At 65.3% G+C, this 56,319-nt stretch carries 52 protein-coding genes (2 of these 52 cut by a window edge); 30 read left to right on the plus strand and 22 right to left on the minus strand.

The window, feature by feature from the left end; genetic code table 11:
• On the minus strand, positions 1–255 hold the start of the coding sequence (locus LJD17_RS07575; RefSeq protein WP_227383537.1) for a 16S rRNA (uracil(1498)-N(3))-methyltransferase. Its footprint begins 504 nt before the window's first position; 255 of the gene's 759 nt are visible here — the first part of the coding sequence; its start codon is at positions 253–255; its stop codon lies off the left edge, out of view.
• 205 nt (positions 256–460) lie between these two features.
• Between LJD17_RS07575 and LJD17_RS07580 the strand changes: the two genes are divergently transcribed.
• Positions 461–931: a hypothetical protein gene (locus LJD17_RS07580; protein ID WP_227383538.1), complete on the plus strand. Its 471-nt coding sequence runs from the start codon at positions 461–463 to the stop codon at positions 929–931.
• A gap of 12 nt (positions 932–943) precedes the next feature.
• Positions 944–1,885 (plus strand): 4-hydroxybenzoate octaprenyltransferase, encoded by a 942-nt coding sequence (gene ubiA, locus LJD17_RS07585; RefSeq protein WP_227383539.1) that lies wholly within the window; start codon positions 944–946, stop codon positions 1,883–1,885.
• A gap of 59 nt (positions 1,886–1,944) precedes the next feature.
• Here ubiA and LJD17_RS07590 read toward each other — a convergent pair whose 3' ends face one another.
• From LJD17_RS07590 to LJD17_RS07605, 4 genes are all read right to left on the minus strand, one after another.
• Entirely contained in the window at positions 1,945–3,156 is a 1,212-nt protein-coding gene (locus LJD17_RS07590) for a multidrug effflux MFS transporter (RefSeq protein WP_227383540.1), read from the minus strand.
• 48 nt (positions 3,157–3,204) lie between these two features.
• Positions 3,205–3,735, minus strand: coding sequence for an SRPBCC family protein (locus LJD17_RS07595; protein WP_227383541.1), 531 nt, complete (start codon positions 3,733–3,735; stop codon positions 3,205–3,207).
• Positions 3,736–3,807: 72 nt separating this feature from the next.
• Positions 3,808–4,233 carry a VOC family protein gene (locus LJD17_RS07600; protein ID WP_227383542.1) on the minus strand — a complete coding sequence of 142 codons (426 nt, stop codon included), beginning with the start codon at positions 4,231–4,233 and terminating at the stop codon, positions 3,808–3,810.
• A gap of 83 nt (positions 4,234–4,316) precedes the next feature.
• The gene (locus LJD17_RS07605) at positions 4,317–4,760 is read right to left on the minus strand and encodes a MarR family winged helix-turn-helix transcriptional regulator (protein ID WP_227383543.1); all 444 of its coding nucleotides are present in this window, start codon (positions 4,758–4,760) and stop codon (positions 4,317–4,319) included.
• Positions 4,761–4,858: 98 nt separating this feature from the next.
• On the opposite strand from LJD17_RS07605, the gene LJD17_RS07610 reads away from it, so the two are divergent.
• From LJD17_RS07610 to lpxK, 7 genes are all read left to right on the plus strand, one after another.
• Complete coding sequence (locus LJD17_RS07610; RefSeq protein WP_227383544.1) at positions 4,859–5,302, plus strand: YybH family protein; 444 nt, start codon at positions 4,859–4,861, stop codon at positions 5,300–5,302.
• Between the two features lie 154 nt (positions 5,303–5,456).
• Positions 5,457–6,851, plus strand: a complete 1,395-nt coding sequence (locus LJD17_RS07615; protein ID WP_227383545.1) for a hypothetical protein — start codon at positions 5,457–5,459, stop codon at positions 6,849–6,851.
• A gap of 118 nt (positions 6,852–6,969) precedes the next feature.
• Positions 6,970–7,767, plus strand: a complete 798-nt coding sequence (locus LJD17_RS07620; protein ID WP_227383546.1) for a 3'(2'),5'-bisphosphate nucleotidase CysQ — start codon at positions 6,970–6,972, stop codon at positions 7,765–7,767.
• Positions 7,768–7,828: 61 nt separating this feature from the next.
• Positions 7,829–8,062 (plus strand): DUF4170 domain-containing protein, encoded by a 234-nt coding sequence (locus tag LJD17_RS07625; RefSeq protein WP_227383547.1) that lies wholly within the window; start codon positions 7,829–7,831, stop codon positions 8,060–8,062.
• A 10-nt stretch (positions 8,063–8,072) separates the two neighbouring features.
• A complete protein-coding gene (locus tag LJD17_RS07630; protein WP_227383548.1) occupies positions 8,073–8,822 on the plus strand; it encodes a lysophospholipid acyltransferase family protein in 750 nt (249 codons plus the stop codon).
• Positions 8,819–10,108, plus strand: a complete 1,290-nt coding sequence (locus LJD17_RS07635; RefSeq protein WP_227383549.1) for a 3-deoxy-D-manno-octulosonic acid transferase — start codon at positions 8,819–8,821, stop codon at positions 10,106–10,108. Before LJD17_RS07630 ends, LJD17_RS07635 begins: the two co-directional genes overlap by 4 nt.
• Positions 10,108–11,127, plus strand: a complete 1,020-nt coding sequence (gene lpxK / locus LJD17_RS07640) for a tetraacyldisaccharide 4'-kinase (RefSeq protein ID WP_227383550.1) — start codon at positions 10,108–10,110, stop codon at positions 11,125–11,127. The genes LJD17_RS07635 and lpxK overlap by 1 nt, the downstream gene beginning before the upstream one ends.
• Here the strand turns inward: lpxK and LJD17_RS07645 are convergent.
• Together LJD17_RS07645 and xseA are read right to left on the minus strand one after the other, a co-directional pair.
• On the minus strand, positions 11,119–11,349 hold the full coding sequence (locus tag LJD17_RS07645) for a DUF2093 domain-containing protein (RefSeq protein ID WP_227383551.1): 231 nt from the start codon (positions 11,347–11,349) through the stop codon (positions 11,119–11,121). The two genes, lpxK and LJD17_RS07645, sit on opposite strands and share 9 nt — an antisense overlap.
• Positions 11,350–11,475: 126 nt before the next feature.
• Complete coding sequence (gene xseA, locus LJD17_RS07650) at positions 11,476–13,047, minus strand: exodeoxyribonuclease VII large subunit (RefSeq protein WP_227383552.1); 1,572 nt, start codon at positions 13,045–13,047, stop codon at positions 11,476–11,478.
• Between the two features lie 194 nt (positions 13,048–13,241).
• Here xseA and LJD17_RS07655 point away from each other — a divergent pair, with 194 nt between their 5' ends.
• The 3 genes from LJD17_RS07655 to LJD17_RS07665 all read left to right on the plus strand — a co-directional run bounded on the left by LJD17_RS07655 (position 13,242) and on the right by LJD17_RS07665 (position 18,125).
• Positions 13,242–15,653 carry a calcium-binding protein gene (locus LJD17_RS07655; protein WP_227383553.1) on the plus strand — a complete coding sequence of 804 codons (2,412 nt, stop codon included), beginning with the start codon at positions 13,242–13,244 and terminating at the stop codon, positions 15,651–15,653.
• A gap of 161 nt (positions 15,654–15,814) precedes the next feature.
• Complete coding sequence (gene purD, locus LJD17_RS07660; RefSeq protein WP_227383554.1) at positions 15,815–17,092, plus strand: phosphoribosylamine--glycine ligase; 1,278 nt, start codon at positions 15,815–15,817, stop codon at positions 17,090–17,092.
• 124 nt (positions 17,093–17,216) lie between these two features.
• On the plus strand, positions 17,217–18,125 hold the full coding sequence (locus LJD17_RS07665) for an alpha/beta hydrolase (protein WP_227383555.1): 909 nt from the start codon (positions 17,217–17,219) through the stop codon (positions 18,123–18,125).
• An 18-nt stretch (positions 18,126–18,143) separates the two neighbouring features.
• Here the strand turns inward: LJD17_RS07665 and LJD17_RS07670 are convergent, their stop codons facing one another.
• Positions 18,144–18,596 (minus strand): nucleoside deaminase, encoded by a 453-nt coding sequence (locus tag LJD17_RS07670; RefSeq protein ID WP_227383675.1) that lies wholly within the window; start codon positions 18,594–18,596, stop codon positions 18,144–18,146.
• A gap of 94 nt (positions 18,597–18,690) precedes the next feature.
• On the opposite strand from LJD17_RS07670, the gene LJD17_RS07675 reads away from it, so the two are divergent.
• The 5 genes from LJD17_RS07675 to LJD17_RS07695 all read left to right on the plus strand — a co-directional run bounded on the left by LJD17_RS07675 (position 18,691) and on the right by LJD17_RS07695 (position 24,479).
• Positions 18,691–20,703, plus strand: coding sequence for a pseudouridine synthase (locus tag LJD17_RS07675; protein WP_227383556.1), 2,013 nt, complete (start codon positions 18,691–18,693; stop codon positions 20,701–20,703).
• Positions 20,704–20,713: 10 nt separating this feature from the next.
• Complete coding sequence (rsmD, locus tag LJD17_RS07680; RefSeq protein WP_227383557.1) at positions 20,714–21,271, plus strand: 16S rRNA (guanine(966)-N(2))-methyltransferase RsmD; 558 nt, start codon at positions 20,714–20,716, stop codon at positions 21,269–21,271.
• Positions 21,272–21,333: 62 nt separating this feature from the next.
• Complete coding sequence (locus LJD17_RS07685; protein ID WP_227383558.1) at positions 21,334–22,374, plus strand: zinc-dependent alcohol dehydrogenase family protein; 1,041 nt, start codon at positions 21,334–21,336, stop codon at positions 22,372–22,374.
• Positions 22,375–22,523: 149 nt separating this feature from the next.
• A complete protein-coding gene (mgrA, locus tag LJD17_RS07690) occupies positions 22,524–23,567 on the plus strand; it encodes an L-glyceraldehyde 3-phosphate reductase (RefSeq protein WP_227383559.1) in 1,044 nt (347 codons plus the stop codon).
• 162 nt (positions 23,568–23,729) lie between these two features.
• Entirely contained in the window at positions 23,730–24,479 is a 750-nt protein-coding gene (locus LJD17_RS07695) for a hypothetical protein (protein WP_227383560.1), read from the plus strand.
• 5 nt (positions 24,480–24,484) lie between these two features.
• Here the strand turns inward: LJD17_RS07695 and mutL are convergent, their stop codons facing one another.
• The 7 genes from mutL to ileS all read right to left on the minus strand — a co-directional run bounded on the left by mutL (position 24,485) and on the right by ileS (position 35,177).
• Positions 24,485–26,323 carry a DNA mismatch repair endonuclease MutL gene (gene mutL / locus LJD17_RS07700; protein ID WP_227383561.1) on the minus strand — a complete coding sequence of 613 codons (1,839 nt, stop codon included), beginning with the start codon at positions 26,321–26,323 and terminating at the stop codon, positions 24,485–24,487.
• Between the two features lie 180 nt (positions 26,324–26,503).
• Positions 26,504–27,823 carry a glucose-6-phosphate isomerase gene (locus LJD17_RS07705; RefSeq protein WP_227383562.1) on the minus strand — a complete coding sequence of 440 codons (1,320 nt, stop codon included), beginning with the start codon at positions 27,821–27,823 and terminating at the stop codon, positions 26,504–26,506.
• A 167-nt stretch (positions 27,824–27,990) separates the two neighbouring features.
• Positions 27,991–29,271 carry a M16 family metallopeptidase gene (locus tag LJD17_RS07710; RefSeq protein ID WP_227383563.1) on the minus strand — a complete coding sequence of 427 codons (1,281 nt, stop codon included), beginning with the start codon at positions 29,269–29,271 and terminating at the stop codon, positions 27,991–27,993.
• A 57-nt stretch (positions 29,272–29,328) separates the two neighbouring features.
• Positions 29,329–30,660: a M16 family metallopeptidase gene (locus LJD17_RS07715; protein ID WP_227383564.1), complete on the minus strand. Its 1,332-nt coding sequence runs from the start codon at positions 30,658–30,660 to the stop codon at positions 29,329–29,331.
• 197 nt (positions 30,661–30,857) lie between these two features.
• A complete protein-coding gene (locus LJD17_RS07720; protein WP_227383565.1) occupies positions 30,858–31,502 on the minus strand; it encodes a hypothetical protein in 645 nt (214 codons plus the stop codon).
• A 91-nt stretch (positions 31,503–31,593) separates the two neighbouring features.
• Positions 31,594–32,061 (minus strand): signal peptidase II, encoded by a 468-nt coding sequence (gene lspA / locus LJD17_RS07725; protein ID WP_227383676.1) that lies wholly within the window; start codon positions 32,059–32,061, stop codon positions 31,594–31,596.
• A gap of 155 nt (positions 32,062–32,216) precedes the next feature.
• On the minus strand, positions 32,217–35,177 hold the full coding sequence (ileS, locus tag LJD17_RS07730) for an isoleucine--tRNA ligase (RefSeq protein ID WP_227383566.1): 2,961 nt from the start codon (positions 35,175–35,177) through the stop codon (positions 32,217–32,219).
• Positions 35,178–35,475: 298 nt separating this feature from the next.
• On the opposite strand from ileS, the gene msrB reads away from it, so the two are divergent.
• Both msrB and LJD17_RS07740 read left to right on the plus strand, forming a co-directional pair.
• Positions 35,476–35,982 (plus strand): peptide-methionine (R)-S-oxide reductase MsrB, encoded by a 507-nt coding sequence (gene msrB, locus LJD17_RS07735; protein WP_227383567.1) that lies wholly within the window; start codon positions 35,476–35,478, stop codon positions 35,980–35,982.
• A 118-nt stretch (positions 35,983–36,100) separates the two neighbouring features.
• The gene (locus LJD17_RS07740; RefSeq protein WP_227383568.1) at positions 36,101–37,300 is read left to right on the plus strand and encodes a DUF3095 domain-containing protein; all 1,200 of its coding nucleotides are present in this window, start codon (positions 36,101–36,103) and stop codon (positions 37,298–37,300) included.
• A 25-nt stretch (positions 37,301–37,325) separates the two neighbouring features.
• Here LJD17_RS07740 and LJD17_RS07745 read toward each other — a convergent pair whose 3' ends face one another.
• From LJD17_RS07745 to LJD17_RS07755, 3 genes are all read right to left on the minus strand, one after another.
• A complete protein-coding gene (locus tag LJD17_RS07745; protein ID WP_227383677.1) occupies positions 37,326–38,288 on the minus strand; it encodes a bifunctional riboflavin kinase/FAD synthetase in 963 nt (320 codons plus the stop codon).
• A gap of 105 nt (positions 38,289–38,393) precedes the next feature.
• On the minus strand, positions 38,394–39,275 hold the full coding sequence (locus tag LJD17_RS07750; RefSeq protein ID WP_227383569.1) for a TIGR01459 family HAD-type hydrolase: 882 nt from the start codon (positions 39,273–39,275) through the stop codon (positions 38,394–38,396).
• 141 nt (positions 39,276–39,416) lie between these two features.
• The gene (locus tag LJD17_RS07755; RefSeq protein WP_227383570.1) at positions 39,417–40,778 is read right to left on the minus strand and encodes an EAL domain-containing protein; all 1,362 of its coding nucleotides are present in this window, start codon (positions 40,776–40,778) and stop codon (positions 39,417–39,419) included.
• Between the two features lie 171 nt (positions 40,779–40,949).
• Between LJD17_RS07755 and LJD17_RS07760 the strand changes: the two genes are divergently transcribed.
• Together LJD17_RS07760 and LJD17_RS07765 are read left to right on the plus strand one after the other, a co-directional pair.
• The gene (locus LJD17_RS07760; protein ID WP_227383571.1) at positions 40,950–41,171 is read left to right on the plus strand and encodes a heavy-metal-associated domain-containing protein; all 222 of its coding nucleotides are present in this window, start codon (positions 40,950–40,952) and stop codon (positions 41,169–41,171) included.
• 129 nt (positions 41,172–41,300) lie between these two features.
• Entirely contained in the window at positions 41,301–42,650 is a 1,350-nt protein-coding gene (locus LJD17_RS07765; protein ID WP_227383572.1) for an aspartate aminotransferase family protein, read from the plus strand.
• A gap of 88 nt (positions 42,651–42,738) precedes the next feature.
• Here the strand turns inward: LJD17_RS07765 and LJD17_RS07770 are convergent, their stop codons facing one another.
• On the minus strand, positions 42,739–43,173 hold the full coding sequence (locus LJD17_RS07770) for a hypothetical protein (protein WP_227383573.1): 435 nt from the start codon (positions 43,171–43,173) through the stop codon (positions 42,739–42,741).
• A gap of 1,017 nt (positions 43,174–44,190) precedes the next feature.
• On the opposite strand from LJD17_RS07770, the gene LJD17_RS07775 reads away from it, so the two are divergent.
• Positions 44,191–44,508, plus strand: a complete 318-nt coding sequence (locus LJD17_RS07775; RefSeq protein ID WP_227383574.1) for a hypothetical protein — start codon at positions 44,191–44,193, stop codon at positions 44,506–44,508.
• Between the two features lie 336 nt (positions 44,509–44,844).
• Here LJD17_RS07775 and LJD17_RS07780 read toward each other — a convergent pair whose 3' ends face one another.
• The gene (locus LJD17_RS07780) at positions 44,845–45,132 is read right to left on the minus strand and encodes a GIY-YIG nuclease family protein (protein WP_227383575.1); all 288 of its coding nucleotides are present in this window, start codon (positions 45,130–45,132) and stop codon (positions 44,845–44,847) included.
• A gap of 472 nt (positions 45,133–45,604) precedes the next feature.
• On the opposite strand from LJD17_RS07780, the gene hisS reads away from it, so the two are divergent.
• The 5 genes from hisS (at position 45,605) to LJD17_RS07805 (ending at position 50,523) form a co-directional block, all read left to right on the plus strand.
• On the plus strand, positions 45,605–47,089 hold the full coding sequence (gene hisS / locus LJD17_RS07785; RefSeq protein WP_227383576.1) for a histidine--tRNA ligase: 1,485 nt from the start codon (positions 45,605–45,607) through the stop codon (positions 47,087–47,089).
• Between the two features lie 79 nt (positions 47,090–47,168).
• On the plus strand, positions 47,169–47,699 hold the full coding sequence (locus LJD17_RS07790; protein ID WP_227383577.1) for a hypothetical protein: 531 nt from the start codon (positions 47,169–47,171) through the stop codon (positions 47,697–47,699).
• A 150-nt stretch (positions 47,700–47,849) separates the two neighbouring features.
• Positions 47,850–48,947, plus strand: a complete 1,098-nt coding sequence (locus LJD17_RS07795; protein ID WP_227383578.1) for an ATP phosphoribosyltransferase regulatory subunit — start codon at positions 47,850–47,852, stop codon at positions 48,945–48,947.
• Positions 48,944–49,918, plus strand: coding sequence for an ATP phosphoribosyltransferase (gene hisG, locus LJD17_RS07800; protein WP_227383579.1), 975 nt, complete (start codon positions 48,944–48,946; stop codon positions 49,916–49,918). The genes LJD17_RS07795 and hisG overlap by 4 nt, the downstream gene beginning before the upstream one ends.
• Positions 49,919–50,046: 128 nt before the next feature.
• Positions 50,047–50,523, plus strand: coding sequence for an META domain-containing protein (locus LJD17_RS07805; protein ID WP_227383580.1), 477 nt, complete (start codon positions 50,047–50,049; stop codon positions 50,521–50,523).
• A gap of 128 nt (positions 50,524–50,651) precedes the next feature.
• Here LJD17_RS07805 and LJD17_RS07810 read toward each other — a convergent pair whose 3' ends face one another.
• Entirely contained in the window at positions 50,652–52,745 is a 2,094-nt protein-coding gene (locus LJD17_RS07810; protein ID WP_227383581.1) for an ABC transporter ATP-binding protein/permease, read from the minus strand.
• 268 nt (positions 52,746–53,013) lie between these two features.
• On the opposite strand from LJD17_RS07810, the gene LJD17_RS07815 reads away from it, so the two are divergent.
• Genes LJD17_RS07815 through LJD17_RS07825 form a run of 3 tightly spaced genes read left to right on the plus strand, consistent with a single transcriptional unit; the run spans position 53,014 to position 55,581 of the window.
• Positions 53,014–54,108: a methionine ABC transporter ATP-binding protein gene (locus LJD17_RS07815; RefSeq protein ID WP_227383582.1), complete on the plus strand. Its 1,095-nt coding sequence runs from the start codon at positions 53,014–53,016 to the stop codon at positions 54,106–54,108.
• Positions 54,098–54,763 (plus strand): methionine ABC transporter permease, encoded by a 666-nt coding sequence (locus tag LJD17_RS07820; RefSeq protein ID WP_227383583.1) that lies wholly within the window; start codon positions 54,098–54,100, stop codon positions 54,761–54,763. Before LJD17_RS07815 ends, LJD17_RS07820 begins: the two co-directional genes overlap by 11 nt.
• A gap of 29 nt (positions 54,764–54,792) precedes the next feature.
• Positions 54,793–55,581, plus strand: coding sequence for a MetQ/NlpA family ABC transporter substrate-binding protein (locus tag LJD17_RS07825; protein WP_227383584.1), 789 nt, complete (start codon positions 54,793–54,795; stop codon positions 55,579–55,581).
• A gap of 50 nt (positions 55,582–55,631) precedes the next feature.
• On the opposite strand, the gene LJD17_RS07830 is transcribed toward LJD17_RS07825, so the two are convergent.
• On the minus strand, positions 55,632–56,319 hold the 3' portion of the coding sequence (locus LJD17_RS07830; protein WP_227383585.1) for a hypothetical protein. 701 nt of this gene lie beyond the right edge of the window; only the last 688 of its 1,389 coding nucleotides appear in the window; its start codon lies beyond the right edge, outside the window — the gene reads right to left on this strand; it ends in the stop codon at positions 55,632–55,634.

The raw sequence follows: 56,319 nt of genomic DNA on the forward strand, positions 1-56,319 counted from the left end.
GATGAGATCCAAGGGGGCCGTCTGCTCCCGGGTGCGGAGGACGCAGACCAGATCGGCGGCTTTCCGTCCCTCGACGGCCAGCTCGGCCTTCCATTCCCCATCGCGCCCATTGAACACCAGGACGGGATCCTCGGCCTTCAGGCGCAGGACATTGAGGAGGTAGTTGGCTTGCGCCCGATCAAGCGATATACGCGCCCCCTCGGACAAGGGCGCATCGACGAAGAGCCTGGGAGCAGTGAAATCGTATAAGGCCATGAAAACTCCACAACGTCAGGCAGGATTAGCAATTCCTGCCGGCCGGCGGGAGGCGGAGGGCCACGCTGTTCACGTGAATTTAGGTGTGCCTCAACACATCTTGACCTAACGAGACCATTCGCCCCTTGGCCGAGAGAGAGTGAACGTGTTAACGGAACAGCGGCGCGTGATCCGCCGCGTGCTTCCAGATTCAGGGAATGTGTCGATGCTGCCTATTCGTTCGCACCTTGCTGCCGCCCTTGCCGCTGCAGGCGTCTTCATGGCTGCCCCTGCCTTCGCGCAGACGAGCGGCTGCGGGGATGCGCAGAAATTTCTGTCCGAGCGCCAGAGCCTGATCCAACAGATCAACAAGCTCGGCGGCAGCGGGAAGAAGAAGACGATCGATCCCCGTGCCGCCTGCGGCATCTTCACCAAGCTGGTTTCCAACGGCTCGACCGGCCTCAAGTGGCTCGAAACCAACAAGACCTGGTGCCAGGTCCCGGACGAGTTCGCCAAGGGCTTCGAAGAAGACCACAAGCGCGCCGTGGACATGAAGGGCAAGGCCTGCGCCGCGGCCGCGAAGGTCGCCGAAATGGAGAAGCAGGCCAAGAAGGCCCAGCAGAACGGCGGCCCCGGCGGCCTTCTCGGTGGCGGTGGCCTGACCGGCTCCTACAGCATGCCGAAGGGCGCCCTCTAGTCGGCCCCGCCTGTGCCGGAGCGTCCTGCCGCCGCAGCTCTGCCTGATGCCGTCCGCGGCCATTGGGCCGACCGGCTCGCGCCGGCGGCTCTCCGGCCTTACCTGCGCCTCGCCAGGGTGGAGCGGCCGATCGGCTGGTGGCTTCTGCTCCTGCCCTGCTGGTGGTCGGCGGCGCTCGCCGCCATCGCGGGTGGGGCGCCCTGGCCCAATCCCCTGCATTGCCTGCTGTTCCTGATCGGCGCCGTCGCCATGCGCGGGGCAGGCTGTACGTACAACGACATCGTCGACCGGGATCTCGATACCCGGGTGGAGCGGACCCGCGGGCGTCCCCTGCCCTCGGGACAGGTCAGCCTGAAGGGCGCGCTCGCCTTTCTGGCGCTGCAGGGTTTCGTCGGCTTGGCCGTTCTCCTCCAGTTCAACGGCTTCGCCATTGGGACAGGTTTCGCGTCACTGGGCATAGTGGCGCTTTATCCGTTCATGAAGCGGTTCTTCTGGATGCCTCAGATCGTTCTCGGCCTTGCCTTCGCCTGGGGCGCCCTGATGGGTTGGGCCGCCGCGTTCGGCGCGTTGGGCATCCCTGCCCTTCTGCTCTATGGGGGAAGCATCGCCTGGGTCGTCGGCTACGACACGATCTATGCCCTCCAGGATATCGAGGACGATGAGATCGCGGGGATCAAATCCTCCGCGCGATTCTTCGGCGAGCGGGTCCGGCTGGGGGTCGGCATCTGCTACGCCCTCACCCTTGGCTTTCTCATTCCGGCCTTCCTGCTCGCAGGCGCGGGCCTTCCGGCCTATGCGGGCCTTGGCCTCTTCGCCGCCCACCTCGCCTGGCAGGTGATCAGGATCGACCGCAGCGACGGGATGGGCGCTCTCCGCCTTTTCCGGTCCAACCGGGATGCGGGCCTGATCCTGTTTGCCGCCATGACCCTCGACGCGATCCTGCGGGCTTTCTAGAGCCCTGACGAGCGCATCGTTCGGCGCGGCAAACAGGCACCGCCCTTCCACACGATGCGCTAACAGGCCTGCTCCACCGGCTGGGCAAGGGGTTGCCGCCGACGCAAGGTCAGCAGGCACAGGGCGAACGCCCCGACGGAGCACGCCGCGATGACGGCCACCATGGGCAGCACCGTACCGTCATAGAGGAGACTGACGATCACGATCATCACGCCGCCCGTGACCATCTGGAGCGTCCCGCCGAGGGCCGATGCGATCCCCGCGATAGGGCCATGATCCTCCAGGGCGAGCACCATCGTCGAAGGAATGACGAGCCCCAGGAACGCGAACGACAGAAACAGCAGCACGATCAGCACCGCCAGATTGTCGACGCCTGCCAGGGAAGTCGCCAGGAGCACCAGGGCGAAGAGGGCATAAAGGGTGACGGCCGCCGTCACGACGCGGGCCATTCCGTAGCGGGATCCGAGACTTGCGGTGAGTTGGGAGGCTCCGATGAAGCCGATCGCGTTCAGGGAGAACGTGAAGCTGTACTGAGTCGGCGTCAGCCCGAAATGCTCGATATAGATGAAGGAGGAGCTGGCCAGAAAGGCAAAGAAGCTCGACATGCCGAGCCCGCCGATAAAGGTGAGCCCGAGGAAGTGCCGGTCCTTGAACAGGTAGGCAAATCCTGACAGCACCTCACCGACGCTGACCTTGATACGGTCCTCGGGCGGGCGGGTCTCGGGCAGGGAGAACATCAGCATGATCAGGCTCACCACCGCGGCGGCCGTGACGGCGACGAACACGGCGCGCCAGCCGAACGGCACGATAAGCGCGCTGCCTGCCAGCGGTGCGAGGATCGGCGACACGCTGATCACCAGCATCACCAGGGACATCAGACGCGTCGCCTCGATCCCCGTATGAAGGTCCCGGATAATCGCCCGCGGGATCACCATGACCGAAGCGGCGCCGATCCCTTGCACGAAGCGGAAGAAGATCAGCGCCTCGATGCTGCGCGCGAAGATGCAGCCGATCGACCCGACCATGAAGAAGGCTAGCCCCGCATAAAGGGGCCGCTTACGACCGATCATATCGGACAGGGGGCCGTAGACGATCTGGCAGATCCCGAACGCGATGAAGAACGCCATCAGGGTCATCTGCGTCGCGGCCGTCGAGGATTGGAGATCCGACGCGATCGTCGGCAACGCCGGGATGTACATGTCGATCGCAAAGGGCCCGATTGCGGAGAGCAGGCCGAGCACCAGGGCGGTTCTGGCATAGCGCGAGGTCATCGTGTGATCTTCCGAAGCAAAGAAGAGAAAGGGGAAGGGTAGCGGTGCTTATCCCTCGGCGAGAGCCTTGAGGTTGGAAAGGCCGTCCTCGAAATCCCTGCCGATCATCGTGTCCATATTGAAGAACAGTCCCATGAGTTTTGCGACATAGGGGCTGGGCCCGTGCATCGCCCATGTGACCTGGGTCGAGTGGTCGTCGCGAGGCGCGATGACGAACTCCGCGATATTGTGCCCTTCAAAGGGCCTGATGAAATCGAGCTTGATGGTGATCTGCCTCGCAGGAGATGCTTCGGCGATTTCCATGCGACCGGAACCGACTTGGTTGTTTCCGTCCCATTGATACACGGCACCCTTGCCGCTTTCAGCGCCGCTCAGCGTCCGCTTCATGGCCGGATCCTTCTTCTCGTAAGGCGACCAGGATCCCCAATGACGGAAGTCATTGATGAGAGCATAGATCTTTTCCGGCGGAGCCTTGATGCTGGCACTGCGCTGGACCTGAAAAGTGTCGGGGCGGGTCGCCGCGACGACAAGCACGGCGACAAGCAGGACGACGATAACGAGTGCGGCGATCTTGAGCATGGATTCCCCCTTTTTCGTTCATCTGGTTTTTATGCGGAGCGCCGCGCAAGCGCCCCCGTGAGGAATGTCGCCTCACGCCTGCTGCGGCAGCGGGGCAACAAGCATCCAGCGATGGCCGAACGGATCGTTGAGCATGGCGAAGCGCGATCCGAAGAAGGCATCGTGCGGGTCAAGTTCGCTCTTGCATCCGGCCTCGATGGCGCGGGCGAACGTCGCGTCGACCTCCGTGGGGCTGTCGTAGGAGACCGCGACCGAGACCGGAGATTTCCTGTCCGGGAGCGGAGCGGACCCGCCGTCGAATTCCGCGAACTCGTCCGAAAGCAGGACCCTGCCGCCGTTGATGGTGAGATCGGCATGCATCAGTCGCTTGCCGTCCTGCGCCATCATGCGGGCGTTCTCCTTGGCGCCGAACACTTTCTGGTAAAGGGCAATCGCATCGCTCGCGCCATTGACGGTCAGGTACGGCGAGATCTTCGCAGGTTCTGGTGCGGTGGTCATGGGTGCTCCACGGTTCGGTCAGCGGCAAGGTTGTGAAAGACGGTTTTGGCTTTGAACCGGTCGGACGCCGGACGAGAGCCTGCTTATGAGAGAGAGCGCAGGTCGGCTCTGAAAATCTCCGGCTCCGAGGCGACAAGCTCCTCGATGCGGGCCTGCATGTCCCGCCAGATGGGTACGGCGGCGGTCAGGAGATCGAGCCCCTCCTTCGTCAGCGACAGGAGACGGCTGCGCTTGTCGTTGGGGTCCGGCGCAACGGTCACGAGCCCCCTCCTTTGCAGCGGCTTGAGGGCGGCCGTGAGGGTCGTTCGATCCATGGCAAGCAGGGATGAAACGCTGCCCATCGTCGGCGGATGAGGACGATTGAGGGACATCATGAGGGAAAACTGTCCGTTCGTGAGGCCCAAGGGCCGCAGCACGTCGTCATAGCGGCGCGCGATGGCGCGCGCGGCCCGCTGGACGTGGAGGCAGAAGCAAGCATCGCGAACCTCCAGCGTGACGGCGAAAGGAACAGTGTCGGGCTTTGACATGGCCTTACTATGTTGATATCAACATTTTTGTCAAGCGCATTCGTGCCGCCGTCCCTGCCGCCGATGCATCTTTCCGTTCGATCCTCGCGAGAGCCCTCATGGACACCGCTGCATTCACGACCCGGCCGGAAGACGAGATCCGTGCGCTGATCGAGGGATGGCGCGGCGCAGTGCTGGACCGGGACCCACACCGCATCGGTGCCTATTACGCACCGGACATCGAAGCCTTCGACGCCATATCGCGGCTCCGCTTCAGCGGCCTCGAATCCTATCGACGCCATTGGGAAGAGTGCTTTGCGGCCGGCGGCGCGATGATCTTCGAGATCCGGGATCTCGCGATCACGGCCACCAAGGAGCTGGCATTCGCCCATTTCCTGAATCGATGCGGCCAGAAAGGTGCGGACGACACGGAAATGGCGGCCTGGATGCGCGCGACGCTCGGCTATCGCAAACACGATGGCCGTTGGCTGATCGTGCATGAGCACATCTCGGCTCCCTTCGATCCGGAGACCGGGGAAGCGATGATTCATCTGCTTCCGTAGGATGGCGTGCCCCCTTCCGGTCGTGTGACGGCGAGGCGTTTGACCCCCGACGGCTCATGCCTTAAGCGGCTATATTGTCTCGCCCTCAATGGAAGCTGCGTCGCAACAGCCTATTCGGTTCCGGACCGACCGATGCGACACCCCCGGGAGCCGCATGAAACCGACGCGTCGACAAGTCCTCGGATCGCTTTGCACCTCGGTCTTCGCGCCGACCGTCCTGTCCGGCTTCACGACGCCGCCCGGGCTTGCCTTCGCGGGCTTCGACCAGGGCAACAGCCGCTATCAGCAATACCTGAATGTCTGGAGCCGCTATCTCTCGGGTGCCTCCGTGGACGAGGCCGAAGCCATGCGCCTGCTCGAACACCCGGAGAGCTTCCGGGAAAGGCGTGAGGCCTTTCCGGATGCAAGTGCTTTCGGCGTGTTCACCAGCTGCACGCCTCATCGGGATGTCTTCCATGATTGCCTGGACTTCAGCCTGCGCTGGCTGACGGCCCCGGACAATCCGGACCCGGCCCTGCCGCCTCTTTACAACCGGGGCCAGCTCTATTCCTGGCAATGGTCCTTCTGGGGCCGAGCCGCGCTTGAACTTTACGAGGCGACCGGGGAGAAGCGCTTCCTCAAGCTCCTCGTCGGTGCCGCCCAGAACGTGATGGCTGCGCGGGACGACCGGCACGGCATCGTCGACGAGAACCAGAAACGCGTGGTGAAATCCTGGGGCTCCGTGATCTCCTTCGGCGGCCCTCCCATGCGCGGAACTGACGTTACGGCAACAGGCCTTATCGCGTTGCCGATCCTGCAGCTCGCCAACCGTCTGGCGGCCCGGGGCGAGCTGGACGAGGAGGTGGCGGATCTTGCGCAGCAGGTCGTGCCGTCTTTCGACGAGTACGAAATGTTCTACGTGGACCTGCCGGCCTTCGATGCCGGCTGCTATCGCTACGCCTTCATTCCCCAGGCCATCGACCCGATCAACCACATCAATGCCTTCGGCGCCGGGCTCGTGGAGCTTCATGCGTTCACGGAGGATCCGCGTCACCTGGAAAGGGCCCGCAAGCTCTTCAACTTCTACCGGAACGCCATGGTGGTGGATCGCGATGGAGCGATCTCGACGCCCTACGAGCAGGATCCGGAGTTCAAGAAGCGGCCGAAGTCCGAATGGTTCTGGAAGATGACCGTATCGGCGGAGCTTCCCCTGGCCCTGGCCCGTTACGGCCAGATCGTCAAGGAAGAAGAGATGATCGGGATTGCCCGGACCTATGCGGACGTGGTGATGGCGGACCCCACGGGCATCAATGCCATGACGCGGCGAAGCGACAAGGCGCGGATGATCGATTTCAAACAACCGCTGGACAACGAGACGGCCGAGTACCGCAGCTACGTCCCCATGATTGCCGCGAGCCTGTTTTTCGTGGACCGGGAACATCGGATCGGCCAGAAACTTCTCCGATACATGCTGTATTACCCTCAATGGTTCACCAACGGCCTCTTCAGCGGCGGCGGTATCGCCATGCTTGCCCGCGCCTGTTCCCTGCGCCGGGGATTCCGGCTGTGACCAAGGAGCGGAGCCGTTCCCCGCTTGCGAGACGCCTCGCCATCTCCAGCCATGACCTGCCGCATCCGGCTCATCCCCGAAGTGGCAATTCGCTTTGTCCGGTACCACCTGTCATCTGATGCTTGCTTCTTTGCCCCCTGACCCATCGCTGGCCTCCGCTGTGCGCGACACGGCCCGGGAAGCCGGTGCCCTGGCCCTGCCTTACTTTCGCGAAGGCACGCAGACTGCCGCTCGGCTCTGGTACAAGGAGCGCAGTTCGCCGGTGACGGAAGCCGACATCGCCCTCGATGACTTCCTGAAGAAGCGCCTGACCGAACTTCTGCCGGAAGCGGGCTGGCTGTCCGAGGAAACGGCCGACAATCCGTCACGGCTCGATCATTCGGCCGTATGGATCGTCGATCCGATCGACGGTACCCGCGCCTTTGCGACCGGCCATCCGGATTGGTCCGTTTCGATCGCCCTCGTCAGGGACGGTCGTCCCATTCTCGGAGTGGTTCACGCCCCCGTCCATGACCGGCTCTACGAGGCCTCCCTGTCCCGAGGCGCCTTCTGCAACGGGGTGCGATTGGAGCTGGCGTCGGGATCGAAGGAGCGCCTTCGTGTCGCAGGTCCCAAGCCGCTGATCGACCGCGCGGAGCGCAGGCTCGGAACCATCGAGCGACTTCCCAAGGTACCGTCCTTGGCTCTCCGGCTCGTGCGCGTGGCCGAGGGCGCCATCGATGTCGGGCTTGTCTCGTCCAATGCCGCGGACTGGGACATCGCAGCCGCGGATCTGATCCTGCACGAGGCCGGCGCCCAGCTGACGGATTTCGGCGGGCGGATGCCCCCTTACAATCGCCCCAATCCGAGCCATGGCGAGATGGTTGCCGCTCCGTCATGGTTGCATCCGCGGGCGGTTAGGGCCATGAGGACTTGAGAATCAGCTTTCTCCATAGCAACTAGCCTTCTCCACATCCTTGGAAAGAGATGACGATCCCATGACCGACGCGCCCGGCAAGCAGCTCCTTCACCTCGTGTTCGGAGGCGAGCTCGACAACCTCGACTCCATCACCTTCAAGGACCTGTCCAAAGTCGACATTGTCGGAATCTATCCGAACTACGCCACCGCCCACGCGGCCTGGAAGGCCAAGGCGCAGGCCAGCGTCGACAACGCTCACATGCGCTATTTCATCGTGCACCTGCACCGTCTGCTCGAACCGGATCAGACCTGATCGGCACCTTATGAGCCTGGTCAAACGCATCACCCGCTCCCGTGTGGTCCAGGAAGCCCTCGGATTCCTGGTCGCGAGCTACTTGAAGCTTGTGCAGCGCACGAACCGGTTCGTCATGGAGCCGGCGGATGCCTATGACCGGATCGGCCCGATGATGCCCGTGATCGCCGCCATGTGGCATGGGCAGCATTTCATGATCCATTTCGCCAAGCGCCCCCAGGACCGGGCCGCCAGTCTCGTGTCCCGCTCGGGCGATGGTGAATTCAACGCCATCGCCCTTCGTCATCTGGGCATCCGGGCCATCCGAGGCTCGGGAGCCCGGGGCCGGGACATCCGCAAGAAGGGCGGCATTTCGGCAATGCGCAGCATGCTGCGGGCCTTGAGCGACGGCGAAATGGTCGTCATGACCGCCGATATCCCCAAGATCTCGCGGATTTGCGGCGAGGGAATCGTCACCCTGGCCCAGCTGTCCGGCCGTCCCATCGTGCCGGTCGCCGTCGTGACGAGCCGCCGCATCGACTTCGACAGCTGGGACCGGGCAAGCCTTGGCCTTCCGTTCGGGAAAGGCGCCATGGTGCTGGGCGAGCCCGTCTCCGTACCGCGCGACGCGGACCCCGCCGCGATCGAGGCGGCCCGTCAGGCCGTGGAACGCGGCCTCGATGCCGTTCACGCGCGGGCCTATGCTCTCGTCGGATCCAAGGATCCGGGCGCGAGGAAGCGGCAGGACGCTCCCGCCCTTGCTCGGGAGACCCGCGCATGAGGCTGCCGCTGCTGATCAGGATCTATCGGACGATGACCTCGGTCCTGGAACCGGCGGTGATCGGCCTGCTTTACTGGCGCCAGCGCAAAGGCCGGGAGGACAAGACCCGGCTCGGTGAACGCAGGGGCTATCCGAGCCGTCCGCGCCCGAAGGGCCACCTGGTCTGGGTCCATGGGGCGAGCAACGGCGAAACCCTGTCCCTCATGCCGATCGTCGAGCGCCTGACGCAACGGGGCCTGTCGGTTCTGGTCACCTCGGGAACGAAGACGTCCGCGGCCCTGATCGCCAGGCGGCTTCCACCCGGCGCGGTGCATCAATATTTGCCCTTGGACGTGCCGCGCTACATCCGGCGCTTCCTGAAATACTGGAAGCCGGACCTCGCCCTTGTGGCGGAGTCCGAGATCTGGCCGAACACCGTCGTGGCCCTCGACCAGCGCCAGATTCCCCTCGTCATGGTCAACGGCCGGATGTCGGACCGTTCCTATCAGCGCTGGCAGAAACTGCCCCGCAACATCAAGGCTCTGCTGGAGCGCTTTGCCTTGTGTCTTGCACAGACCACGGAGGACGCGGAGCGCCTGGTCCGCCTTGGGGCTCCCCGGGTCCTCGTGACCGGCAATCTGAAATTCGACTCGCCGCCGCCCCCCGCGGATCCGCGGGCCGTCGCCCATCTGGCCGGCCTCGTCGCAGGGCGCCCGGTCTGGTTGGCGGCGAGCACTCATCCCGGTGAGGAGGGAAGCGCCCTCGCGGTGCATCGGGCCCTTGCCCAAAGGCACCCGAATCTCCTCACCATCATCGTGCCCCGCCACCCGCAACGGGGGCCGGAGATCGCCGCCCTGGCCGGACAGGCGGGCCTGAGGGCCAGCCGCCGCTCGCAGGGCATGGCCCCCGATCGCGCGACGGACGTCTACATCGTCGATACCATCGGCGAGATGGGTCTCTTCTACCGCCTGTCGCCCGTCGTGCTGATGGGCGGAACCCTCGTCCCCGTCGGCGGCCACAATCCCATCGAGCCGGCCAAACTCGGCGCGGCCATTCTCCATGGTCCTCACACGCATAACGCCGCCGAGATCTATGAAGCCATCGACAAGGCCCGGGGGGCGCTGCTCGTCAACGACAATGCCAGCCTCGCACGGGCGACCAGCGAATTGCTGAGCAACGCGGCCCTGACCCGGAACATGGCGCGGGCGGCAAGCGACGCCGTGCAGGCTCTCGGCGGCGCGGTGGACCGGACAATCCAGTCGATCGAGCCCTTCATCGTGCAGGCCAAGCTCGGGGCGCGGCGCTGATGCGCACCCCGGAATTCTGGACCAGACAGCCCCCCTCGCCGCTCGCACGCCTGCTTCAACCCCTCGGCCTTCTCTATGGTGCAGTGACCGCCCGGCGCATGAACCGGCCCGGGATCAAGGCCGATATCCCGGTTCTGTGCATCGGCAATTTCACGGCCGGCGGAGCGGGCAAGACGCCGACCGCCATGGCGGTCGCGGACATTCTGGCGGAGGCGGGGGAGACACCGGTTTTCCTGTCGCGCGGATATGGCGGCCGCCTGAACGGCCCGGTTCAGGTCCGAATCGATCACACGGCATCGGATGTCGGCGACGAGCCCCTCCTTCTGGCCGGGATCGCCACCGCCGTCGTTTCGCGGGACCGCCCGGCGGGAGCGCGCCTCGCCGCCGGGATGGGCGGAACGGTCGTGATCATGGATGACGGGCTGCAGAACCCGTCCCTCAGGAAGGATTGCACCATCGCGGTCGTCGATGGCGCAACGGGCGTTGGAAACGGCCTTCCCGTTCCGGCCGGTCCCCTTCGGGCGGCCCTTGCCGCCCAGTGGCCCGTTATCGATGCCGTCGTCGTCATCGGACAGGGGATCGACGGGGAGCGCGTTGCCGAGGAGGCTTCGAGGCTTGGGAAATCCACGTTCCGGGCGCTGCTCGAACCCAACGAGGCGATCGTCGAAACCTTGCGCGGCAAGCCGCTTCTCGCCTTTGCGGGAATCGGGCGTCCGGGCAAATTCTTTTCAACCCTTGCGGCCTGCGGCCTGAATATCGCGCGGGAGGTCCCGTTTCCGGACCATCATGCGTTCAGCGCGGCGGACATTGCCGGACTGAAGCGCGAAGCGGAGCGCCGCGGGTTGCAGCCGGTGACGACGGAAAAGGACCTGGCCCGCATGGCGGGCGCCGGCGACCTGCCGGATTGGCCCGGCCTGATGGCTCTGCCGGTCCGGCTGCAGCTCGAGGAGCCCGAGGCTTTCCGGAGTTTTATTCTTGAGAGGCTTCGCACCCGACGCGGCGAATCTTCTTCAGGCTGAAGAGGTCCCCGTTTCGAGGACCCGGGTCATGACCGCCTCGGGAGAGGAATAAGCTTCCTGCCGGTCCACGCTCCAGTACTTCAGCTCGTCGAGCGGAATCGGCTTGCCGGTCACGCCGCAACGCACGAAGGCTCCGGGCTTGATGACCCGCAGGTCGCTGTCGAGATATTGGACGATTGCCTCGCCGCCGACCGGTTCGAATTTGTTCATGGGATCTGACATCACGCCATCTTGGTCACCGGCATCACATAAGAACGCCGGAGCTCGGTTTTCAATGCCGCCCTGCGCATCGTGTGGAACCGAAGTCCCGCGTCGGCGAAAAGCGGCATCCACTTTGGGCCCTCCGCCCTAGAAGAGAGCCCCCTGCTCTTCCGCAACCGCGACCTTGGGCTTGTGGATTTTCGGCTTGAGGCCTCGTCCGCCGGTGGCATGCGCCGTGCCGTCGGCGAATTCAAGCACCAGGGCCTGGCCGTCGATGACCTCCTCGGCTCCGCGCAGGGGCAACCCATCCGCATCGCGCACCAGTGCGTAACCCCGCGCGAGGACGGATTTGTAGTTCAGACTGTCGAAGAGCTGACCCAGGGCTTCGAGGCGATTGGCCTTGCGGGCGATCTGCCCGGCCAGGGCGGGGGCGAGGCGCTCCGAAATGCGGCGGATCAGGTCCGTCGATTGCAAAAGGCGGGTCCGCTCGGCTCGCAGGAGAGTCTCCCGGGCGACCACCAGACGCTGGCCCGCCTGCTTCAAGGCCTCGCTCCTCTGCTGGATGGAACGGGAAGCGGCCTGATGAGGGCGCTGTCCCACCGCGTCGAGTTTTGCACGCATGGCAGCGACCCGGGCGACCGGAGACACCCGCGACAGGCGGCGCGACAGATCGAGAACACGGGCCTCGTGATTGCGGTTGTTGCGCGACAATGCCGGAAGAAGTTTCGCCAGCGCGAGATCGAGCCGCTGCCGTTTGGGCGCAAACAGAGCATCGGGGGCCGGAAGGGCGCGCGCCGTGCTGCGTAGATCGGAGCGGCGGCGCTCGAGAAGCCGAAGAACCGCCTCCACGTGCCGGCGGGCGAGATCGTGCACACCGGCCATCAGCTCCACCCGGACGGGCACGACCATCTCGGCAGCGCCGGTGGGCGTCGGAGCCCGCCGGTCGGCGACGTGATCGATCAGCGTCCAGTCGGTCTCGTGGCCGACCGCCGACACGACCGGGATGTCGCTCTCCGCGGCTGCTCTGACGACCGCTTCCTCGTTGAAGCCCCAGAGATCCTCGATGGACCCGCCGCCCCTGGCGACGATCAGCACGTCGGGACGGGGGATGCGCCCGCGGGGATCGAGGGCGTTGAACCCCCGGATGGCCGCCGCAACCTCGGCCGCGCAGGTCTCGCCCTGGACGCGCACGGGCCACACCAGAACGTGGCGGGGAAAGCGGTCCTCGAGCCGGTGCAGAATATCGCGGATCACCGCGCCGGTGGGCGAGGTGACGACGCCCACCACCTGAGGCAGGTAAGGCAGGCGGCGCTTGCGCTCCTCGGCGAACAGGCCCTCGGCGGCCAGCTTCCGTCGCCGCTCTTCGAGCAGGGCCATGAGCGCACCGACGCCTGCGGGCTCAAGGGCATCGACGACGATCTGGTAGGTCGATTTGCCGGGGAAGGTGGTGATGCGCCCGGTGGCGATGACCTCCAGCCCTTCCTCGGGACGGATCTTGAGGCGCGAGAAGGTCCCTTTCCAGATCACCGCATCGATGCGGGCGTTCTGGTCCTTCAGGCAGAAATAGGCATGTCCTGACGAATGCTGGCCTCTAAATCCCGAAATCTCGCCGCGCAGGCGCACATAGCCGAACGCCTCCTCGAGGGTGCGTTTCAAGGCCCCGGCGAGGTCGGAGACCGACCATTCGGGCGCGTTGGAGGGAGCTTTATCAGCGATCATGCCTCACCCTAGCCTCCCCGGGACGCCCCTGCCAAGGGGCGAGAACGCGTCGTGAACAGCCTTTCCGCCGCAGGCACTCCATCGAGACCTCTTGTGCTGTATCGCACATTACAGAAGCCCCAGTAGACCTCCAAAGCGGAACGATAATTACGAGATAACGTTGCGTTTATGGTTGCACAACAAGGGGAACCATCATGGCTAACGACATCTTTTTCACCATCGACAATCAGCGCACGACGGAACAGGACTTCACGCCTGTCGAATCGGACAACGTGCATGTCATCGTCACCGAAGCCGGACGCGTGGCGACAACAACCGGGAACGGCATCAAAATCCTGTTCCCGGCTCACAGTTGCCAGGTCACGGTCGATGGCTTCGTGTCGAGCCAAGACAAGATCGGCGTTCATATTCTGAACGGGTCTCTCTTCGTCGGAGAGACAGGTCGTGTGGAAGGAATGGACGGCTTTTGGTGCGCCAATACGTCCACTGTGACGAATCGTGGGACGATTCTGGGCACGAGCAATGCCATCAGCGGATCCGACGACATGACCGTCGTCAATTATGGAACGCTCAAAGGCGGCACCTTCGGAATCAACTTCCAGTCGCGCAGCAGGCCGCTCACCGTCACGAACGAACACATCATCGAAGGCGGCACCTCCGCGATCTACAGCGGAAAAAGCGACGACATCGTCTTCAACAAGGGGCTCCTTTCAAGCATCGGAGGTACGACGGTCACCCTCGGCGACGGCAAGGATTACTACGACAGCACGCAAGGCGGCCGGGCGACGGGAATCGTTAATCTGGGCGCGGGCGTCGACACGGCGCGGGGCGGCGATGCCGATGACGTCTTCTATGGGGGAGACGGCAACGACCTGCTCGTCGCCGGCGGCGGCCACAACACCCTGAACGGCGGAGACGGAGCCGATACGCTCGACGGCAGCGGCGGTACCACTCTTGCGTCCTACCAACTGTCGGCGGCAGGGGTAACCGTCGACCTTGCCCATGAGGAGTTGTCCACTGGTACGGCCCTGGGAGATCATTTCATCAACATCATGGGAGTCGAGGGCTCGCTCTATGGAGATACGCTCATCGGCGATGGCAACGCCAATGATCTGCGTGGGATGCACGGCGCCGATTCCCTTGTAGGCGGAGACGGCGCGGACACGCTCACCGGCGGCGACGCGAACGACACTCTCGTGGGCGGCTTGCAGAACGACTGGCTCGATGGGGGAGCGGGCAACGACAAGATCGAGGGCGGCGACGGCTGGGATCTTGTGTCCTATTTGAGCACCGGGTTAAGCGCCGGAGGAATCGAACTCGATCTTGCCACGAACCAGAACGGCGGCGCGGCTTCGGGAGACGTCCTCGTCGGCATCGAGGCCGTTCAGGGAACGAACAGCGATGACGTGATCAGCGGCTTCAACATCGGCCTCAACGGCTGTGAGCTTCACGGCGAGAAAGGCAACGACATCCTGACCGGCAAGGCGGGTGGCGACATCCTGTTCGGCGACAGTGGCCACGACACCCTGATCGGCGGCGGCGGGGCCGACAGGTTGTATGGCGGCAATGGGCTCAACCTTCTCAAAGGCGGAGCCGGCGGAGACCTGCTCGACGGCAGCAAGGGCGAGAGCATTGCCGTCTATGACGATGCCGATACGGGCGTGACCGTCAATCTTGCGGACGAAAGCAAGAATACGGGCGACGCCGCAGGCGACCATTTCGTCGAGATCGAATCGGTCTGGGGATCGGTGCACAACGACGTCATCGTGGGCGATGAATTCGGCAACGAACTCGACGGGGATGCGGGGGCGGACATCCTGAACGGCGGGAAAGGCCATGACCTGCTGTATGGCTCACTGGGCGACGATACGCTCCAGGGCAGCGAGGGCAACGACATTCTCGAAGGTGGGCTCGGCCAGAACACCGCAGTCTATACGGGGACCAAGGCGAACTACGTGATCACGCAGCAGAAGGACGGCACGATCCAGGTCGCGGACAGGACCGGCGCTCACGGAACGGACACGCTCAAGGACATCGCCCTGCTGCAGTTCGCCGACGGAACGTTCTCCATCCAAGCGATCATCGATGAGTCGCAATCGCTTGTTCTGATCGGCACTCCGCGCAAGGACGCTCTCGTGGGCAAGGCCGGCGATGACATCATCAAGGGGCTCGGCAACAACGATGCGCTGTGGGGCGCCGGCGGCAACGACCGGCTCTGGGGCGGGCTCGGCAACGACGTGATGGTTGGGGGCCAGGGCCAGGATGTGTTCGCGTTCAACACGAAACTCGCCAAGAGCAACAAAACCAACAAGAAGACCAACCTCGACAAGATCGCCGACTTCAATGTGAAAGACGACACGATCTGGCTCGACAACGCCGTCTTCAAGAAACTCGGCAAGGGCACGGAAGCCAGCCCCGGCAAGCTCAACAAGGCGTTCTTCAGCATCGGCGATCATGCCAAAACGGCCAAGAACACCCTGTTCTACGACAAGAACAAAGGTGCGCTCTTCTATGACGCCGATGGTTCAGGCGCCAAGGAGGCCATCCAGATCGCCAGCCTGGCCAAGAAGCTCAAGATGACCGCCGACGACTTCAAGATCATCTGAGGTGAGGCTCCCCTTCGGGAGAGGAACCGAACGGAAGAGGCTCGCCCCCGCGGGCCTCTTTCCCTTTGGGGCGCGACATCGTTCCGACAAGGTGAAACCGGATCGGTTGATGGGGATCGCTTGTCCGTTTAAGAGCAGCCTGTCACGAAAGGGCTGCAGGCATGAACATCCTTCTCATCGGATCCGGCGGACGCGAGCATGCTTTGGCATGGAGCCTTGCGGCCAGTCCTCTTTGTGATCGTCTGTTCATCGCTCCGGGCAACCCGGGGACGGCGCAGCACGGAACCAACGTGGCGCTCGACGTTACTGACCACCCCGCCGTGATCGCGTTCTGCAAGGACCAGACGATCGATCTCGTCGTGGTCGGCCCGGAAGCGCCCCTGGTGGCAGGTCTCGTCGATGATCTGACGGCCGCTGGCCTCAAAGCCTTCGGCCCCACGCGGGACGCCGCGCAGCTCGAAGGCTCCAAAGCCTTCACGAAGGATTTCTGTGCGGAATTCGGCATTCCCACCGCCGCGTATCGCCGGTTCACGGACGCGGAAGCCGCCAAGGCCTATATCCGCAGCTACGGCGTCCCGATCGTCGTCAAGGCGGATGGGCTGGCGGCCGGCAAGGGCGTGGTTGTCGCCACCTCCTTCGAGGAAGCGGAAGCCGCCGTCGACATGATGATCGGCGGAGGCTTCGGCGAGGCGGGAGCCGAAGTCGTGGTCGAGGCCTTTCTCGAAGGCGAGGAGGCGAGCTTCTTCGCCCTGTGCGACGGCAAGACCGCCATTCCCCTCGGAACTGCTCAAGACCACAAGCGCGCCTATGACGGGGACGAAGGTCCCAATACCGGGGGAATGGGCGCCTATTCCCCCGCTGCGGTCCTCACTCCGGAAATCCAGCAGCGCGTCATGCGCGACATCATCGGGCCGACCCTCGCCGGCATGCGCACCCGGGGCATGCCCTATACGGGCATTCTTTATGCGGGCCTGATGCTCACCCAGGATGGCCCCCAGCTCATCGAATACAATGCGCGCTTGGGCGATCCGGAAACGCAGGTTCTGCTCCCACGTTTGAAGTCCGATCTCGTGACCGCCTTTCTCGCGGCCTGCGACGGGGTTTTGGACAGTATCACCCTGAAATGGGACTCCAAGGCCGCGTTGACGGTCGTGATGGCGGCCAAGGGCTATCCGGGAACGGTCGAGAAGGGTTCGGAAATCCGCGGGATTCCGGCCGCCGAAGCCCTGGAGGACGTGATGGTCTTCCATGCCGGGACCCGACAGGACGGCGACCGGCTCGTGAGCAACGGGGGCCGGGTCCTGAACGTCACCGCCCTCGGCGCGACGATCACCGAGGCCCAGAAGCGCGCCTACGAGGCGGTTTCCCTGATCGATTGGCCCGAAGGCTTTTGCCGCAGCGACATCGGCTGGCGCGAAGTCGAGCGCGAGCGGGGCTGACGAAATGCTCGTCTGATCGAGAACGTCCGCTCATCGGAGAGCGCACCGCTCAGGGCGGAAGACCGGGTCCACTTTTCCGTGCGGCGCACTAGGTGTTGGGACAAAACACCTTTGCGAGGACCTCATGAGCGACGATCTCTTTCCCGGCTTTCAATCCCACTGGATCGACACGGAGGCGGGACGCATCTTCGCGCGCTCAAAAGGCGACGGCCCTCCCCTCATGCTGCTGCACGGCTTTCCGCAGACCCACGTGATGTGGCACCGCCTTGCCCCGGTGCTGGCCGAGACGCATCGCGTCGTCTGCATGGACTTGCGCGGCTACGGCTGGTCGTCCGCTCCGCACGGAGACGCCGATCATGAAACCTATTCCAAGCGCGCCATGGGACGGGACGTGATCGCCGTCATGGAGGCTCTCGGCGCGGTCCGTTTCGCCCTCGCCGGGCATGATCGCGGCGCACGCGTCGCCTATCGGCTGGCTCTCGACCATCCGGGACGGGTGGAGCGGTTGTCCCTCCTCGACATCCTGCCGACCTCCTATGTCTGGGGGCAGATGAAGGCCGGACGGGTTCCGGAAGCCCATTGGGGTTTCCTATCCCGCCCCTATCCTCAACCGGAAGAGGAGATCGGGCGCGATCCCATCCCCTATTTCGAGGGGCTGATGAAGAAGTGGGACGCGCCCGGAGACCTCTCGCCCTTCGATCCCCGCGCCATGCAGGCCTATCGGAACGGGTTCAACGAGCCCTCCCGCATCCATGCGTTCTGCGAGGATTACCGCGCCGGGGCGACCCGGGATCTCGAAGCCGACGAGGCCGATCGCACCGCGGGCCGGACCATTCAATGTCCCGTGCAACTGATCTGGAGCGATTTCTATCTGGTGAGCGGCACGAGCGGCGACACGCAACACCCGCTGGACATCTGGCGCTCGACTTTCGCGCCCGGGATCACCGGCGTCGGCATCTCCTCGGGCCATTTCGTGGCCGAAGAAATGCCGGGAGCGACGCTGAAGGCGATGCAGGAATTCCTGGGAGCGTGAAGCCGAGCAGTCGCGGCCTTACATCCCGGAATTCGGGAGAGCATCGCGCCTCTCGGCGAAGAACGCCTTGAGCAGCGCAGCCGCCTCCCCTTCCCGGATCCCGCCATAGACCTCGGGCGCATGGTGGCAGGTCGGCTGATGAAAGAACCGGACGCCGTTCTCGACCGCGCCCCCCTTCGGGTCCGAGGCCGCGAAATACACCCGGCGGATGCGGGCGAAGGAGATCGCGGCCGCGCACATGGTGCACGGCTCCAGAGTCACGTAGAGATCGCACCCGGTCAGGCGCTCGTCGTCCACAGCCTCGCAAGCCCGGCGGATGGCGAGCATCTCCGCATGTGCCGAAGGATCGCGAAGGGCGCGGGGCTCGTTCCCGGCGGCCGCGATGATCCGGCCGTCCCGGACGATGACGGCCCCGACAGGAACCTCGCCTCGCTCCGCCGCGGCACGGGCCTGCGCGAACGCTGCTCCCATCGGATCCGCCGCCACGGGAACGGGATCGGAATTGTTGGTACCGGGTTTATCCATTGTCCTCGCTTCTCGCCCACTCCTCTGCTATCAGGCTCTCATGACCGACAGCAACGATGATCATCGCAAGGGCCGTCCTCCCGGACGCTCCGATCGCAGCCGCACTTCCGGGGATCGCCCCGCCCGCCCGTCTCACAAGGGGGGTGATCGCCCCTTCCGTCCGCGCGGAGACGACAATCCCTGGGAAGGCCGCAAAGGCCCGTCCAAGCCGTTTCGCAGCCGTGACAACGACGACCGGCCCCGTCGCCCCCGTGAGCACGACGGCGACAAGCCTTTCCGCGCCCGGCGCGACGATGGGGATCGCCCCTTCCGCGGTCGGGGTGGCGATGACAGGCCGCGCCGTCCCGCGCCCGCTCGCGAGGACAGCCGAAGCCGCCAGGCCCCACCTGAAACCGTGGCCGCCGAACCGACCGAAGAGCGGATCGCCAAGGTCATCGCCCGCGCCGGGGTCGCCTCGCGCCGCGATGCCGAGGCGATGATCGCCGAGGGCCGCGTGACGCTGAACGGCAAGGTCCTGGAATCCCCCGCCATCAACGTGACCGCGGCCGACACGATCACGGTGGATGGGGAGCCTCTTCCGGTCAAGGAGCGCACGCGTCTCTGGCTTTACCATAAGCCCCGCGGCCTCGTGACCACGGCCCGCGACCCGGAGGGGCGGCCGACCGTTTTCGAGAACCTGCCCGAGGACTTGCCCCGCGTGGTGGCGGTCGGGCGGCTCGACATCAACACGGAAGGTCTTCTGCTGCTCACCAACGACGGCGGACTGGCGAAGGTGATCGCCCATCCGGACACCGGGTGGCTGCGGCGCTACAAGGTCCGCGCCCATGGCGACGTGACTCAGGCGGATCTCGACAAGCTCCGCGACGGCGTGACCGTCGACGAGATGGAATACGGCCCCGTCGAAGCCCGCCTCGACCGGGTGCAGGGCGACAACGTGTGGCTGACCCTCGGCCTGCGCGAGGGAAAGAACCGCGAGGTCAAGCGCATCCTCGAGCATCTCGGCTTACAGGTGAACCGGCTGATCCGGCTGTCGTTCGGTCCCTTCCAGCTCGGCGAGATCGAATCCGGCCTGGTCGAGGAAGTGCGCACGAAGGTGCTGAGGGATCAGCTCGGCGCCGCCCTTGCGGCCGAGGCCGGCGTGGACTTCGAAAGCCCGGTGCGCGAGCCGATCGCCGCCTTCGGCAAGCCCGCCAAGGAGCGCGCGGAACGCAGCGAGCGCCACGACGAGCGTCCGGCCCGTTTCGGTCGCGATCGGGACGAGGAGCGTCCCCGCCGCGGCCGAGATGACGACGAACGGCCGTCCCGCGCCCGCGGAGGCTTTTCCCGTCAGGACCGCGAGGACGAGGAGCCGAGGAAGCGCCCCTCCCGCCTGGAGCCGAAGAAGAGCATCTGGCGCGCCGACGACACCGACGAGGGCACGCATCGCAAAGCCCCACGCCGTGGGGCCGATCCCAAAGCGGCCCGGGCCGCGAGCGCGGAGCGCCCGCGCCAGCGTGTCGGCGCCATCTCCTCGGGAGAAGGCCGCAAGGTGGTCGTGGAGCGCCTGATCGGCGAGACCCGCGAGGAGACGTCCGACAAGCATCCCGGCGGCCGCCCGGCCCGCCGCGACGAGGATAGCCCCCGTCGTCAGGGAGGACCGGCCCCGCGCGGTCGTGATGGCGGCTTCGCCCGCCCGCCCCGGCGCGATGACGAGGAGCGTCCACGCCGTCCGGCCGGCGACAGGCCCTTCAGGAGCCGGAGCGAGGACGGCGAACGTCCGCGCCGCCCGCGCCCCGAAGGAGACCGTCCGTTCAAGCCCAGGCGCGAGGAGGGAGACCGCTTGTTCAAGCCCAGGCGCGAAGAGGGCGATCGGCCCTTCCGCGGACGCGGGGACGACGATAGACCCAGGCGCGGCCCGCCACGGGGCGATGGTCCGCCGCGGGGCCCCTCGAAAGGACGTCCCGGCGGCGGCTTCAAGGGTGGCGCGAAAGGCGGTCCACGCGGAGGCGGTTTCAAGGGCGGCGGCTCCAAAGGCGGCGGCTTCAAGGGTGGCCCACGGGGACGCCGTCCGTGAGGACTGATTCATGAGGATCGTGGGCGGGCGCTGGCGCGGCCGCTCGCTGGCAGGACCGAAATCGGACGGCATCCGTCCGACGTCCGACCGGCTGCGCGAAACGATTTTCAACATTCTCGCCCATTCCTATGACGAGCCTGTCGAGGGTGCACGGGTGCTCGACCTGTTTGCCGGAACCGGCGCGATGGGACTCGAAGCCCTTTCGCGCGGCGCTTCCTTCGCGCTCTTCGTCGACGAAGGCGCGCAATCCCGCGGCTTGATCCGCGAGAACGTGGAAACCCTCGGTGCCGGTGGCGCGACACGCCTGTTCCGCCGCGATGCGACCCGCATGGGCGCTGCCGCGCCCAATCCGCCGTTTTCGGTTGTTTTCTGCGACCCGCCCTACGGCAAGGATCTCGCGACGAAAGCGCTCCGGTCCTGTGCGGAAGGCGGATGGCTGACGCCGGGCGCCCTGGTGGTGGTGGAAGAAGCCCAAGGGGTCGAGGTCATGCTGCCGGAAGGCTTTGAGGAAATCGAGCGACGGGATTACGGAGAAACGAAAGTGGTGTTCGGACGCTATCGGGCCTGAGGTTCCTTCGCGCCCTATGCCGGTTTGATCGAAACCTGCCCGTCTGACCGAAAGGACAGCCCATGAAAGCCGTCGTTTATGAGCAATTCTCCGCGCCGCCGCGTCTGCAGAACGTCCCCGACCCGACTCCATCGACGGACGGCGTCGTCGTGAAGGTCGAGGCGACTGGGCTCTGCCGGAGCGATTGGCACGGTTGGATGGGCCATGACCCGGATATCGTGCTTCCCCATGTGCCGGGTCACGAACTCGCCGGAACCATCGTGGCGACGGGCAAGCAGGTCACCCGCTGGAAGACGGGCGATCGTGTCACGGTGCCGTTCGTGGCCGGTTGCGGCCATTGCCGCGAATGCCATTCGGGCAATCATCAGGTTTGCGAGCACCAGTTCCAGCCGGGTTTCACGGCCTGGGGGTCGTTCGCCGAATATGTCGCCCTCGACCATGCCGATCTCAATCTCGTCGCGCTGCCGGAAAGCCTCGACTTCGCAACCGCCGCCAGTCTCGGCTGCCGCTTCGTCACGTCCTTTCGGGCCATCGTCGACCAGGGGCGCGCGAAGCCCGGCGAGTGGGTCGCGGTGCATGGCTGCGGCGGCGTTGGCCTGTCGGCGATCATGATCGCCACCGCCATGGGGGCGAATGTGGTGGCGATCGACCTGACCGAGGACAAGCTCGATCTCGCGCGCGCTCTCGGGGCGGTTGCGGCCGTGAAGGCTTCCGCCGGCACCGACGTGGCCGCTGCGGTGCGCCAGATCACCGATGGCGGCGCTCATGTGTCCATCGATGCGCTCGGACACCCGGCGACCTGCTTCAACTCCATCGCCAATTTGCGGCGGCGGGGACGCCACGTGCAGGTGGGCCTCATGCTCGACGATCATGCGCGGCCGGCCATTCCCATGGACAAGGTGATCGCCCATGAACTGGAGATCTACGGCAGCCACGGCATGCAGGCGTTTCGCTATGACGCCATGATGGCCATGATCGCCACCGGAAAGCTGATGCCCCAGAAGCTCCTCGGCAAGCGGATTTCCCTCGATGACGCTCCGGCCGCGCTGATGGCCATGGATCGCTTCGAAGGCACGGGGATCACGGTGATCGACCGGTTCTGACGAAACCGCCCCGTTAGACAAGAAAGGCCCGATATGCGAGCGTTCCGTTGCCCCAGCTCGCGGTGGGATCACGGGCCCGTTCTCGGGATAGGCTGTTTTAGGGCAGCGAGCCGGATCGAGATTCCTGCAGTGAACGTTCGGAGACCACGATGACCTATCTGCCGGCTGAAAGCCGATACGATTCCATGATCTACAACCGCTGCGGCCGGAGTGGTTTGCAACTCCCGGCGATCTCCCTCGGCCTCTGGCACAATTTCGGCGAGGATAAATCCGCCGCCGTCGCCCGCGAGATGTGCCGCACCGCATTCGATCTCGGCATCACCCATTTCGACCTCGCCAACAATTACGGCCCGCCGCCCGGCTCCGCGGAAACCTTCTTCGGCGAAGTCCTGCGCACCGATTTTCGCGGCTTGCGCGACGAGCTCGTCATTTCCACCAAGGCGGGCTACCGCATGTGGCCCGGCCCCTACGGCGAATGGGGCAGCCGCAAGTATCTTCTCTCCAGCCTCGATCAGAGTCTCAAACGGATGGGGCTCGATTACGTCGATATCTTCTATTCCCACCGGTTCGATCCGGAGACGCCGCTCGAGGAAACGATGCTGGCGCTCGATTCCGCCGTGCGGCAGGGCAAGGCCCTTTATGTGGGCCTCTCGTCCTACAACGCCCAGCGGACCCGCGAGGCGGTGGCGATCCTGCGCGAGCTGAAGACCCCGTGCATCATCCACCAGCCGAGCTACTCGATGATCAACCGGTGGATCGAGGAGGATGGGCTCCTGGATGCGCTGGAGGAGGCCGGCATGGGGACGATCGTGTTCTCGCCCCTGGCGCAGGGAATGCTGACGGGAAAGTACCTGGGCGGCATTCCCGAAGACAGCCGCGCGGCAGCCGGGAAGTCCCTGCGCAAGAGCTTTCTGACCGAGGACAACATCGCGCGGATCCAGGGCCTGAACCGCGTCGCGGAACACCGGGGACAGACCCTTGCCCAAATGGCTCTCGCCTGGGTGCTTCGGGACCGGCGGATCACGACGGCGCTGATCGGAGCGAGCCGGCCGGAACAGATCGCCGACTGTGTGGCGGCCCTCAAGACGCTCGCCTTCTCGGCCGAGGAGCTGGCGGAAATCGACCGCTATGCGGTGGAGGGCGGAGTCAACATCTGGGCCGCCTCGTCGGAGCGCGCGGGTCCCTCGCGCTGATCATTCCCATTGGCCTTCGCTCTCGCGCCATATCCCGGAGCCATGTCCCGGAAGACACAGTCCGGCATGTGTGCGGGAGCACCGCTATCTTTCCGTTGCGGCACAATAAGATTCCGCTATGCAGACCACAGGCCATGAGGGCCGTGAGAGTCGGTGCTGGCCATGATCGGGCGTCTCGTTGTTGCTGCCGTCGCCTGTTGTCTTTCCGGTGCGCAAGCTGCCCGCGCGGAGGATGCGCCGTCGCAGCTCTGCCCCGGCTCCGCGGCCGCCATGGCAGGCCAAACCACCCTGCGCAACGCGGTGAAGGCCGCGTATCCGAACGTTCCCGAACGCAAGGCGGATCCGGACGACCTCGAACCGCAACCCTGCATCCATCCCTATCAGGCAAGCACCTTCGGCGGCGTCGTGGTTCTGTTCACCTTCAGCCAGATTCCGGGAGAGGATTGCCACGGCTGCGGCGCGAAGATCAGCGCCGACTTCCTGCGGCGGGACAAGGACCGGCTCGTGCCGGTCGCCCGCCATCGGGAGTTCGCGGAAAGCGGCTCCTGGGGTAGTCTGACGGCGATCAAGCCCGTGCGCATCGGGCCGGATGATGGCATCGTCGTGGAAGGCGGCGGCACCTTTCAGGGCGAGACCTTCGGCACTCTTCAGGTCTTCATCTTCCGCGATGGACGCGCGCAGGCGATCAGCCCCGAAAACGGGATCATCGCCACGCAGAGCAACTGCGACGCCGTGGAGCCCGGAAATGCCTGCACGGACATCACCGGCTCCTGGAAACTGGATTCCGCGGGACGCATGGCCGTCACCTATCGCGGGAAGCGAGCGGGCCGGACCGTCCCGCCCTTCACGGTGACCTATGAACGGCACGGAGACGCCCTTGAGGTCATCTCCGGCAAGCCCCTGAGTTTTTGATCGCCCTATCGCCGGCCGAACAAGCGCTCGATATCGGCGAGCTTCAGCTCCACGTAAGTGGGGCGGCCGTGGTTGCACTGGCCCGACAGGGGCGTCGCTTCCATCTCGCGTAAGAGCGCATTCATTTCCTCGGGCTTCATGCGGCGCCCGGCCCGCACGGACCCATGGCACGACATGCGCGACAGCACGGCGTCGAGCCGCTCCTCGAGGGGACTGCCAGCCCCCTGCCCCCATTCGGCGAGCGCATCGGCGACATCCTGCACCAGGGCCTTGATGCGCCCGCCCGCGAGGGCCGACGGCACCTCGCGCACGAGAAGCGCGCCCGGTCCGAAAGGCTCGAGAACGAGGCCCAGGCTTTCCAGGGTCGGAGCCTCGGCCATCACGCGATCCGCATCCACGGGATCGAGATCCACGACTTCCGGAATCAGCAAGAGCTGGCGGGATATTCCCGACGCCGCCCGCTCCCGCTTCAGGCGCTCGTAGACGAGCCGTTCGTGAGCGGCATGCTGATCGACGATGACGATGCCGTCGGGCGTTTGCGCCACGATATAGGTGCCGTGAATCTGCGCGCGGGCGGCGCCGAGGGGAGAGCGCTCCGAGTCGGGGTCGAGTTCGGTCAGGGCCGCCCGGCTGTCGGCAGAAGGCGCAACGAGGTCCGGCAGGCTTGCCTGGCTCTCGGCCAAACCGGATCCGTGCAAAGGCTCGTGGGGCGCCTGCCATCCGGCAAATGCGGGAGCGTGCCGGAACGAGGGCGCCCGATGGGCGACGGACACGGGACGGATGGGCGGCGCCACCTGCGGACGCAGGCTTTCGAGGGTGCGTGCGCCACCGGTCGACGCGGACCGAAAGCCGAACCGCGTGATCGCCTCCTTCAGCGCGGCCACCACGAAGCCGCGCACGAAAGCCGGATCGCGAAATCGGACCTCGGTCTTTGCGGGATGGACGTTCACATCGACGACGCGCGGATCGCAATCGACCATCAACGCCAGGACCGGATGCCGGTCGGACGCCATGACGTCCGCGTAAGCGCCCCGGACCGCGCCGAGAAGGAGCTTGTCGCGCACGGGCCGTCCGTTGACGATGAAGTGGATCTGGGTCGATGTGCCCCGGTGGAAGGTCGGCAGGCCCGCGAAACCGGACAGACGCACCCCCTCGCGCTCGACGGAGACGGCCATGGCGTTGTCGTTGAACTCCGACCCCAGGACGCGGGACAGGCGGCGCAGGAACCCGTGCTCGCCTTCCGGCTCCGGCGGATAGGTGAACGGCGTCATGTGCTCGCCGCTGAGGGTGAAGCGCACGGTCGGATGCGCGATCGCCAGGCGCTTGACGATTTCCGCTACGGCCTGCGCCTCGGAGCGGTCGCTCTTGAGAAATTTCAGGCGCGCGGGCGTCGCGGCGAAGAGGTCCGTCACTTCGATCTTGGTGCCCTTGGGGGCCGCAACGGGCCGGACGGGCCCTTTGACGCCGGCTTCCACCACGATGGCCGAACCCGTCTCGGCATCGGCGGTGCGCGTCGTGATGGCCAGGCGGGCCACGGCGCCGATCGACGGAAGAGCCTCGCCGCGAAATCCGAGCGTGTTGATGGCGAACAGGTCGCCGTCGGGGATCTTCGATGTGGCGTGACGCTCCACGGCGAGCCCGAGATCCTCCGGCGACATTCCAACGCCGTCGTCGATGATGCGGATCAGGCGGCGCCCGCCCGCCTCGATGGCGATCTCGATGGAGCCGGCGCCCGCATCGATGGCGTTCTCGACAAGCTCCTTCACGGCGGCCGCCGGACGCTCCACCACCTCGCCTGCTGCGATGCGGTCGACGAGAATTGGATCGAGACGGCGGACAGCCATGAAACCCTTCAGATTCGCGGGATCGACATGAGAGAATAAGGCGCCGTCCATGCGGATTCCAGCAGGCGCGACAATCTCCCGCGCGGGAATGCACTGCTTTATGGTTCATGGACGGAGGCAGGGATTCGGGTTCGCCATCGGACGAACCCGGCCCCTCTCCGTCATGCCGGAAGACCGCGGTTATTTCGCCTGGGCGAGATATTGCTTGGCGAGAATCTTGCCTTCTTCCACGGCGGGCTGATCGAACGGGTCGACCCCGAGCGCATAGCCGGTGAGGATCGTTTCGAGCATGCCATGCATGAGCAATTCGCCCAGGGTCCGCTCGTTGAGGGTCTCGATGTGGATGCGCCGTGTCGGGCGGTGATTTTTGGCCAGCGTATCGGCGGTGGCGCGTCCCTGCGCGGCAACGAGATCTCCGATGGACTTGCCGCCGAACTCCGCGACCCCGGCTCGCTGCGCGAGCTTCGTGTCCATGACGGGTCCCTTCCCCTCCACCCCGGTGGTGATCACCGTGAAGAGCTTGTCGTTGGGACCGGCCAGATAAAGCTGAAGCTGGCTGTGCTGATCGACAGGGCCGATGGCGGCAACCGGCTGGGATCCCTTGCCGTCCTTGCCGATGCTCTCGGCCCACAGCTGCACCCACCAGCGCGTGAAGCGCTCGAGACGGTCCGCATAAGCCATGGTCACGGCGATGTTCTTGCCCTCGAGCGCCATGGCGATGTTGATGGCGGCCCCCACGGCCGCCGGAGCCTCCACTGCCGGACGGCCGGCGCGGAACGGTTCGTAAGCGTCCGCGGCGCCCTGCCGAATGGCGGCGATGTCGAGGCCGAGCACGGCGGCGGGCAGAAGACCCACATTGGTCAGAACCGAATAGCGCCCGCCGATGCCGGTGTGATGTTCGAGGAACCGTACGCCCTCCGGTTCGAGCAGGTCGCGCAGGGCATTCTTTCCGCCTTCCTTCTTCGGTTCGGAGAGACCGAGAAATGCATCGGCGGGACGCGCCTTGAGACCGGCCTTGTCCAGGGCCGAGAGCACCGCCATCGCCTGCATGAGGGTTTCGCCCGTGCCGCCGGATTTCGATATCGCGACGAAATGGGTCGAGGACAGCGGCAGCTTATGAAGAACCCTGTCGAAGGTCAGGGGATCGAGGTTGTCGAGGAAGTGCACCCGCGGGCCATCGGCAAAACGGCCGGCGCCCGGAATGGCGTAATCCTTGAGCTGGGCCAGGGTCTGGCCGCCGAGGCTCGATCCGCCGGTGCCGAGAAACACCACATCAGTCGCATCCCGCCGCAGCCAGGACGCGGCCTCGCGAATGCTGTCGAGGTCCTCCGTCGTGCGCGGCATATGCAGGAGAGGCAACCGCCCGGTTGCGTCATCCTCGGCCAGCCGCTTCATCGCCCGCCCGACCACAGACAAGGCCGCATCGAGCGCCGTCTGCGGCACGCCCCCTTCGCCGATGTGGGATGCAAGGGCAAGGTCGATCGATTGATGCAGGGCCATTCCGGGATGCTCCGACTCGTCACAGGGGAGCGAAACACTAGGGCAGCGAGGCGGCCGCGGCTAGGGTTGCGGCGTGAATCACCCGGACCTTCCGGCCGTCCGACGACCGCAGAAGACCCGTGCGGCCAAAAAGAAGGGGCCTTGCGGCCCCTGATGTTCGTCGCCGATCAGAGTCCCGTCGGGCGTCCCGCGATGACGGTCAGCATTTGTCCGCCCCCGAAGATGCGCTGCGCCGCGGCGCCGATATCGGCCGATGTCACAGCCGCCACCAGATCGTTGCGGCGCGCGATGTAGTCGACGCCGAGCCCTTCGAAGGCGATCTGGACGAGGGTGTGGGCGATCTTCGTCGAGGTGTCGAAGCCCAGGGCATAGGAACCGATCAGGTAATCCTTCGCCTTCTGCAGCTCCTCCTCCGAGGGGCCTTCGTCCTTGAGACGCATCATCTCGCCGAAGATGACGTCGAGGGCTTCCGTGACACGCTCGTTCTTGGTCGCCGTGTAGCCCCAGGTCATCGAAGCCGCGCGGTAGCTCACCAGCGAGGTCCCCACGCTGTAGGCGAGACCGCGCTTCTCGCGCACTTCCTGGAACAGGCGCGAGGTGAATGCTCCGCCACCGAGAATATGATTGAGCACATAGGCCGGGATGAAGCCGGGATCGCGCCAGGGAATGCCGGGCAGCCCGAACCTGATCACCGATTGCGGGACATCGAGATCGACCACGTGGCGCGTGCCGAGGTTCTGGAGTTGAACCGGCTCGGTGGGCTTCAGGGGCTTCGCCTCGGGCAGGGAGCCGAAGACCTTGTCGAGCAGGACCGAGAGGCGTTCCCCGTCGATCGCGCCGACGACCGCGACCTTGACGCGGCCCCGGGCGATGATGGTCCGATGCATGGTCACGAGATCATCGCGCGTGATCGCCGCGACGCTTTCAACCGTGCCGGAGGTCGGCCGCGCATAGGCGTGACCCGCAAAGCCCTCTTCGAAGAAACGGCGGGTGGCCATGACGCCGGGATCGTTCTGCTGATACCGCAAGCCCGCCACCGTCTGGGCGCGAACCCGTTCGATCGCATCCTGATCGAAGCGCGGCTCGGCGAGGGCCAGGCGCAGCAATTCGAACGCTTCGTCCGCATGCTTGACCAGGGTCTTGAGCGATCCTCCGATGGCGTCGTTGCCCGCGTTGAAGGACAGTTCGATCGCCCTCGCCGCGAGGCGTTCCTGGAAAGCATCGGAATTGTAGGGCCCGGCGCCTTCATCGAGGAGACGCGCCAGCATCTGCGCGACGCCGGGTCGGTCTTCCGGATCCTGCGTCGAACCGCCTTCGAACGTGAAGGCGACGGCAATCAGCGGCACCACATCGGATTCCACATGCCACGCCTCGACGCCACCGGGAGACGTAAGGGTCTTCACCGTGGTCGGCGAGGCAGCGGAGCGGATTTCGGCGGAAGCAGTCATGATCATCTCGTTTCGGATCGGCGGTTCGTCGGCTCAGGGCAGGCAGATGGGCCGTGCCTAAGGGACCGCCTTCTGGAGATAGCCCGTCACCGAACGGCGCAGGATGAGATAGCGCTCGGCGGCGGAGGCGAGGTCGTCCTTGAGCACCGCCTCGATTTCCTGCGGCCAGCGCCGCACGTCTTCGAGGGTTTCCCCAATGGCGAGTGCCGAGCCGTAGATACGGGCGAGGGAAGACTGGCTGTCGGTCGAATAGATGGTCTCGGCCACGAGGCGGGTTTTGGCCCGTTCGATAGCCTCGGAATCGAGGGCCTCGGCGGAAATGGACCGAAGCACGGCGTCAACCGCCTCTTCGAGAGCGGAGAGGGAAACACCCTCGGCCGGAACCGCGTAGACGCAGAACCGGGTCTCCTCCATCGCCGACGACATGTACCAGGCGCCCGCGTTCACGGCGACGCCCTGCTCCAGGACGAGCTTGCGGTAGAGATAAGATGTGGGGCCGCCGCCGATCACCTCGGCGAGAAGCTCCAGGGCATAGCAATCCCGATCCTTGGCCGTGCGGCAGGACGGCACGAGGTAAAGGCGCTGCAGGGTCGGCTGCTCGACCTTCGGATCCGCGACGGTGATGTGCCGCGCGGCGACCGGCTCCGGATCGCGCGGACGGAAGCGGACTGGACGCTTGCCGCGGGGCGCGATGCGTCCATAGGTGTCGCTGCTCAGCCGGCGCACCTCGTCGGCCGTCACATCGCCGGCCACCACCAGAATGGCGTTCTCGGGCGTATAGAAACGACGGTAGTAATCGAGGGCGTGGTCGCGGTTGAGCGTTTCGATCTCGTGCATCCACCCGATGATCGGAATGCCGTAGGGATGGTGCACGAACAATGCCGCCGCCATCGCTTCGGAAAGCTGAGCCGACGGATCGGTCTCGACGCGCATCCGGCGCTCTTCCAGCACCACGTCCCGCTCAGGCGCGATGACGCCTTCCTCGAGGAGGAGGTTGGTCATGCGGTCGGCCTCGAACGACATCATGGTCTTGAGATGATCGCGGGCGACGCGCTGGAAATAGGCCGTGTAGTCGAAGGACGTGAAGGCGTTCTCCTGGCCGCCGAGGCCGGAAACGACCTTGGAGAACTCACCGGCGGGATGCTTTTCCGTGCCCTTGAACATCAGGTGCTCGAGGAAGTGCGCAATTCCGGACTGGCCGAGCGGATCATCCGCCGAACCGTTCCGGTACCAGACCATGTGGGTCACGACCGGCACGCGGTGATCGGGGATCACGACGACGTCGAGGCCATTGTCGAGGGTGAACGAAGAGACATCCGGCCCTCCGCCCTCTGTCCGCCCTTCGGAGGGTGTTCCGGTGCGCGGAAGAGGCTTCAGGGCTGTGTCCATGATGTTTCCAATCTTAACGGAATCAAGTCGGCTCGTCGGATCCGATTCATCGGAATAATGCAATCTGAAGGCCACGCAAGCGGAGCAGCACACCTTTTACGGGAAACGGAGAACTGCTGAACCGGCCAAGCTGGCCCTTAAGCATTTCAGGCGAACGGAGGACCGTTCGCCTGAAATCTCTGCCATGGGAAGGCTGGTTATCGCTGCTGCTGCTGCCTGATGAAGGCCATCGGGCTGTCGGGATCGCCCGTGGGGACAGGATCGGCGGAAGCCTTGAGCGGTGCGCCCCCCGCTGCCTTGAGCAGGCCTTTGGGAGGATCGCTCAGATAGCGGCGCTCGAGGCCGTCGCCGGAAAGCTTGACGTCGTCGTCCTTGGTGCCGAAAGCCCGCAACTCGTCGGGGCTCAGGAGACTCTTGTCGGCCTGCCGGCCCACCGGCGGAAGAGGCGTGTTGCCCGAAACGTAGTTGTTGGGATCCCGGCCGGCGCGCATTTCCTCGACGGAAAGGCGCTTGCCTTCGCTGTTCTTGTAAAGCTCGGTGCTGGTGTACGGCGTACGCGCCTCGGCCGCGGCCTTGCGGGCGGCGATCACGTCCGGATCCTTGGGCCAATTGGCGTTGCGGGCCTCGGCGCCGCCACCGGGCGCGGGCGTGCGCAGCTCCATCTTGGGCGGCAGTACGAGCGGAGGACGCTCATTGTACTGGATCGGCGGCTTCTCCTTCGGGATGATGCCGATGCTGCCGAGCAGGCTCTTGACGGCCTCACCTTCCTCCGCCGACGCCCCCGAGGCGACGACCAGAAGCGCGAGAGCGCCTGCGCAACCTAAGACCTTCAATCCCTTCATGGTACCCACCACTTGGTTGTTCCATTCTTGCGGAACGCCTGATTGCTCATTCTGGCGAACATAAGGCGGCCGGGCGTTCTTCAGCACCCGATCACGCCTTCCGGCGTTTTTCCAGCACGAAGGAGTCATAAAGCAAACCGACCACCCCCGCAACGATGGCCGCGTCGGCGATGTTGAACACGTACCAGGACCAGCCGCCGATCTGGAACTGGATGAAGTCGAAGACCGCCCCGTAAGCCAGCCGATCGATGACGTTGCCGACGGCGCCGCCGACGATGAGGCCCAGGGAAGCCGCGAGGAGTTTCCCGGCCGTACGGCGGATCCAAATGGACAAGCCGATGGCGGCGGCGATCGAAACCACGATCAGGATCCAGCGGCCAAGGCTGCTGTGCTGCTGGAACAGTCCGTAGGAAATTCCCCGGTTCCAGACCACGATCAGGCTGAGAAACGGGTTCAGGACCACGGGCTCGCGGACCGGAAGGTCGTAGACGAAAAGGAAGTAGAGCTTGCTCGCCTGATCGGCGATCAAGGTCAGGAGAGCCAGCGAAAAGCCGATCACCGCCGCGACCGAGAGGCCGCCCTTGGCGGCGCGCCGGCGGCGGGTGCCCTTGCTGCCCTTCGTCGCAGGGGCTCGGCGGGGAGCCGCCGGGCGCGCGGGAGGGGCCTCGCCCAACGGGACGGGCGAGACAGGAATTTCGGGCTCGCTGCTCTTGCTCATTCCGCAGCCGTCCTCAGGGCGTCCCATTCCCGCAGCGCCGCCGCGTCACGGGGCGTGACGTCCGGATAATCGGGATCGGTGCCGACCAGCGGCGAGACCTTCCAGGAGCGAGCGCATTTCCGGCCCTCGGCCAAGGCCGGGACCACCGCCACGCCCTTCACCTCGTCGAGGCGGAACGCGTCGGCCGGGCCTTCGCCCTGTTCGATCCGGATGTCCGACGTTATGGCGATCTCCGCCAGATCCAGGCCCTGAACCGCCCGGAGGAGCGCCTCATCGGCGATGAAGACCACGGGAGCCGCCTCGAGGCTGGCGCCGATGCGCTTTTGGGCACGCTCGATCTCGAGGGCACCCGTGATGACGCGGCGGACGCGGCGGATCCTCGCCCAGCGTTCGGCCAGCGCCTCGTCCCGCCACTCCGCCGGAATGGACGGGAACGTCTCCAGGTGAACCGATTCCGCCTGCGGATAGCGCGCAAGCCACGCTTCCTCGGCCGTGAAGGCCATGATGGGGGCGATCCATGTGGCCACGGCCCGGAAAGTCTGGTCGATGACCGTCAGGGCGCTCTTGCGCACGTGGCTCGACACCGGATCGCAATAGAGCGCGTCCTTGCGCACGTCGAAGTAGAACGCCGACAGATCCGTGGTCATGAACGAGGTCAGCAGGGCGACCACGCGCTTGTAGTCGTAATGGCTGTAGGCCTCGCGCACCTCGTCGCCGAGCTCGACCAGACGATGGAGCACGAAGCGCTCCAGCTCCGGCATGTCGGCGAAGGCGACCTTGTCCGTCTCGCGGAAATGCGCGAGCGAGCCCAGCATCCAGCGGATCGTGTTGCGCAGCTTGCGGTAGGTTTCGGCCGTCGTCTTGATGATCTCCGGGCCGATGCGCTGATCGTCCCAGTAATCCACCGACGCCGTCCAGAGGCGCAGGATATCGGCCCCGTATTCCTTGATGATGCTCTGAGGCGCGACCGTGTTGCCCAGCGACTTCGACATCTTGCGGCCCTGCTCGTCGAGCGTGAAGCCGTGGGTCACGACGATGTCGTAAGGCGCCCGCCCGCGCGTGCCGCAGCTTTCCAGCAGCGACGAATGGAACCAGCCGCGATGCTGGTCGGAGCCTTCCAGATACATGACCTGGTCCGGCCCGCCGTCCACCTTGCGCGTCACCTTCAGGTCCTCGCGCTTTTCGAGCGCGAAGGCATGCGTGCAGCCGGAATCGAACCACACATCGAGGATGTCGTTGACCTTCTCGAAATCGTTCAGGTCGTAGCCGCCCGCCTTCAGGAAGCGAGAACCGTCATCCGCGTACCACGCATCCGCGCCCTCCTTCTCGAAGGCCTCGGCGATGGCGTCGTTCACGCGCTCGTCCTTGAGGATCTCGTTGGTGCCCTTCCTCACGAAGACCGCGATCGGCACGCCCCAGGCGCGCTGACGGGACACGACCCAGTCGGGCCGGTTCTCGATCATGCCGTTGATACGATTCTCGCCGCTTTCCGGCACCCATTCGACGGTCTTGATGCCATTGAGCGCGCGCTGACGCAGGGTGTCCCCCTTGTCGTCGAGCGGCTTGTCCATGGAGATGAACCATTGCGGCGTGTTGCGGAAGATCAGAGGACCCTTCGAGCGCCAGGAATGGGGATACTGGTGCTTGAGACGGCCGCGCGCGATGAGCGCGCCGACCTCGACGAGCTTGCGGATCACGGCCTCGTTGGCGCCCGCGTCCTTGCCCTTGTCGTCATAGATCCGTTCCCCCGCGAAGAAGGGAACATCAGGGAAATAGGAGGAGTCCGGCGACACCGTATGCGGCACTTCCCGGGTGCCGCAGGCCTCGAACACGGCCTTGTGCTTCACATAGGTATTGTAGTCGTCCGCGCCGTGTCCCGGAGCCGTGTGCACGAAACCGGTACCGGCATCGTCGGTCACGTAATCGGCGGGCAGCGTGGGCACGTCGAAATCCCAATAGCCGTTCGCGCCCTCGAGGCCGCGGAACGGATGCGCGCAACGCTCGATCATCACCGGCAGCACGTCCTTCACACGCTCGTAGGCGGCGACGCGAGCGGCGGCGAACACGTCGGCCGCGAGCTTGTCGGCAACCACCAGGCGGTCGCCGACCTTGGCCCAGTTGTCGTCGGCGGCTTCGGTCACCGTGTAGAGGCCGTACGAGATGTCGGAACCGAAGGCGATCGCGCGGTTGGCGGGGATCGTCCAGGGAGTCGTGGTCCAGATCACGACCGACGCGCCGTCGAGATCGGCATCGAGGGTGCGGACGATCGGGAACCTCACCCAGATCGTGGTCGAGGTCTTCTCGTGATACTCGACCTCCGCCTCGGCCAGCGCCGTGCGCTCCACGGACGACCACATGACGGGCTTGGAGCCGCGATAAAGCTGATCGGACAGCGCGAACTTCATGATCTCGCGGGCGATCTGCGCCTCCGCGTCATAGGACATGGTCTGATAGGGATTGCGCCAGTCGCCCTCGACGCCGAGACGCTTGAATTCCTCGCGCTGCACGTCGATCCACTTTTCCGCGAAGGCACGGCATTCGCGCCGGAACTCGATGATCGGAACCTCATCCTTGTTCTTGCCCTTGGCGCGATACTCCTCCTCGATCTTCCACTCGATGGGCAGGCCGTGGCAGTCCCAGCCGGGAACATAGTTGGAATCGAAGCCCAGCATTCCCTGCGAGCGGACGACCATGTCCTTCAGGATCTTGTTGAGCGCGTGCCCGATATGGATGTTGCCGTTGGCATAGGGAGGGCCGTCATGCAGAACGAAGCGGTCGCGGCCCTTCTGCACCTCGCGCAGGCGCTCATAGAGCTTGATCTCGTTCCAGCGCTGCAGGATCTGCGGCTCACGCTGCGGAAGTCCGGCCCGCATGGGAAAATCGGTCTGGGGCAGGAACAGGGTCTCGGAATAGTCGCGCGCAGGTGCGTCGGGCTGGGAGACGGTCTTATCTGACATGGCGATCAATAATCTTTATCTGTCCGCATGAGAGGCGGAACGATCAGGCATCCGAATTCGGGTCGTATCGGGGCGAAAGGCGTCAATCCCGGACCCTCGCGGTCAAGCGAAGGCCGGGCCGATAATTCGCGACACGGGGGAAAAAGCCCTGTTCGGAGGCTTGGAAAGCACGGACATGACGAGCCTTTTAGCAGCGCGGACGCCGAGAATAAAGCGTGGCGGCGGCAGGCAAAGCTTCTTATTGTCGGGCCCAATCCCCATATAGGCTTGCGCTGACTTTTGCGAGAAGGACCCGACGATGGACCAATCAACCACCGCCGCCACCCAACGGCGCTCGAAAGCGGGCTTCGACCTCACGCCTCCGACCAAGGAAGAGCGCGATCACCTGATTGCGGATCTCAACGACGAGGAGCGCCATGTCATCCTCGAACACGGGACGGAGCGTCCCTTCTGCGGCGTTTTCAACGAGGCCAAGTCGAGGGGCACTTACGGATGCCGCCTCTGCGGCCTGCCCTTGTTCAAGTCCGGGACCAAGTTCGAATCCGGCACCGGCTGGCCGAGCTTCTTCGATCCGATCGACCGGTCGCACGTGGCCTTCGTCCGGGACACGAGCTACGGCATGATCCGGACCGAGATCCGCTGCACCCGCTGCGAGGGCCATCTCGGCCATGTGTTCAACGACGGCCCGCCCCCGACCGGCGAGCGCTATTGCATGAACTCCGTCTCCCTGCGGTTCGTGGCCGAGGGCGACCCCCTGCCGGATCTCCTGGATCGCGGCGCCCCGGAAGGCGAGCCCATCGCCTGACCATGTCCTTGCCTCGCCTGCCCTTTCGGCCCACAGTCCATTCTCCTGAACCGAGGCCGAACGGGCATGCCTATCAGCAGGACCCACATGCAGGACCTATGATCAGGAGCACGGACGGATGAGCACGGATGCCCTGGTGCCGCACTCCGCCGAAGCGTCCGGCTTCTACGACCGCCTGCCGGTCTTCGATCGGTTCGCGCGTCTCACTGATCCTTCCATCTACACACCGCTTCCGGACGACTGGGTGCTGGGCCTGGCCGATATCGTCCGATCCACCTCCGCCATCGCGGCCGGTCGCTACAAGGAAGTGAACACCGCGGCGGCGGCCGTCATCGCGGCGGTCGCCAATGCCCTGCACGGCAACGACTTTCCTTTCATCTTCGGAGGCGATGGGGCCAATTTCGCCCTTGCGCCCGACAAGGCGGACCTGGCGCGCGACGCCTTGACCGCCGTTGCCGCCTGGGTGCGGGACGATTTCGATCTCGACCTGCGGATCGCCCTGGTGCCGGTCGCGGCCGTGCGGGAAGCGGGGCACGACGTGCGCGTCGCGCGCTTTGCCGCATCCGCGGATGTTTCCTACGCCATGTTCTCCGGTGGGGGCATGGCCCATGCGGAGCGCGAGATGAAGGCCGGGATCTACGCCCTCACGCCTGCGACGCCCGGAACACATCCGAACCTGACCGGCCTTTCGTGCCGCTTCGACGAGATCCCCGCGCAACACGGCGTGATCCTGTCGCTCATCGTGATCCCGGAGCCCGCCTCCGACCCGGCCGCGTTCAGCGGATTGATCGACGAGATCCTGAAGCTGGCCGAGGACAGGACGCAAGCGCACCGGCCCGTTCCGGACGAAGGACCGACCTTCACGACGCCGTTCAAGGGATTCGCGCTCGAAGCCAAGGCGATCGGAGGGGCCCGGAGCCCGAGCGTGGGAACGGTCCTCAAGCTTGCCGCAAGGCGGCTCACCTCCTTCGCTATCTTCCGGCTCCGGTTGCGATTGGGCAGGTTCGATCCCGAGCGCTACTGGCATCAGCTCATCGAGAACACGGACTTTCGCAAGTTCGACGACGGCCTGCGGATGACCCTCGACTGCACCCCCGCCCTGGCCGACCGGATGGAGACGATGCTTCGGCAGGCCCAGGAGCACGGCGTCGCCCGTTACGGCCTTCATCGGCAGGAAGCCGCCCTCATGACCTGCTTCGTGCCCTCGGCGACCCGCAGCGATCATATCCATTTCGTCGATGGGGCGATGGGCGGCTACGCCATGGCCGCCCAGTCCCTGAAGCCGGCGGTCTCGTCGCAAGGATCGGCGACCGGCTGATATCACCGGCCCGTATCGGGAATCGCTAGCCGAGCATCGACGGGGTTCGGTCGGCCGCGAGCCGACGCCGCGCCTCTTCCGAATCCCGGTCCATCTGGGCGATCAGCGCGTCCACGCTCTCGAACCGCTCCTCGCCGCGGATCCAACCGACGAATTCCACGTCGAGGACGTTGCCGTAAAGGTCGCCCGCGAAATCGAACAGATGCGTTTCGAGAAGGGGCGCGCCGTTGTCGAAGGTCGGACGACGCCCGAAGCTGGCGACCCCGTCGACCAGCCGCCCGTCGACCAGCGCCCGCACCGCGTAGATGCCATAGCGCAGGCGGCCATCGTCGGGCAGCCGCATGTTGGCGGTCGGATAATTGAGCAGGCGTCCCCGCTTGTCGCCATGGCGGATCTCGCCGCGCACGAACCAGCGGTAGCCGAGCAAGGCATTCGCCCCGGCGATGTCGCCGCCTTCGAGGGCCATGCGGATGGCGCTCGACGAAACGAGGTCGGCCCCGGACATGACCGCGTCGGCGATCCGGCACGTCAGGCCATGAGCCTCGCAGAGCTCCGCCATGCGTCGCGGATTGCCCTCGCGTCCCCGGCCGAAATGGAAATCGTGCCCGATCACGACACCGGAGAGGCGAAGGTGCCGGGCCAGGAGAGATACGAACGCCTCCGCGTCGAGACCTGCCAATCCACCATCGAACCGCCGGATGAAGGCCCCGTCGAGGCCGAGGCGGGCCAGGATCGCCAGCTTGACGGGTTCCGGCGTGATCCGGAACACCGGCTTGTCCGGCTGGAAAAACGTCCGTGGATGCGGCTCGAACGTCACCACCGCCGCGGGATGGCCGGTGCCCATGGCCATGCGGATCAGGTGCTGGTGCCCCCGATGCACGCCGTCGAAATTGCCGATCGCCGCCACCGCTCCCACAAGCGTCTCCGGCACGGCTTCACCGTCGCGGCAGACCGTGATGGGGCGGGATGAGGGCATGGCGGGGAGCATGGGACCTGGGTGGGCTGGAACGGCCGCGACCCTGTCGAAAAGCGCCGCGCCGGTCAAGGGAGGAAGCCGTTCCGGCATCCTCTTCGTCTGCCGGCGCCGGAAGACTTAAGCGGCCCAGGACAGGGCGTCGGTGACGGCCTGGGGCTTGGCCGTCTGGCGATCCAGCCAGTCCTGCACGTGCTGCGACACCAGGGGACCCTGATGAGCCTTCAGCTCCTCCGCATGGATCCCCCGGGCGACCAGGAGGGAATCGATGCCGTAGCCGGCCGCGCCCGCGATGTCCGTGCGGATGGCGTCGCCGATGGCGAGCACCCGGTTCTTGGGAATGTCCTGGCCCTTCAGGCGTGCGCCCACCGTGATGGCGCGCTCATAGATCGGCGCGTGCGGCTTGCCCGCATAAAAGACCCGGCCGCCGATCTCTTCGTAAGCGAGGGCGATCGTCCCGGCGCAGGGCACGATCACGTTGCCCCGCTCCACCACGAGATCGGGATTGGCGCAGACCATGAGGAGGTTCCGGGCGCGCATGGCCTCCAGGGTCGAACGGTAATCCTCGACCGTCTCGCGCTCGTCGTTCTCGAACCCCGAGCAGACCACGTAATCGGCCTCGTCGATGGGCCCGAAATTCACGTCGAGACCCTCATACATGGGCATGTCGCGCGGGGGACCGATATGGTGCACGACCTGCGCGATCCGCTCCTCGATGGCGAGGCGCGTCAGGTCGCCCGAGGTGACGATGGCGTCATAGGCGCGGCGCGGCACGCCGAAGCCGTCGAGCTGCGTTCCCACCGACGCGCCGGGACGCGGAGCGTTGGAGACGAGAACCACCCGCCCGCCGTTCTGGCGAAAGCGGACCAGCGCATCGCTGGCGGGCGTGAAGGCCCGGACCCCATTGTGGAGGACGCCCCACACGTCACAGAGAATAAGCTCGTAGCGGCCGGCCATGGGCTCGAGCCCATCGACGAGGACCGGGAGGTTTGAAGCAGTCATCGGGTCTCACAGCTTGAGAGGCTGGCTGGATCGGAACCGCCGTCCCGGCATCCGGGTTGCAGCGCGATCCTGCGGCAAACGGCTGCCGGCCTCGGACGATCGTATGCTGGTCGCGGCGGGTAGGCCTTCGCGGACGCGAAGTCAACCGGCACGCCGCATGGCTTGAGGCGAAGCAGGTTCCGCTTCGGCAGGCACAGGGGCCTTTCCGCCGAGAACTTCGGCCCGGACCGCCCGCGGGGCCGCGAAGACGAAGCCTTGCGCCAGGGGAATTCCGAGGGCTGTCAGGGCGGGCACCATCTCCTCCCGCTCCACGCGCTCGGCCACGAGGCTGATCCCGAAACGGCGCAGGAGGGAGGCGGCGGCCAGGATATCCATATCCTGATCGTCGGCCCGCCCGGCGGCCGCCAGGATCCGCTCGGCGGAGCACTTCACGAAGCGGACGCCCTGCTCACCGAGGGTTCGCACGTCGATATGAAGATTCTCGACCCCGTCGATGGACAAGGGAATGCCGCGGCCGCACAGGGCGAACACGACCTCCCGCTGCTCCGTGTCGAGGGTCCGCCAGCTTCGCTGAGGGATCTCCAGGGCGATCTTGCCCGTCACGTCGGGCGCGGCCTCGAACAGGCGCAGGATCGAGCGCAGGAAGCCCGGCTCCCCCAACGAACGGGGGGAGAGGTTGACGGTCACGACGGCTTCGCTTCCCCGGGCCACCAGATGGCGGGCGACCGCGATGGTCCGCATCACCATCCGCCGGTCCAGTTCCGGGAGACGGCCGAACCGCTCCAGGGAGGACAGGAATTCCGCCGGGCCGATCAGCGTTCCGTCGTCCAGGCGCAGCCGGGCGAGGGCCTCGTAAACCCGGACTTTCCGCTGCGGCAGGGACACGATCGGCTGAAGATGCAGTTCGATGGCATCCGCCTCGAAGGCCTGAAGGGCGATGCGCGCCCGGTTCATGTCCGCCCCGAGCCCGTGCAGGGGCAGGAGCGACGGCTCCTGTTGCACCACTGAGACCTCGGATGGAGAGTTGGCCCGGCGCGTTTCGGGGCCGATGCGCAGGGCCGTGGTTTCCTTCGCGCCGGCGGCTCCGGGTGTTCCGACGCTGCTTTTGAGATCGGCCACGTCCCGGTTTTGGGCGGCCACGTTCCGGGCAAGCTCGCGCACGACGCCGCCGAGCAGGCCGACGGTCCCCGTGACCTCGGCCATGGTGCTGCGCAGGATCGGGGTCGCGATGTTGCCTTGTGATTGCCGTTCGAGCCTGGTCACGCGCCCGGCCAGGGCCGCGACGTCGGAGGAGGCCTGCCGCGAGGAGGCGTCCACCCGCAGGCCGATCACCCCCATGACGGCGAAGGCCGCAAGGTTCAGGATCACGACCAGCGGCAGCAGGCTCTCGGCCTGGATGGCCCCCGCGATGGCGATTCCGGACGCGACGATGCCGATGCCGGGCACGAACCATTTCGCGCCTCGGCCTTTAAACAAGACGGGCCATTGGGCCAGTTTGACCATGGGTGCCCCCGCTCCCCTGGTAAAAGGCGAATCAAAGTTGCAACGATGTTGTCCGACCCGGACCCCGACCGCAAGCGTGACGATACCGGCGGAAACGATTTTTCCGCTCCGCGCGCCGCTTTCGGAAAGCCTCGGGACAGGGCGGCCTCGGGTGAACAGGAGAATGCAGCCATGGACGAACCCCGCAAGGATCTCTTGATGCAGGTCGAGGGCATGACCTGCCAGGGATGCGTGAACGCGGTCACGAAAGCCATTCAGCGCCTGGATCCCGGCGCCGAGGTCGATGTGGATCTCGACCATGGCCGGGTCCACGTGATGACCAAGGCGCAGGCCATCGACGTGGCCGAGGCCCTGAACGCCGCCGGCTACGAGGCCGAAGCCATGACGGGCTGATCGCGACGGACCGATCATGACAGGCTGACGCAGCCCCCGCGTTTTTGTGACTCCCGAACGGCAATCAGGTTTTGCGGCCTTGCCGGACGGCTGCTAGGCTCCGGCGAATCCAATGTTTCGGGGAATGCCATGAACGCTCATCCGTCCCGGGTCGCCGTCGACCTTTCCGCCCCCAACGATCTCGATGCCTGGTGGCTTCCGTTCACGGCGAACCGCGCCTTCAAGCAGCGGCCGCGCATGGTGTCCCGCGCCAAGGGCATGTACTACTACACGCCCGAGGGCAAAGAGGTGATCGACGGGGCCGCGGGCCTCTGGTGCTGCAACGCGGGCCATAACCGCGACGAGATCACCGCCGCGATCCAGACCCAGGCCGCCGAGCTCGATTATTCCCCGGCCTTCCAGTTCGGCCATTCGGGCGGCTTCGCCCTCGCCTCGCGCATCGCGCAGCTCGCCCCGGGCGATCTCGACCACGTGTTCTTCTGCAATTCCGGCTCCGAGGCGGTGGACACCGCCCTCAAGATCGCCCTCGCCTACTGGAACATTTCCGGCCAGGGCAGCCGCACGCGCCTCATCGGCCGCGAGCGCGGCTATCACGGAGTGGGCTTCGGCGGCATCTCGGTCGGCGGCATCGTGAAGAACCGGCAGTTCTTCGGCACCCTGCTGGCGGGCGTCGACCACCTGCCGCACACCTATAACCGGGCCGAGCAGGCGTTCTCGCGCGGCGAGCCGGAATGGGGCGCCCATCTGGCGGACGACCTGGAGCGCATCGTCGCCCTGCACGACGCGTCCACCATCGCGGCCGTGATCGTCGAGCCGATGGCCGGCTCCACAGGCGTGCTGGCGCCGCCGAAGGGCTATCTCCAGCGCCTGCGCCAGATCTGCGACAAGTACGGCATCCTGCTGATCTTCGACGAGGTCATCACCGGCTTCGGCCGCCTCGGCACCCCCTTCGCGGCGGAGCGCTACGGGGTGGTTCCGGACATGATCACCTTCGCCAAGGGCGTGAATTCCGGCGCGGTGCCCATGGGCGGCGTCCTGGTCCGCAAGGGCATCCACGATGCCTTCATGCAGGGTCCCGACAAGGCCATCGAGCTGTTCCACGGCTATACCTATTCGGGCCACCCTCTCGCCTGCGCGGCGGGCCTCGCGGCGCAGGACATCTACCGGGACGAAAAGCTCTTCGAGCGGGCCAAGGCCCTGGAGCCGGTCTGGGCCGATGCGATCCACGGCCTGAAGGACCTGCCCAACGTGCTCGACATCCGCACCATCGGGCTCGTGGGCGCCATCGATCTCGCGTCCCGTCCCGACGCGGTGGGCGCGCGCGCCTATGAGGCCATGGACCGGGCCTTCCAGGAGGAGGGCCTGATGATGCGCATCACCGGCGACACCATCGCCCTCTCGCCGCCCCTCATCATCACCGAGGAGCAGATCGGCGAGATCACCGACAAGCTCACCCGGGTGATCAAGAAGGTCGCCTGACCCTTCCGCCCCATCGACACGCCATGGCCGGCCCCCGCGCCGGCCATGCGCTTTTTGGCGGCCCGCCCGATGACGAGGATACGTGCTCCTATGGACCGCGCCCGGGAAGGCGCGGGATCCGCCGCGCCGCCAGTGGCGGCGCCCTCTCCTCCCCCGGCACCGCCATCCAGTCGATCTCCGCCCCGGACGCCGCCCCCTCGGGGCCGCGACGCCGGGCCAGCAGCGCCAGGACGATCGCCGTCACGCCGCGCATGACGCAGGCCACCGACCCCACCACCGTCACCGGCACGGCGACGAGCCAGAGCGCCTGAACCCAATCCGGCGACGATTGATATTTGGACAAGGCATCCGCCAGGACACTGTACGGCGGCTCCATCGGCAACTCCCCTTCACGGTGAAGCGACCACCAGCGCCGCTGGTGGTCGGGGAGTTGAGAAGCCGTACGCAGACGGCCGCGCTGTCCTTTAGGCTTTCGCCCTGGACATGCGACAGCGCCTCCCCGACCGTAAGGTTGGGAAGGCATCGTTAGCGGCTGATGCTTGCCGCTGCGTAAGGGGTTCTCACGCCCCAGAACCGGTGTGCCCGGTTCCGGCAACGAGATAACACGGGGAAGCGGTGCGGGGTCAATGGCGCGAGCATCGCTCCGCCGTCATTTCCGCGCAGGCGGGAGCCGTCGCATCAGGGTTGAGGATCGAGAGCTGCGAGGGAGCCGGTGTGGCTTCTCTTCCATCGTCAGCGGTTATGGGTTCCGGACTTGCCTTCCGGCCATCCGGAATGACAGTGGCGGCGCTCCCGTCATTCCGGGGCCGCGCAGCGGAGCCCGGAACCCAGAGCCGTTGAGGTTTCCGAAAGGGGTGCACGGGTGCCGTCGCGTCTTTTCCGGGATCGTCGTGGTTATGGGTTCCGGGCTCTCGCGATGCTCGCCCCGGAATGACAGGGGCGCTTCCGTCATTCCGGGGCGCCGCAGGCGAGCCCGGAACCCATAGCCGCTGACAGTCCCGAAAGAAGCGCATCCTGAAGGCACCTCCTCCGGCAGCGTTCGTGCTTCTGGGTTCCCGCCTTCGCGGGAATGACAGTGGGGGGCTGGCCCGGCTCCGTCGCACCAAGCCCGGGCGCGTGCAGAACGGCTCGGGTGCTCGGGGCGTCCAACGGCTTTTGTTCTCATTTTGTTCTTGACTGGCGGGACAAGCTGAGCTATATCGTTTCATAGATCAGGTCCTGACGAGGGGCGCACTCGCGAGGCGTCGCAAGAGCGGGACCGGACACGGTCCCGTCGGTGCGGTCACGCAGCCGCACCGGATGGGAGGCCCAGGATGCTGGGCGGGTTGTCGGGATCGGTCGCAGGCCCCCGTCGCACGAGACGGAGCCCGCCTGCGGCGATGCCTGAGCCTTGCCTCTCCTGTCCGCCTAAAAGAACCGTGCGCGAAGAGGCATCTCGGCTCTTCCCTTCCCCATCATCCGCGAGCCGGGCTGCCCGACGCGCCACCCTCGATAAGCTTCCCGGCCCGGAGCCCCCAAAGGTCTCCGGGCCCGCAGGCCCATGCCTTTTTTCCCGCATGTTTTTCCATCGATCATTTTTGAGGTGTTCATCATGAGCCGCGTTCAGCGCATCCTCGCCCACCTGCCCGATGCCGACGACGCCCTGCGCCGTCTCGCCGACGTGATCCAGATCCCCGAAACCTGCCGCCGCCGCACCTGCCGCACCCAGCGCCGCTGCCGGGGCGGCTATGGCCCGCCATGCTATTTCGAAAACCGCCAGCGCTTTGCCGATGCGGTGCTGGAGGAGATGGACGACCACCGCGAGGTCTGGCTCAAGGAGCGCACCACCATCGCGGCGCTGCTGCGCTCCTGCCCGTGAGGCAACCGCGCCACCCGTCATTCCGGGGCGAGCGGATGCGAGAGCCCGGAACCCATATCCGCTAGCGGCGCAGGATAGAGAGCGACGGTGGCCGTTGCGGCTTCTCTGGCATCGTCACCGGTTATGGGTTCCGGGCCCGCACCGGAGGTGCGTCCCGGAATGACGGTACCGCGCTCTGTCATTCCGGGTCGAGCGTCGCGAGAGCCCGGAACCCATATCCGCTGGCGGTTCGAGATTGCGGAGCAACGGTGGCCACTGCGCTTGATCCTGAACGGTTGTGTTTATGGGTTCCGGGCTCGCCTGCGGCGCCCCGGAATGACGGGAGGTGTGGCGGGGTTATTGGTTGAGGACCAAGGAGAGATCCGACCAGTCGGGGTTCATCTCTTCGATCAACCTGATCTTCCAGTCCCGCCGCCACTTCTTCAGGCTTTTCTCACAGGCAATCGCCTCGTCGATGCGCTCGTAGGTTTCGTACCAGACGAGGCGGTGGACATCGTATTTGGCGGAGAAGCCCGGAACGGCCTTGGATTTGTGCTCACCGACCCGACGGGACAGATCGTTGGTGACGCCGAGATAAAGCGTCCCATGGCGGCGGCTGGCCAGAAGATAAACGGAGTACGTCATGCGACCCAACGAATGCGAGGCACATGATACTATGTTTCACATCCCCGGCAAGCTCCCCTTTCGTCATTCCGGGGCGAGCGTCAGCGAGAGCCCGGAACCCATACACGCTGACGTCACAGGAGAGAACGCTATGGTGGCCGTTGCGGCTTCTCTGGCACCCTCAGCGGTTATGGGTTCCGGGCCCGGCCCGCAGGGCCGTCCCGGAATGACGGGAACGCCCACTGTCATTCCGGATTGCCGCAAGGCAAGTCCGGAACCCATACACGCTGGCGATGCAGGAGAAGATGCGATGGCAACCGTGCACCCCTTTCGGAAACCTCAACGTTTATGGGTTCCGGGCTCCGCTGCGCGGCCCCGGAATGACGGGGCAGCGCTTGGGGCGGGATCGGCGCGCGGCATCAACCCTTGCCCCTCCCGGCGTCACGGGGTAGGACCGCCACAACCTTTTCTCATCATCCGGCTATCCTGACCCATGTCCAAGCCCGACAAAATCAAGGCGCGCGCCCCGCGCGGCTTTGCCGACCGTGGCCCCGCGGAACTCGCGGCGACCGAGCGCATGCTCGCGGCGATCCGTGAAAGCTATGAGCTTTACGGGTTCGAGGGGGTCGAGACGCCGTTCGTCGAATACACGGACGCCCTGGGCAAGTTCCTGCCCGACCAGGACCGGCCGAACGAGGGCGTGTTCTCGTTCCAGGACGACGACGAGCAGTGGCTCTCGCTCCGCTACGACCTCACCGCGCCGCTGGCCCGCTACGTGGCCGAGAATTTCGACGCGCTGCCCAAGCCGTATCGCAGCTACCGGGCCGGCTGGGTCTTCCGGAACGAGAAGCCGGGACCGGGCCGCTTCCGCCAGTTCATGCAGTTCGACGCCGACACGGTCGGCGCGGCCTCCGTCGCGGCGGACGCGGAAATCTGCATGATGGCCGCCGACACCCTGGAAAAGGTCGGCATCGGGCGCGGCAGCTATATGGTCAAGATCAACAACCGCAAGGTTCTGGACGGGGTGCTGGAAGCCATCGGCCTCGGCGGCGAGGGACAGGCCGGGCAGCGCCTGACGGTCCTGCGCGCCATCGACAAGCTCGACCGGCTCGGCCCCGACGGGGTGCGCCAGCTCCTCGGCCCCGGCCGCAAGGACGAGAGCGGCGACTTCACCAAGGGCGCCGGGCTCGCGGACGACGCGATTGCGCGGGTGCTTGCCTTCACCGAGGCGAAGGGCGCCTCCAACGCCGCGACGGTGGAGAACCTGCGCGGGGTCGTCGGAAGCTCCGCTCGCGGATCCGAGGGCGTGAACGAGCTGGCGGAGATCGCCGCCCTCGTGAGCGCCTCGGACTACGAGGACCGCATCGTCATCGACCCGTCCGTGGTGCGCGGCCTCGAATATTACACCGGCCCGGTCTACGAGGCCGAGCTGACCTTCACGGTGACGGACGAGGACGGACGCCCCGTCCGGTTCGGCTCCGTCGGCGGCGGCGGGCGTTATGACGGCCTCGTCGGCCGCTTCCGGTCCGAGCCGGTTCCGGCGACGGGCTTCTCCATCGGCGTCTCCCGCCTGTTCTCGGCCCTGAAGATGGTCGACAGCCCCATCGTGTCCGGCGCGCAGGCCCCCGGCCCCGTGGTGGTTCTCGTGATGGACAAGGACCAGATCGCCGCCTACCAGCGCATGGTCGGCACCCTGCGGCGGGCCGGAATCCGCGCCGAGCTCTATCTCGGCTCCTCCGGCATGAAGGCGCAGATGAAATACGCCGACCGGCGGCAGAGCCCCTGCGTGGTGATCCAGGGCTCCAACGAGCGGGAGCGCGGCCAGGTGGAGATCAAGGACCTTATCGAAGGCGCCAGGGCGGCCGAGGCCATCGCGTCCAACGCGGAATGGAAGGCGGCCCGTCCGGCCCAGTTCTCGGTCTCCGAGGACAAGCTGGTGGACGCGGTGCGGGAGGTGCTGGGGCGGCATTTCGCCTGAACGCCCTGCCCCGCCGGGCTGGAACTCCCTCGCACCCTCCCGGGTTGTCAGGGTAAGCTTGACCAATCAGGAGGCCGTCATGGCGAAAGCCAAAGCCAAGAAACATCCCGGCGACAAAGCGAAGGCGAAGAGCAAGGGCAAGAAGGATTCGGGCAAGAAGGATTCGGGCCAGAAGCTCTCGAAGGCCCTGGGCGGGTTCGCGCCCCTCAAGGACATGCTCAACTCCGATCTCGGGCGCGAGCTCCTGGCGGACGCCCTGATCGCAGCGGCGGGCGCCGCCGCGGCCGCGTTGACCAAGACCCGCACGGCCAAGAAGGCCGGCGCCGCCACCGCCGATGCGGGAGCCGAGGCCGCGGGCCTGGCCCGCGAGGCCATGAACACCGCAGCGGGCGCCGTCGCCGGCGTCGTGAGCGAAACCGCCCGCCAGTTCCTGCCTGCCGCCCTCGTGGGCGAAACGGACGAGGATCATCGCGCCGGCGCAAAATCCGGCACCCGGGAGACCAAGCCCCGCTACGTTCAGCGCTCCAGCGATCACAGCAAGCGCAAGACCTCGAGCGGCGTGGCCAAGGCGGCGGATAAGACGGCGGACAAGGGCAACAAGTCCGCCTGATCCGCCCCATCCCTGTCTCTGGAGACGCCGGGCGCGTCTCCAGACCTTCCCCTTTCGTCCCTCCCATTCACCCTTCCGGTCGAAAACGGTCGCGTTCGGGCCCAAGCGTTGCTAGAGAGCAGGCGACGATCAAGGGTTCGAGCGACGGTTGTGACGGAGACGGATGCCATTCTTGCGCTGATCGCGCTCTTCGAGCGCGAAGGCTACGCGCGTGTCGAACCGCCGGTGCTGCAGCCCGCGGACGTGTTCGTCGATCTGTCCGGCGAGGATATCAGGCGACGCATGTTCGTTACCCAGGACGCCTCCGGCACCGAGCTGTGCCTGCGTCCGGAATACACGATCCCCGTCTGCCTCCAGCATCTGGGCACCCATGGGGCCGAACCCGCGGGCTACAGCTATGGCGGGCCGGTCTTCCGCATGCGTCCCGGCGAGACCGGGGAATTCCTCCAGGCGGGCCTCGAATCGATCGGCCGCCGCGACATCTCTGCGACCGATGCGGAAATCCTGGGTCTCGCCCTGGAAGGGCTGGAGCCGCTCGGCCTTCGCGACATCAAGGTCAAGCTCGGCGACATGGGCCTGCTGAACGCGCTTATCGACGCGCTCGGGGTTTCGCCCGCAGCCAAGCGGCGGGTCATTCGGGCCATCGTGTCCGGCCAGGGGCTTGCCGCCTTGAGCGAGCCGGATCAGCAAGGACAGCCGGAGCATGCCGGATTGCTGGCCGCCATCGAGGGCCAGGCGCCCCAGGCGGCAAAGGCTTTCGTCGAGGACATCCTGTCCATCGCGGGCATTGCCCGGGTCGGCGGGCGAAGCGCCGGGGAAATCGCCGAACGGTTCCTCGCCCGCGCCGCCAATCGCGGCGGCCTGAGCGAGGAGGTCCGCGCCGTGATCGAGCGGTACCTGAGCATCTCGGGCGATCCGGATCAGGCGGCGGATGCGGTGCGCGTTCTCGCCAAGGAGGCGGGGCTCGACCTGTCCGAGGCGCTCGGCCTCTTTGAGGAGCGCACCGGCTTCATGGCGGCGCGGGGGCTCGATGTCGGCGCCTTCTCGTTCGCCGCCACCTTCGCCCGCAATCTCGACTACTACACGGGCTTCATCTTCGAGGTGCAGGACGCCCGCCGGGCCGACGGAAAGCCGATCGTGGGCGGGGGACGCTACGATCATCTCCTCGAACACCTCGGCGCCACCCAGCCCATCCCGGCCGTCGGCTGCTCTTTCTGGCTCGATCGCATCACGGGGAGCACCCCATGACCGAAGCCCCTCTCATCATCGCGGTGCCGTCCAAGGGACGTCTCCAGGAGAATGCGACCGCCTTCTTCGCCCGCGCCGGCCTTGTGTTCACCCAGTCGCGGGGCGCTCGCGATTATCGCGGAACCCTCGCGGGCGTCCCGAATGTGGAAGTCGCCTTTCTGTCCGCCTCCGAGATCGTCAATCATCTCGCCACCGGGGCAGCCCATCTCGGCATTACCGGCGAGGACCTGATCCGGGAGCAGATCGCCGATGCGGACGCCGCCGTGGAGATCCTCACGCCCCTCGGCTTCGGGAACGCCAACGTGGTGGTCGCCGTGCCGCAGGCCTGGATCGACGTGCGCACGATGGCCGATCTCGACGAGGTGGCGGCCGACATCCGGGCGCGCCACGGCTACAAGATGCGGGTCGCGACCAAATACGTGAATCTCACCCGCCGCTTCTTCGCCCAGAAGGGCATCGCCGATTATCGCATCGTCGAAAGCCTCGGGGCGACGGAAGGGGCTCCGGGCGCCGGCTCCGCCGAGCTGATCGTGGACATCACCACCACCGGCGCAACGCTCACCGCCAATGCTCTCAAGGTCCTGGACGATGGGGTCATGCTGCGCTCCGAGGCCAATCTCGTCGCCTCGGCCCGGGCGCCCTGGAGCTCGGCCGCGCGCGATGCCGCCATGACGGTGCTGACGCGGATCGCCGCGGAAGAGGAAGCGCGCATGAGCCGCGAGATCCGCGCGGCCCTCGATCCTGCCCGGGCTTCGGGGCTGGCCGGCATCCTGCACGATTTCGGCGCGACACTCCCGTTCGGAGAGCCCGCCGGATGGGAAACAGTGATCCACTGCAAGGCCAACACCGTGTTCGATATCGTTGCCGGTCTTCAGAATCTGGGAGCGCAGAACGTAACCGTCCGCGCCTTCGATTATCTGTTTCGCCCCACGAACACCCTGACGGAACGACTCATGCGGCGTCTCGGCTGATCGGCCGGTCCGTTGCGGTTTTGCAGAGAATGTGGTTGATCAAAAAGCAACGGGACAACAATACGACGGGCGTTGCCTCTACGGCAAAGGCCCCTTATGGTCCCGGCGTTTCGATGAATGAGGTTTCTATGAACGCGCTTCGACTTGCGGCGCTCCTGGCCGCCCTAGCCGCTGTGCCAGCCGCCCATGCCCAGACATCGACAGTTCTCGGCCGTCCGGCCGGTCCGACGCGCACGGTCGATACCAAGGTCCCGCAACCGGGCCAACTGGACAAGATTTTTCCGCTTGGCTCCACCTGGACCGCTGTCAGCCTGAACGGCAAGCCGTTCACGGGCGACCGCCCCAGCTTCACGCTGGATGACCAGCTGCGCGCCCGCGGTTTCGGCGGATGCAACAACTATTCGGCGACCGCCTATCCCCTGCGCGAGCAGCGGCTTGCGGTCGGTCCCTTCGCGCTGACCAAGAAGGCCTGCGACAAGGGAGCCATGGCGTCTGAGAATGCCTTCCTCGTCGCCCTGCGCACCTCCGCCCAGTGGGACATCGTCGGTCGTGTTCTGACGATCAAGACACAGAGTGGCGAACTCAGGTTCGAGCGGGCCATCTAGAGCATTTCTCCATTCAATGGAAAAAGGCCGGCATCTCTGCCGGCCTTTTTCTTTGATCCGCTCCCGACTTCAGACGCGGCAAGCCTCCTGGCCGCCGCGACAGCCCAACGACTGCCGCCTTGCCGGCCTTACTCCGCGGGTTCGGGCTGGCGCTTTTCGACAGGGGCGAAGAGACCATCGTCCTGCTTCTGCATGTCGACCCGCCGGTCGTGGAAGGCAGCCAGGGTCGAGCGGTGGCCGATGGACACGATGGTGGCCTGCGGCAGCTTCGTCTTCAGCATGGCATAGATGTCAGCCTCGGTCGGCTCATCGAGCGCCGCGGTCGCCTCGTCCAGGAACAACCAGTCCGGCTTGGCCAGAAGGGCACGCGCGATGGCAAGGCGCTGCTGCTCACCGAGCGACAGGGTCTGAGCCCACGCCCGCTCCTCATCGAGCTTGTCGACGAGGGCCGGGAGCTTGGCGGCCTGGAGCGCATCCCGGATCGCCGCATCCTCGTAGACACCATGCATGCCCGGATAGGTGACGGCCGCGCGCAATGAGCCCATGGGAATGTACGGCCGTTGCGGCAGGAGCATCATGGTCTGTCCCTCCGGGATCTGGATCCGACCCTCGCCGAAGGGCCAGATTCCGGAGATCGCACGGAACAGGGTTGATTTGCCCGAACCGGACGGTCCGGTGAGGAGCGTCGTCTCCCCATGACGGAATGCCACATCGTCCGCCCGCATCAACGGCCGCCCTTCGGGCAACGCTACCGTGAGGTCGTTCACCTTCAGGTCCTGATCGGGAGATACAACGAGTTCCACATGCTCTTCGTTGCTGCGACGACGCACATTGTCGATGGCGGCCTCGAAGGTCAGAAGGCGGTCGACCACGGCCTTGTAACTCGCGATCGTCGAATAGGAGGTGATGAAGAAATCCAGCGCTCCCTGAACGCTTGAGAACGCGCCCACTGTCTGCTGCATCTGGCCGAGGCTGATCTTGTCGATGAAGTAGTACGGCGCCGTCAGAATGTAGGGGACGACCACATTGGCCTGAAAATAGGCCGCCTGGAAAATCGTGAGGTTCATGACCCGCCGGACAATCCGCATGAAGTTGTCCACGATCATGCCGAAGCGACGGCCCAGGGCCTGCTTTTCCGCCTCTTCGCCGTCGAGAAGAGCAACCTGTTCCGTGTATTCCCGAAGCCGCGCGAGGGAGAAGCGGTAATCCGCCTCCACCCTCTCCTGCTGGAAGTAGAGTCCGATGAGGGGCCGGCCGATCACATGGGTGAGCCAGGTGCCGAAGAGGGCATAGAGAATTGCGACCCATACCAGCAGGCCAGGCACCGGAATGTCCGTTCCGGGCAAGGTAAAGTCGCGCGACAGGGCCCAAAGGATCGCGATGAAGGAGACGAGCGTCGCCGACTGGTTCATGAGGCCGATGGAAAGCGAATAGGTCTGATCGACGTAGCTGCGCAGATCATCGGCAATGCGCTGATCGGGGTTATCGGCCTCTCGCCCGACGAGCTGCATCCGGTAGTGCGTACCGTCGCCGAGCCATTCACGCACGTAGAGGCCATTGAGGAATGCGCGCCAGCGGATGCGCAGAACGTATTGGGAAACGATTTCAACCAGGGCCACCGAAATGTAGACGGCGGCCAGGGGCACGAAGATCCACAGAAGCTGATACCAGAACGCCGCACCGTCCTTGGCCTGCAGGGCGTTGAACATATCGCGGTTGAAAAAGTTGAACCGGACGCTCAACGCCACCTGTGCAAAGTTGATCAGGATCAGAAAGGCCAGAAGCGCCGTACCGATCGCACCTTCCGACGCCCGAACGGTGCCAAGGAGCGGAATGCGGATTTCGCTGGCGGCGGACGAGTCGAAATAGCGGTCTGCAATGCCCATGATTTTCCGGATCACCGGAATGTGGGACAGTCCGTAGATGATGAAGGCGAAGATCGTCGCACCGATCGGCATGGAAGCCGGGGGCACATAACCTCCCAGGTCGCCCGTGATCATCCCAAAGGCGTCCGCCAGAAGCAGGGCCGCCATGATGACTTCCACGAAAGTCAGCACCCCGACGAAAACCTTGAGGAACTTGGGGATGTTCCGGGACAGGAACAACGCCCCAGCGAGTCCCATCAGGGACAGCGGCAACAGAAGGGAGACAGGGGTCCCGCTCAGCTGAACCGCAAACAGGGCAAGACCGAGGAGTCCCGCCGCAAGGCTGGCCTTCACCATTACATCATCCTTGTACAAACCTGACGGCAATGCCGGATCACGAGCCGATCCGATGCTCCCGTGGCAAAGATATGGACATAATTCTGCTTTGTTGCGACTGAATTTTTTGTAATCCGGGTAATGCCTTATTCGATATCGGCCGTGCCGTAGCGGCTCGCGGAAGCAGGTTCAAGGACTTTAAACAATGGAAATTCCGATTTAAAGAACGAAAAGATTGACAGAGAGAACGACCTGCGGCATTGCTGCACCGCAGAAAGAGACGCCTCTCATGAATGCACCTCTCGGATATCTCAACGATAGCTCACTGCAGCGCTTAATCCCCGCGGAAGCCATTGTTCGGCTCGAAAGCGTATCCAAGGTCTATCCTGGCCGGCACGGTGCGCCTGTTTCGGCTCTGGACGGGATCGACCTGGCCGTTCCTCAGGGTTCCGTTCTCGGAGTGATCGGCCGTTCCGGTGCCGGCAAGTCGACCCTGATCCGTCTCGTCAATGGACTTGAGAAGCCAACCTCCGGCCGTGTCGTCGTGGATGGCGCGGACATTTCCGCCCTACCGGAAAAAGCGCTGCGCCATGCGCGCCGCTCCATCGGCATGATCTTCCAGCATTTCAACCTGCTGTCGTCACGGACGGCGGCCGAGAACATCGCCCTGCCCCTCGAAGTCGCAGGGTATGACAAGGCGGTGATCACGGCCCGGGTGGACGAACTTCTGTCTCTCGTCGGGCTCTCCGACAAGCGCAACCGTTATCCGTCCGAGCTTTCGGGCGGACAGAAACAACGGGTCGGCATCGCCCGCGCCCTCGCGACGAAGCCGAAAGTGCTTTTGTCCGATGAAGCGACCTCGGCGCTGGATCCGGAAACCACCCGCTCGATCCTCGATCTTCTGTCGCGGATCAATGCGGAACTCGGATTGACGATCCTCCTGATCACCCACGAGATGGCGGTGATCCGCTCGATCGCCAAGGAAGTGGCGGTGATCGACGGGGGCCGCATCGTCGAGAAGGGTGATGTATTCGACGTGTTCACGAGGCCGCAGCACACCGTGACGCGGTCCTTTCTCGCAGACGAGCCGGGCCGCGCCCTGCCGCCCTATGTCGCCGAGCGGCTCCGCCCGGAGGCGACCCCGAACAGTCAGGCTGTGGTACGGATCGGTTTTCGTGGTCCCCACGCGACGGACCCTGTGCTGGCACGGCTGGCGCGCGATCTCAACATCGAGACCAACATCCTCGCGGGCTCCGTGGACGAGATCGCAGGCCGGCCCTGCGGCACGCTGGTTATCGGCGTGCCAGAGGTCTCCCTCGACAAGACTCTCGCGTTCCTGACGCATTACGGACTCGATACGGAGGTTCTCGGCCATGTCGCCTGAGATGATCCGCCTTCTCGCCGGCGCTACGGGCGAAACTCTCCTGATGGTGGCGATTTCGGCCGGTATCGGAACGCTCTTCGGTCTACCGCTCGGCGTATTCCTCGCCACCAGCGGAAAGGGCGAATTGTTTGCCGCCCCATGGGCGAACCGGGTGCTCGGCGTGATCGTCAATGCCACGCGCTCGACGCCGTTTATCATCCTGGTGGTGGCGATCATCCCGTTTACGCGTCTCATCGCGGGAACATCCATCGGCACCAACGCAGCCATCGTCCCGTTGACCGTCGCGGCGACACCGTTCATCGCCCGCCTGATCGAAGGAGCGATCCGGGAGGTTGATCAGGGTCTCATCGAAGCGGCACGCGCGTTCGGCGCAAGCCCGCTGCAGATCGTCCTCAAGGTGCTCATCCCCGAAGCCTTGCCAAGCATCGTTCTCGGGCTGACCCTCGCGGTCGTGTCGCTCATCGGCTTTTCGGCGATGGTGGGCGCGGTTGGCGGCGGAGGCCTTGGGGATCTTGGTATTCGCTACGGATATCAGCGCTTCATGCCCGAAATGATGCTCGCCGTCGTGGTGGTGCTGATCGTTCTCGTGCAGGCCTTGCAAAGCCTCGGCGATGTTTTCGCCCGCCGCCTCAACAAGCGCATCCGCCACGCCTGATTTCTTACTGTCGTACAAGGAAGATCGACATGTCTCTCAAGCGCCTGGGTCTCGCAGCCCTCCTTTCCCTCGCCACTCTGCCGGCCGTTGCGCAGCAGACGCAGACGATCCGCATCGGCGCGACGCCGGGACCGCATGCGCAGATCCTTGAAGCGGTGAAGCCGATAGCCGCCAAGAAGGGCTTGGACCTAAAGATCGTCGAGTTCTCCGATTATGTCGTGCCCAACGCCGCCCTCGCGTCCGGCGAGCTGGAAGCGAACTCGTTCCAGCATCAGCCCTATCTCGATAACCAGAAGGCCGACCGTGGCTATAAGATCGAGACCGTGGCGCAGACGGTGAACTTTCCGATCGGAATCTACTCCAAGAAGCACAAGGCTTTCGATGCCCTGCCGAGCGGCGCCACTGTCGCCATCCCCAATGACCCCACCAATGGCGGACGCGCGCTCCTGCTCCTGCAAGACAAGGGCTTGCTGAAACTCAAGGACGGCGTCGGCTTCAAACCGACCATCCTTGATATCACGGACAATGCGAAGAAGCTGAAATTCGTCGAAATCGACGCCGCGCAGGCTCCCCGCGTGCTCGATGACGTGGATGCCGCGGTGATCAACACCAATTATGCCACGCAGGCTGGCCTCGATCCGGTGAAGGACGCCTTGACCCGCGAAAACCCCAAGGGTCCCTATGTAAACATCATCGCCGTGCGCGCCGAGGACAAGGACAAGCCTTGGGTCAAGGCCCTGGTCGAGTCGTACCATACGCCGGAAGTGAAGAAGTTCGTCGAAGAGACATTCAAGGGCGCCGTCCTGACGAGCTGGTAATTCGATTCTCTTTCCTCCCAAGACTGAGCCGGGCCTTGCGCCCGGCTTTTTTATGCGGCTCCCGCCCAGAGAAACGCCCTTGTCATGAGACCGAAAGGCGACGTGAGAAGACCGTTTGAAAACTTGAGAGGGTGGCGTTTAAGGAGGTCCGTCAACCGTTTCGTCAGGGATGGCTCGTGATCCGAGAACCACAATCCCCGAAAGATGAAAGGCATCAGCGATTGGACATCAGGCGATGCAAGCGGCCCGTCCCATCGATAAGTCGAAGCCGGATCGCGAAGGCCTATGAGGATGTTGTAGGTTTCATCGGAGAGAAGAACGTTCTTGGTGTAAATACGCCCAAAAGCTCTCATGTCCTTATCCGATACGAGAATATTCGCATGCTGACAGGCGAGAGGAAACTCCAATGTAACGGCTGCCTTCCAAAACGCTTCCGGAACTATCTCTTGGGTCAAGGACGGATCGGGGAAGTAAGCCCAAGTCGCCGCGCCCATATCGTCGATGTTTGTCACTCGTTTGAAGCCGCCCCAGAGCAGACTGAGCCGATCGTGGATGCCTCGATCGTTTGTAACGCGGTAAATCTCCACGCCGGCCGCTGCGAGGGCATGCACATGGTTCTGCGCTTCGAATGACTTCGGATCGAGCCATGAGCGGTAATACCCGTTTCTGCCATCAGGCAGCGTCAAGAAATACCGGTCGAATTCCCAGAGTCCCGCCGTCAGATCATGGCAGTATGAA

Origin of the sequence: Microvirga rosea (assembly GCF_020595095.1) — a bacterium.
Lineage (GTDB): Bacteria > Pseudomonadota > Alphaproteobacteria > Rhizobiales > Beijerinckiaceae > Microvirga > Microvirga rosea.

Bases quoted from the DNA above. Each gene is read 5' to 3' on its own strand.
- purD (WP_227383554.1), top strand. From the start codon at position 15,815: ATGAACATCCTTCTCATCGGATCCGGCGGACGCGAGCATGCTTTGGCA.
- mgrA (WP_227383559.1), top strand. From the start codon at position 22,524: ATGACCTATCTGCCGGCTGAAAGCCGATACGATTCCATGATCTACAAC.
- LJD17_RS07770 (WP_227383573.1), bottom strand. From the start codon at position 43,173: ATGCCTTCCCAACCTTACGGTCGGGGAGGCGCTGTCGCATGTCCAGGG.
- LJD17_RS07750 (WP_227383569.1), bottom strand. From the start codon at position 39,275: ATGACTGCTTCAAACCTCCCGGTCCTCGTCGATGGGCTCGAGCCCATG.
- LJD17_RS07625 (WP_227383547.1), top strand. From the start codon at position 7,829: ATGACCGACGCGCCCGGCAAGCAGCTCCTTCACCTCGTGTTCGGAGGC.
- LJD17_RS07815 (WP_227383582.1), top strand. From the start codon at position 53,014: ATGAATGCACCTCTCGGATATCTCAACGATAGCTCACTGCAGCGCTTA.
- LJD17_RS07715 (WP_227383564.1), bottom strand. From the start codon at position 30,660: ATGGACACAGCCCTGAAGCCTCTTCCGCGCACCGGAACACCCTCCGAA.
- LJD17_RS07590 (WP_227383540.1), bottom strand. From the start codon at position 3,156: ATGACCTCGCGCTATGCCAGAACCGCCCTGGTGCTCGGCCTGCTCTCC.
- LJD17_RS07615 (WP_227383545.1), top strand. From the start codon at position 5,457: ATGAAACCGACGCGTCGACAAGTCCTCGGATCGCTTTGCACCTCGGTC.
- hisS (WP_227383576.1), top strand. From the start codon at position 45,605: ATGTCCAAGCCCGACAAAATCAAGGCGCGCGCCCCGCGCGGCTTTGCC.
- LJD17_RS07600 (WP_227383542.1), bottom strand. From the start codon at position 4,233: ATGACCACCGCACCAGAACCTGCGAAGATCTCGCCGTACCTGACCGTC.
- LJD17_RS07720 (WP_227383565.1), bottom strand. From the start codon at position 31,502: ATGAAGGGATTGAAGGTCTTAGGTTGCGCAGGCGCTCTCGCGCTTCTG.
- hisG (WP_227383579.1), top strand. From the start codon at position 48,944: ATGACCGAAGCCCCTCTCATCATCGCGGTGCCGTCCAAGGGACGTCTC.
- LJD17_RS07580 (WP_227383538.1), top strand. From the start codon at position 461: ATGCTGCCTATTCGTTCGCACCTTGCTGCCGCCCTTGCCGCTGCAGGC.
- LJD17_RS07710 (WP_227383563.1), bottom strand. From the start codon at position 29,271: ATGACTGCTTCCGCCGAAATCCGCTCCGCTGCCTCGCCGACCACGGTG.
- xseA (WP_227383552.1), bottom strand. From the start codon at position 13,047: ATGATCGCTGATAAAGCTCCCTCCAACGCGCCCGAATGGTCGGTCTCC.
- LJD17_RS07675 (WP_227383556.1), top strand. From the start codon at position 18,691: ATGACCGACAGCAACGATGATCATCGCAAGGGCCGTCCTCCCGGACGC.
- LJD17_RS07605 (WP_227383543.1), bottom strand. From the start codon at position 4,760: ATGTCAAAGCCCGACACTGTTCCTTTCGCCGTCACGCTGGAGGTTCGC.
- LJD17_RS07670 (WP_227383675.1), bottom strand. From the start codon at position 18,596: ATGGGAGCAGCGTTCGCGCAGGCCCGTGCCGCGGCGGAGCGAGGCGAG.
- LJD17_RS07645 (WP_227383551.1), bottom strand. From the start codon at position 11,349: ATGTCAGATCCCATGAACAAATTCGAACCGGTCGGCGGCGAGGCAATC.
- mutL (WP_227383561.1), bottom strand. From the start codon at position 26,323: ATGGCTGTCCGCCGTCTCGATCCAATTCTCGTCGACCGCATCGCAGCA.
- LJD17_RS07820 (WP_227383583.1), top strand. From the start codon at position 54,098: ATGTCGCCTGAGATGATCCGCCTTCTCGCCGGCGCTACGGGCGAAACT.
- LJD17_RS07695 (WP_227383560.1), top strand. From the start codon at position 23,730: ATGATCGGGCGTCTCGTTGTTGCTGCCGTCGCCTGTTGTCTTTCCGGT.
- LJD17_RS07805 (WP_227383580.1), top strand. From the start codon at position 50,047: ATGAACGCGCTTCGACTTGCGGCGCTCCTGGCCGCCCTAGCCGCTGTG.
- LJD17_RS07610 (WP_227383544.1), top strand. From the start codon at position 4,859: ATGGACACCGCTGCATTCACGACCCGGCCGGAAGACGAGATCCGTGCG.
- LJD17_RS07620 (WP_227383546.1), top strand. From the start codon at position 6,970: ATGCTTGCTTCTTTGCCCCCTGACCCATCGCTGGCCTCCGCTGTGCGC.
- LJD17_RS07740 (WP_227383568.1), top strand. From the start codon at position 36,101: ATGAGCACGGATGCCCTGGTGCCGCACTCCGCCGAAGCGTCCGGCTTC.
- LJD17_RS07790 (WP_227383577.1), top strand. From the start codon at position 47,169: ATGGCGAAAGCCAAAGCCAAGAAACATCCCGGCGACAAAGCGAAGGCG.
- LJD17_RS07825 (WP_227383584.1), top strand. From the start codon at position 54,793: ATGTCTCTCAAGCGCCTGGGTCTCGCAGCCCTCCTTTCCCTCGCCACT.
- LJD17_RS07635 (WP_227383549.1), top strand. From the start codon at position 8,819: ATGAGGCTGCCGCTGCTGATCAGGATCTATCGGACGATGACCTCGGTC.
- LJD17_RS07760 (WP_227383571.1), top strand. From the start codon at position 40,950: ATGGACGAACCCCGCAAGGATCTCTTGATGCAGGTCGAGGGCATGACC.
- LJD17_RS07655 (WP_227383553.1), top strand. From the start codon at position 13,242: ATGGCTAACGACATCTTTTTCACCATCGACAATCAGCGCACGACGGAA.
- LJD17_RS07705 (WP_227383562.1), bottom strand. From the start codon at position 27,823: ATGGCCCTGCATCAATCGATCGACCTTGCCCTTGCATCCCACATCGGC.
- LJD17_RS07775 (WP_227383574.1), top strand. From the start codon at position 44,191: ATGCCTTTTTTCCCGCATGTTTTTCCATCGATCATTTTTGAGGTGTTC.
- LJD17_RS07665 (WP_227383555.1), top strand. From the start codon at position 17,217: ATGAGCGACGATCTCTTTCCCGGCTTTCAATCCCACTGGATCGACACG.
- LJD17_RS07755 (WP_227383570.1), bottom strand. From the start codon at position 40,778: ATGGTCAAACTGGCCCAATGGCCCGTCTTGTTTAAAGGCCGAGGCGCG.
- LJD17_RS07810 (WP_227383581.1), bottom strand. From the start codon at position 52,745: ATGGTGAAGGCCAGCCTTGCGGCGGGACTCCTCGGTCTTGCCCTGTTT.
- LJD17_RS07630 (WP_227383548.1), top strand. From the start codon at position 8,073: ATGAGCCTGGTCAAACGCATCACCCGCTCCCGTGTGGTCCAGGAAGCC.
- msrB (WP_227383567.1), top strand. From the start codon at position 35,476: ATGGACCAATCAACCACCGCCGCCACCCAACGGCGCTCGAAAGCGGGC.
- rsmD (WP_227383557.1), top strand. From the start codon at position 20,714: ATGAGGATCGTGGGCGGGCGCTGGCGCGGCCGCTCGCTGGCAGGACCG.
- LJD17_RS07765 (WP_227383572.1), top strand. From the start codon at position 41,301: ATGAACGCTCATCCGTCCCGGGTCGCCGTCGACCTTTCCGCCCCCAAC.
- LJD17_RS07685 (WP_227383558.1), top strand. From the start codon at position 21,334: ATGAAAGCCGTCGTTTATGAGCAATTCTCCGCGCCGCCGCGTCTGCAG.
- lpxK (WP_227383550.1), top strand. From the start codon at position 10,108: ATGCGCACCCCGGAATTCTGGACCAGACAGCCCCCCTCGCCGCTCGCA.
- LJD17_RS07595 (WP_227383541.1), bottom strand. From the start codon at position 3,735: ATGCTCAAGATCGCCGCACTCGTTATCGTCGTCCTGCTTGTCGCCGTG.
- LJD17_RS07780 (WP_227383575.1), bottom strand. From the start codon at position 45,132: ATGACGTACTCCGTTTATCTTCTGGCCAGCCGCCGCCATGGGACGCTT.
- ileS (WP_227383566.1), bottom strand. From the start codon at position 35,177: ATGTCAGATAAGACCGTCTCCCAGCCCGACGCACCTGCGCGCGACTAT.
- LJD17_RS07745 (WP_227383677.1), bottom strand. From the start codon at position 38,288: ATGCTCCCCGCCATGCCCTCATCCCGCCCCATCACGGTCTGCCGCGAC.